Here is a 53162-nt window from a genome sequence, read left to right as displayed (position 1 = left end):
GCACCCAGATGTTCTTGGGGGCGAAGTAGAAGAGCGTGGGCGCCACCGCGGCCTGGCTCATCCCGGTCTGGCGGGCCGAGCCCATGTCCGACCAGTTGCCGAAGGGGCTGAACATCATCGAGCCGTACCCGGACCCGCTCACGTCCGACGCGTAGACCAGGCGCTTCCCGTTGACCACCACGCTGGTGAAGTCCTTCACCGAGGCCCAGCCGTTCGCGGGCTGCGCCAGCGGGCCCGTCGACGACCAGTGGTAGGTCGACGGGAGGGTGCAGGTGCCGCCGGCCGGCGGAGGCGTCGTCGAGGTGCTCCCGGACAGGCCCGTCCACTTCTGGTTGGTGCCGCCGGACCAGCAGGTGTACAGCTGGATCCCGGTCCCGTTGGCGGTGCCCGCGCCGACGGCGTCGAGGCAGAGCCCGGACTGGACGCCGGAGATCGAGCCGTCGGCGTTGAGGTTCCACTGCTGGTCGGCGCCGCCGGTGCAGCTGTCGATGACCACTGCCGTGCTGTTGGCGGTGCCCTTGCCCCTGGCGGCCAGGCACTTCTGGCCGTAGACCATCAGCTGCCTGGCGTCGGTGTACTTCCAGCGCTGGTTGGCCCCTCCATTGCAGTCCCACAGCTGCGCCTGGGTGTCGTTGGCGGTGCTGAAGCCGCTGATGTCGACGCACCGGCCGGAGGCGACGCCCTTGATCGCCCCGGTATCGCTCCCTGCGCCCGTTCCGGTGCCGGAAGCGCTCTTGAGGGCGTTGATGACGGCGGCGTACGCGGGCTTGGGGTTGCCGTTGCGGTCGAACAGCAGCGGGTTCTCGCCGGCGCGCCAGGAGTCGCTGTCACGGACGCCCCAGACCGTGATGCCGGTGCAGCGGGCGACGGCCAGGCAGGCGTTGACCGCGTTGGCGTAGTTGGTGGGCGAGGCCTGGGCGATGTCCAGCTCGGTGATCTGGACGTCGACGCCCAGGGCGGCGAAGGCGGACAGCGTGGTCCGGAAGCTCGGCGGCGGGCCGCCGTCGCCGAAGTGGCTCTGGAAGCCGACGCAGTCGATGGGCACGCCGCGGGACTTGAAGTCCTTGACCATGGCGTAGACGCCCTGCGTCTTGGCGTCGGACCAGTTCTCGATGTTGTAGTCGTTGTAGCAGAGCTTGGCGGCGGGGTCGGCGTTCCGGGCGGTGCGGAACGCCTCCTCGATGAAGCCGTCGCCCAGCACGTTCTGGAACACCGAGCTGCGGTGCTGGCCGCTGCCCCCGTCGGCGAAGGCCTCGTTGACCACGTCCCAGGCGTAGATCCGGCCCTTGAAGTGGCTCATCTCGGTGGTGATGTGGTTGTCCATCACCGTGCGCAGGGTGTTCGCGTCGCCGATGGAGCTGACCCAGGACGGGAGCTGCGAGTGCCAGACCAGGGTGTGGCCGCGCATCCGCTGGCCGTGCGCCGCGGCGTGGTCGACGATCTGGTCGGCGCCCCCGAAGGCGAAGTTGCCGCGGGACGGCTCGGTGGCGTCCCACTTCATCTCGTTCTCCGGGGTGATCATGTTGAACTCCCGGTCCGCGATCGCGGTGTACGCCGGGTCGCCGAGCCGGCCGGCGGCCAGCGCGGTGCCGAAGTACCTGCCGGAGGGGGTCGCCTGGGTGCCCAGGGTGGAGGCCCCGGCGAAGTTCGGGAGGACCGCCACGACCCCGGCCACCAGCGCGGCGGCCGAGGTTCCTACGGCCAGGATCCGGCGGCGCCGGCTGAGCCGGTGCAGGCCTTTCGTGCCCTTCCCCCGCGCGCTGTGGGTCGCCCTGCGCGCCTCGGCCGGGGGTTCGTTGGTGTGTCGCTTCATTGGAGCGGCTTTCGTTCCGGGGATGCCTCATAGGAGAAGTCGGGGCACACCCGCGCCGGCCCGTCCTGCTGCACGGCGGGAAGGAGCACCCCATACCTGGGAGGCCTCCGGGCTCCCGGCCCCGTAACGAAAAACCGGCGCCGCCACGACGATTGCCCGGGTGATGCATCTCGCGGGCGGAAAGCGTTACGCCAGGGCCCGCCGCCTGGTCGTCCCGTCAGGCCCAGGCGCTGCGGATGGTGAAGGAGGCCTGGTCGGCGAAGGCCCGGGTGCCGTTGGAGCCGTCGAGCCAGACGCCGCCGTCGCGCCGGCGGAGGGCCGATCCGGGGTAGTTGTGCGCGTGCAGGGTCACCGACCCGGCCACCGAACCGGGTTGCGGACAGAAGGTGGCGTCCTCGCGGAACAGCCCGCTGCCGTCGTCGGTGCTCAGCCGCAGCCGGAGCTCGAAGTGGCGCAGGTAACGGCCGTCGGCGGCGCGGAAGGTGACGCACCGCGGGTCGGCCAGGCCCCCGATGACCGTGAAGGTGGCCCGCTGCCGGGTCTGCGCGCTGCTGGACGCGTCCACCCGGCCGAGCGTCGCGAAGTCACCGGTGTACGCCAGGTACAGGGCGGGGTCGTCCACGGACTCCAGCGACTGCGCGCCGAGCGGAACCACAGCGACGGCGGACGGACTCACCTGGGGCGATCCGGCCGGCGCGGGGTTGCTGGGCGCGGGCGCGAGGGCGGGGGCCGCGGTGACGCCGTCCGCCCGGGGCGCCGGTTCGGGCCAGGCCGCGTAGGTGGTGGCGGCCCCGGCGACGAGCACCGTGGCGGTGGCGAGGGAGACCAGCGGGTGGGCCGTCGCCGCGGAGAGCTTGGCCGCCAGGAAACCGTGCAGGCCCCCTCCCCCCGTCGCCGCGGCGGCGACGGGTGCCGCGGCCGAACCCGGCAGCAGGCCCTTGGCGGCCAGCGCGGCGACCAGCCCGGCCGGGACCGCCAGCGGCGCGACCCGCAGCAACAGCAGCTCGGCCGGGATCCGTTCGGCGGCCGTCGGCTCGCAGACCGGGCAGTCCCTGAGGTGCCGCGCGATCCGCTTGCGCCACACCGACGCGGGGTGACCGTCCCAGCCGGCGACGGTCTCGTCCAGGCCCGGGCAGCGCGGGTCGGCGGTCAGCGCGCCGACGATCGTCCGGCTCAGGTCCAGCTGCTCGCGCATGCGCTGCAGGCGCACTCCGACGTGAGCGGCCGTCAGCCCCGTTGCGGCGGCGAGGTCCTCGCGGCTCAGCGAGCCGGCCCCTTCCTGCCACCACAGCGACAGCAGCACCCGATGGTCCGGGTCGAGCCACCGGCCGGCTTCGACGACCCGGCGGCGCTCGTCCGACACCTGCAGCCGCAGGATCGTCGTGTCCTCGGGTGCGGCGCCGGCATCCGGTATCCGGTGCGCCTCGTCGATGACCGCGGTCCGGTCGGCGAGGAGCCGCTGCCGGTGCTGGTGGGTGCTGATCTGACGGAGCGTGATCGACACCAGCCAGGACCGGAAGCTCTCCGGGGCACGCAGGGCGGGCAGGTCGCGCACCACGCGCAGCAGGGTCTCCTGGACGACGTCGTCGACGTCGGCATGGCCGCTCAGCGCCCGCCCGACGATGTTGTAGAGCAGCGGCAGGTAGGCGGCGATCAGCTCCTCGCGCGCCCGAGCGTCACCGGCCTGCGCCGCGACCACCAGCCCGAGGTGGTCCGCGTCCATCAACCCCATCCCCCAGCCTCCCTCCGGAAGCGATCCGCCGAGTACGGCGCCACACCTTACGGCAGGGTGCGCGACCCGTTCGGGGCCGGTGCGCCGCGGCCGGAGAAATTCTTTTCGGCCCGCGGCAACCCTTTCGGGAGCGGCGGCAACCAGGTGGTGTCCGGACGGGTGGTCCGGTCACCGGAAGCGGCTGAAAGAGAGCACCGGCATGTCCCCTCGTCACTCCACGCCGTCGGAGGCGTCCTCCCCGGAACCGCGGCAGAGGCACCGCCGCCGCCGGCTGCACCAGCGCCGGAGCTTCTGGGCGGCCGTCGGCCTGGCGGTCGTGGGCGGCTCGGTGGCCGTGGTCAGCACGGCCTCGGCGAACACCGTGTCCGTGGACACCAACCCCTACTACCTGCTGGTCAACCGCAGCACCGGCCAGGTACTGGACGACTACGGCTATGCCGCGTCCAACGGCGCCCCGGTGGTGCAGTGGAACCGCACCGGCGAGGCGAACCAGCAGTGGCAGTTCATCGACTCGGGTGACGGGAACTACCGGCTGAAGAACCGGTTCTCCGGCAAGGTGCTGGACGACCTCAACTGGTCGAGGACCGAAGGCACCGAGCTGGCGCAGTGGCAGGACCTGAACGGCGCCAACCAGCAGTTCCACCTGGAGAGGTCGTCGGACGGCTACGTACGTCTGATCAACCGCACCAGCGGCAAGGCCGTCGAGATCCCGGGCGGCGCCAAGACCACCGGGGCCCACATCGCCCAGTACCACGACTGGAACGGCCCCCAGCAGCAGTGGCAGCTCGTCCCGGTGGGCGACAGCGGCGGCGGCAGCGGCAGCGGGAACACGGGCGGCTCCGGCAGCAGCGCCGCGCCCACCACGCCCGCCGCGCCGGGCGGCGGCGTCCCGACGAGCCAGGCTCCGAGCGCCCACCCGACCTCGGCCACTCCGGCCCCCGCGGGCGGCGGCAACACCTCGGCGAAGACCATCATGGGCAGCAGCACGATCCTCATCGGCGGCTCGATGTCCGACGCCTCGGCCAGCGCCGCACCGTTCGACGTGCAGTACGCCTACGTGCACAGCAAGCCCGCGCCCTCCTCGGACTACTACACCGCGGCCCGCTGCCAGGACGCGTGGTCGGGCTGGTGGGGCTGCTGGACCGGCAGCACCACGGCGCCCGGCACGTACGTGACCTACAAGGACGCCAACGCGGCCCATGCGACCTACCAGGGCAAGTCGCGCCCGCAGAAGCAGCTCTGGACCTGGTACTCGCTGCGCGACCTCGGCGACGCGGCCGGCCAGGGCGACGGTCCGGGCGAGGTCCAGGCCATCAACCGGGCCGACCTGCTCACCCGCTACCTGAACGACTACCGCTTCTTCCTCCAGAAGATCGGCACCTCGTCCGACATGATCGACCTCGAGCCCGACTTCTGGGGCTACGTCCGCTCGCTCGGCAACCCGCACCAGGTCGCCGCGCAGGTCACCGCCTCGAACCCGACGGACTGCGGAAACCAGGAGAACAGCGCCGCCGGCCTGGCCCAGTGCCTGATCTCGATGGGGCACAAGTACGCGCCGAACGCCGGCGTGGGCCTGCACCTGTCCTGCTTCGACTGGGAGCAGAACACCCCGCAGTGCGCCAAGGACTACGCGGACCTCGGCGCGAAGAACGCCGACTTCCTGGTCACCGACGTGACGGACCGCGACGCGGGCTGGTACGCGCTGCCCGCCCACGGCAGCCGTGACACCTACTGGAACGACCAGAAGGGCTTCGCCGCGCTCGGCTTCTACAAGACGATGGCCGAGTCCGTGGGCAAGCCGGTCGTCCTGTGGCAGGTCCCCGTGGGCAACATGGCGCAGAACAACACGCCCAACCACTACAAGGACGACAAGGTCGACTGGTTCTTCTCGCACCTGGACCAGGTGGCGAACGCACACGTCGGCGGCATCCTGTTCGGCGCCGGCTGGACGGAACAGACCACGCCCGAGACCGACGGCAACAACCTGATCAACAAGACCATCGCCTACCACAACGCGGGCGGCACGCCGCTCAAGTAGCCGCACGCGGCCGGTAGTCGGGCAGCCGCCGCGCCGAGGCTCCTCGGCGCGGCGGCTGCCGGTTGTCTCAGGCCGGGCCCGGCGGGCGGGGCGCTCCGCCGCCGGGACGCTCAGCCGCTGCTCCGCTGGTCCCCGCGCCCGGACATCAGCTGGGACTCCCAGGCCCAGGCGGTGACTTCGCTGCGGTTGCGGGCGCCGAGCTTCTGCTGGATCGCGGCGAGGTGGCCCTTCACGGTGCTGAGGGAGATGAAGAGGTCGGCGGCGATCTCCTGGTTGGTGCGGCCCCGGGCGACGGAGCGGGCGACCTCCGTCTCCCGCTCGGTGAGCGGGGGGTCGGGCCGGCGGGCGCGGGAGGCCGGCGCGGCGGCGAGGTCGCGGAGCAGGCGCCGGGTGATCGACGGTGAGATCAGCGCGTCCCCCACGCTGGCGGCCCGGACGGCGGCGGCGAAGAGCACGGGGTCGGCGTCCTTGAGGACGAAGCCGAGGGCACCGGCCTGCAGGGCGCCGTGGACGTAGTCGTCGAGGCCGAAGGTGGTGACGATGACGACGCGCAGCGGGTCGGCGACGCCCGGGCCGGCCAGGGCGCGGGTGACGTCGATGCCGTCCAGCCGGGGCATCCGGATGTCGATCAGGCAGACGTCGGGCCGCAGTCGGCGGGCCAGGGCGACGGCCTCGGCGCCGTCGCAGGCCTCGGCGACGACGGTGATGTCGGGCTCGTCCTCCAGGATGAGGCGCAGGCTGGTGCGGATCATGGCCTGGTCGTCGGCGACCAGCACGCTGATGCTCACGGGCGGTCTCCGGCTCGCAGCGGCAGGGTGGCGCGGACCGACCAGCCGGTGCCGGGCCGCGGGCCGGCACTGAGCGTGCCGCCCAGTGCCTCGACCCGCTCGCGCATGCCGACCAGGCCGTAGCCGCCGCGCGGGGAGGCGTGGGCCGGGGGGTGCGGCGGGGCGTCGTCGCCGATCTCGACGGTGAGGTCCGTGCTGTCCTGGGAGATGGCGACGGTGGCCGCGCGGGCCCCGCGGGCGTGGCGGGTGATGTTGGTCAGGGACTCCTGGACGACCCGGTAGACGGTGCTGGCGACCACGGGTGGCCAGCCCGACTCCCCGGCGGGCAGCCGGAGTTCGACGGCCGGACCGTGGGCCTCGAAGCGGCGGACCAGGTCGGTGAGCTGTTCGGGGCCGGCCGTGAGCACGGCGCCGTCCTCCGCGTCGCGGAGCAGGGCGACCACGGACCGCATGGCGTCCATCGCCTCGGTGCCCGAGCGCTTGATGTCCGCCAGGGCGGGGCCGAGTTGGTCCGGCTGCTTGCGGGCCAGGATCTGGGCGGCATGGGTGTGCATCACGATGCCGACCACGTGGTGGGCCACGAGATCGTGCAACTCACGGGCCAGGGCCAGCCGTTCGGCGCGCCGGACGGCTTCGGCGGCGGCCCGGCGGCGGTGCTCCAGCAGGCGCAGCAGCAGGCCCGCGGCGAGGCCGGCCAGCCAGCCCTGGAGGCCGATGTGGGGGTGACCGCCGCCCTGCGGGGCGATGAGCCCGGCGGCCGCCGTGACCGCGAGCCCGGCGGCGGTGACCCAGGCGGCCTGCCGGGCCGGCAGCGCGCGGACGGCCGAGCCGGCCAGCACGGCCAGCGCCAGCGAGGCGACGCTGCCGGGCTGGCCGGCCGGGTACCCGGTGATGGTGGCGGAGGCCAGGACGGCGGCCGCCGCGGCGGACAGGCCGACGACCGCGGCGGCCAGCCGGCCGCGCTCGCGGAGCAGCACCGCGGCGCAGACCACCGCGCCGGCGACCGCGTCGAGCGGCCAGCCGTGGACGCCGGCGCGGGCGTGCCAGTAGGCCGTCGCTGCCAGGAGCGCCGCGAGGGCGCACCCGAGCAGGGCGTTGGCTCGTCTGGCGGCCAGTGCGGCCAGCCGTTCGATCGTGCTCACGGTGCCCAGGCTACGGATCCGCCCGCGGCCGCAGTACCAGCCGAAAGGACTGCTTCCTCCGGCCCGGTTCCGTACTTCCGGTCGGTACGAACGGCGGCCCGACCGAGCAGGCTTGCCGCCATGGAACGAGACCTCGATCTGAGCCGGTCCGGCGGGCACCGCCTCCGCCCGGGCTGGGACCGCCTCCGCCTGGAGCTGCGGGTCATCGGCACCGCCCCGCCGGTGACGGTGCTGGCGGCCACGCTGGGCGGCGCGGTCCTGGTGATCGTCATGCATGCCACCGGGGCCCGCGCCGAGCACCTCGACCTCGCCGCCGGCGCGGTCCTGGCGGGCTTCGCCCCGCTCGGCACCGCCGTCGCGGCCTCCTCGGTCGTGGGACGCGACCCCGGCGCCGAACTGGTCATGACCAGCACGGTCTACCGCCGGGTGCTGCTCCTGCGGGTCGGCCTGGTGGCGGCCCCGGCGGCCCTGGGCACGCTCCTGGACGCCGTCGTGTTCCGCGCCCTGGGCGCCTGGCCCGCGGGCCAGGGCACGGGCGGCTACCTCCTGGTGTGGGCCCCGCCGATGCTCTGGCTGGTCGCGCTGGCGGTGCTCGTCGCGATCGGCCTGCGCAGCCCGGCCGCCGCGAGCGCCCTGGTGGGGGGCGTGTGGCTGGCCCAGTACCTGATGGCGCACGAGATCCGGGACAGCACGGTGCTGCGCGCGCAGTACCTGTTCATGGGCGTCGCCGACAGGGCCCCGGCGCACGAATGGACCGTCAACCGAACCGCCCTGTCCGCCGTCGGCGCCGCCGCCGTGCTCGCGGCCGGCCTGCTGCTGGAGCGTCCCGAACGCTTCGTGGGGAGCGATGCCGCATGACCACCGTCCTTCAGCGAACCGCCCCGCCGGCGGCAGCGCACGGCTGGCTGGCGAAGACCGTCGCGGCCGCCCGCTACGAGTACCTGATGCAGGTGCGCCGCCCGGCGGTCTGGGTGGTCGTGCTCGGCCTGATCGCGCTGCGCTGCGCATCGCCCTTCCCGCCGGGCTTCACCAGCTCCACGGATCAGTCCTTCCTGGTCGCGGACTGGGCGGGCAACTTCATCATGCTGTGCCCGATCGGCGTCGGCGCCGTCCTCGCCGACCGCGTCCGGCGGGAGTCCCGGCTGGAGCTGACCGACCTGCTGACCTCGACGCCCACCGGCATCGGCCCGCGCCTGTGGGGCAAGGCGATCGGCGCCGGCGCGGCGACCGTCACACCGGTCGCCGTCGCCTGGGCGGGCCTGCTCGGCTACCTGACCGCCCAGCGCGGGGCCGGGGTGATCCCGGTCGGCCTCGGGGCGTTCGCCGCCATCCTGCTGCCCGGGCTGGTCTTCATCGCGGCCTGCTCGGTGACCATCCCGTACCTGACCGGGCCGGTGCTGTACCGGGTGGGGCTGTTCGGCTACTGGGTCTGGGGGAACATGGTCGGCCCGCGCTTCGGGATCCCCACCCCCGCCGGCACGCCCTTCGAGGCCATCGGCGAGTACCCGGCCGGTGCCTGGTTCCACGGCACCCTGTTCGACGCCAGGCAGCGGGGGATCACCCCGACCGGCGGCGAGGCCGTCCTCAGCATCGCCTTCCTGCTGCTCATGGCGCTCGCCGCCCTCGTGACAACCCAGTTCGTGCTCACCAGGAGGAGCCCGTCATGACCGCGCCCAACGTCGCCATCACCGATCTGACCGTCACCTTCCGGCGCGGCCGGGTCCGCGCCCTCGACGGAATCAGCCTGCGCCTGCCCGTCGGCATGGTCGGTCTGCTCGGCCCCAACGGAGCCGGCAAGACCACCTTCATGCGCGTCCTGACCGGGGTGCTGCTGCCGGCCTCGGGCACCGTCGCGGTGGACGGCACCGAGCTCAGGTCGCGCGGCCAGCGCCGGGAGCTCAAGGCCAGCATCGGCTACCTCCCCCAGGAGATGGGCCTGTACCCGGATCTGACTGCCAGTCAGTTCCTCGACTACATGGCGCTGCTCAAGGGCATCACCGACCGGCGCGCCCGCCGCGCCCGCGTCCGGGAGGTCCTCGACCTGGTCTCGCTCGGCGATGTCGCCCACCGGAAGGTGAGGGGCTACTCGGGCGGCATGAAGCGCCGCGTCGGCATCGCCCAGGCCATCCTGAACGACCCCCGGCTGCTGATCGTCGACGAGCCCACCGTGGGGCTGGACCCCGAGGAGCGGCTACGGTTCCGCAGCCTGCTCGCCAGGCTGGCCGGCGACCGGACGGTGCTGCTCTCCACCCACCTCGTCGACGACGTCGTGCAGACCTGCCCGAACGTGGTGGTGATCGACCACGGCCGCCTCGCCTTCCAGGGCACCACCGACGACCTCGCCGGCCGGGCCCGGGACACGGTCTGGCACCTCACCCGGCCATCCACCGCCCCGCCGCCCGACCTGCCCACCGTCACCATCACCCCCAGCCCGGCCGGCACCACCTATCGCGTCATCAGCCCCACTGCTCCCGCCCCGGATGCGGAGCCCGTCACCGCCACCGTCGAGGACGGCTACCTCGCCCTGATGCACGCCACCGGCCCGGAACGCCCCCAGGGCCTCCACCGGCCCCGTCAGCACCAAGGGAGCAACTGATGCCCCACCAGCCGCCCTCCGCCGCCGCCCTGGCCGCCGCCGGCACCACCACCGGCTTCCACCCGGGCCCCCTCTTCTTCGTGTTCTGGATCCTCGTCTTGGCGGCCCTGGTCGCCGGCCCGGTCTACCTCGCCCGTCTGCTGCTCAACCGCCGCAAACGCCGCTGAGCACCGGCCGGACAGCTGAGGGCCCGTCATTCCCCCACTGAGCCGAACGGATACCGCCGCACGCAATCCCCCGCCCGGGGGTGTCGCTCAACCGGACGGGCCCGTTCAGGCGGCTATCTTCGTGCCCGTGACCGGCAACGACGCGGTCCTGGCGCTGGTGGTCGCCACCGCGCTGGGCTTCGATTTCACCAACGGATTCCACGACACCGGCAACGCGATGGCGACCTCCATCGTCACCGGGGCCCTGCCACCACGGGTGGCGGTGGCCGTCTCGGCGGTGCTCAACCTGGTCGGCGCCTTCATGTCCACGGCCGTCGCGGCGACCATCGCCAGCGGCCTGGTGAAGAGCCACGACGTCACCCTGACGGTGGTGATGGCGGGCCTGGCCGGCAGCATCCTGTGGAACCTGGCGACCTGGTTCCTCGGCATCCCGTCCAGCTCCTCGCACGCCCTGATCGGCGGCGTGGTCGGGGCCACCATGGCCGCGGCCGGCTCCTCCGCCGTCAAGTGGCAGGGCCTGGTGGCGAAGGTGATCGTGCCCGCCGCGCTGTCGCCCGTGATCGCGGGCGCGGTGTCGGCGCTGGGCACCTACCTGGTCTACCGGCTCACCCGCGACGTGGCCGAACGCCCGCGCGGGCACGGCTTCCGGCTCGGCCAGATCGGCTCCGCCTCCATGGTGTCGCTGGCCCACGGGACCAACGACGCGCAGAAGACCATGGGCGTCATCACCCTGGCGCTGATCGCCAACGGCACCCTGCACGCCGGGGCGAAGTCCCCGAACTGGGTGATCGCCTCCTGCGCGGTGGCGATCGCGCTCGGCACCTACATCGGCGGCTGGCGGGTGATCCGGGCGCTCGGCAAGGGCCTGGTGGAGATCGAGCCGCCGCAGGGCATGGCGAGCGAGTCGGCCTCCGCGGCGGTGATCCTCTCCTCCACCGACTTCGGCTACACGCTCTCCACCACCCACGTCGCCACCGGCTCGATCCTGGGCTCGGGCCTGGGCAAGAAGGGCGCCGAGGTCCGCTGGCACATCGCCCGCCGGATGGTGACGGCCTGGCTGCTCACCCTCCCCGCGGCCGGCGTGGTCGGCGCGCTCGCCTACTGGCTCGCCCACGGCATCGGCGGCACGGCCGGCGTGGTGGTGATCTTCGTGATCCTGGTGCTGGCCTCGATCGCCTTCTTCATCGCCTCCCGCCACCCGGCCGTCACGCCGGAGAACGTCAACGCCGCCTGGACCGGGTCGGTCGCCCCGGCGTCCGTCACGGAGGAGCCGGTCAAGTGAACACCTGGATCAACCTCAACGCCCTCTGGAAGATCGTGGTCGTCGGCACCCTCACCGGCGCCGGCCTCCCCGCCCTCTTCGCCCTCGGCCTGCGCGCCCTCAGCCCGCCGCCCCGCACCCCCGGCGGCGAGACCACCGCCGGCGCGCTGGGCTACACCGTCGCCGTCGTCTGCTTCGCGATCGTCCTGGCGGCGGTGGGCTGGGGGATCTCGGTGATCGTGGGGCACAGCTGACGGTCGCTCAGACCGCCTCCAGCTCCCCGATCGCCCCCCGCAGCCAGGCGAGTTCGGCCTCCGTGGTGGCCCGGGCGATGCGCAGGATGCCGCCGCGGAACGGGTCGGTGACCTCCTCGGCGCGCAGCGGGCGGCCGTCCTCGTAGAAGAAGCTGGCGGGCTCGTCCAGGAAGGCGAGGCGCCGGCGGAGCACGGCGGCCTGGGCGGCGGGGTCGGCGAGGTGGCGCAGGAAGGCGAGCACGGTGAACCAGCGGTTCTCGTCGCTGATGTCCAGCGGGTCGGGGGTGCGCAGCCAGTCCAGCACCTCGGCCCGGCCCGCCTCGGTCAGGTGCAGGGTCTGCCGGGGCGCGGCGGCGGTGCCGGGTTCGGTGCGGCGGACGATCAGGCCGTCGGCCTCCAGCCGCTTGATCGCGGGATAGAGCGTGCCGTCGCTGATCGGGCGGACGTGGCCGGTGAGGCCGGCCAGGTGGCGGCGCAGCTCGTAGCCGTGCAGCGGCCGGTCGAGGAGGAACCCGAGGATCGCGGACTTCAGCATGCCGCCATGGTGTCACATCATCTCGAGGTATATCGCTGTCGAGATACCTCGGTATCGATGTATCGTCTCTCCCCACAAGGCACCCCGAACCGAGGAGCGAGCCCGCGATGCGCCATGCCCCCGTGACCCCGAACGGCGACCTGATCCGCTGGGTGGAGCTCCCCGGCACCACACCCACCCGCCTCTACCTGCACGGACTCGGCTCCAGCTCCCCCGTCTACTGGTCGGCCGCCGCCGCGCACCCGCTGCTCACCGGCCACCGCGCCCTCCTCCTCGACCTGCTCGGCTTCGGCATCAGCGACCGCCCCACCGACTTCGGCTACTCCCTGGAGGAGCACGCCGACACGGTGGCCCTCGCCCTGGAAGCCGCCGAGGTGACGGGCGCCGAGGTGATCGCCCACAGCCTGGGCGGCGCGGTGGCGATCCTGCTGGCCGCCCGGCACCCGCACCTGGTCACCAAGCTGCTCCTGGTGGACTCGGTCCTCGACCCCGCTCCGCCGGGCGACAGCGGCAGCGGCATCCACTGCTACACCGAGCAGGCGTTCCTCTCCCACGGCTGGCAGGAGACCGAAGCCCGGGTCGGCCCCTTCTGGTGGGCCACCATGCGCCTGGCCGGCCGCGAGGCCCTGCACCGCACCACCGTCCACCGCGCCCGCGGCACCATCCCGCCCCTGCGCGAGCAGCTGGCCGCCCTGCCGATCCCCCGCACCCACCTCCACCCCGCCGCCGACGGCGACCCGGCGGACGCGGCGGGCCTGCGCGCGGCGGGCGTGGTGCTGACGGCGGTACCGGACTGCGGGCACAACATCATGCTCGACAACCCGGAGGTCTTCGCACGGGTGGCGGCGCAGGCCCTGGGCGGGTGAGGAGGCGCCGGACCTACCCCCGCTCCGCCACCAGCGCCCACACCTCCACGTCCTGCCGCACCCCGCCGGCCGTGAACGCCGAGCGCAGCACACCCTCGCGCCGCATGCCCAGGCGGTGGGCGACCGCGAGGCTGCGGGTGTTGGCGGTGGTCGCGCGCCACTGGACGCGGGTGAGGCCGCGGGTGTGGAGGGCCCAGTCGATCAGGTGGCGGGCGGCTCGGGTGATCAGGCCGCGGCCCTCCGCCTCCGGGGCGAGCCAGGCGCCGAGTTCGCAGGTGCCCAGGGCCGGGTCGAAGGACGCGAACTCGATGCCGCCCACCAACTCGCCGTCGAGCCAGATGCCGAAGATCCGCTTGCCGTCGCGGGCCTGGGCCTCGGCGCAGCGGGTGAGCCAGTGGCGGACCTTGGCGGGGTCGTCCATCGCGGTCGCCCACGGCAGCCAGGGGGCGAGGTGCGGGCGGGCGCGTTCGATGAAGGCGTGGAACTCCTCGGCCCGCCACGGCTCGAGGGCCCGCAGCTCGGCGCCGTCGGCGAGGGGGTGACTGAGCATGGTCGGGTGTCCGTTCGCGGGGGGTGGGGCCGGCGGACGGACAGGGTATCCCGGGGGTCAGAAGTCGAAGCGGGGTGCGGACGCGGTGAGCTGCACGGGCTTCGAGGCGAGGGTCCAGTGGGCCGAGAGCTCGCCGGCCAGGGTCTGGAGCAGCCGCTCGACGTCGGCGGCGGCGGTGTCGTGCAGCGCCTCGGTGACGATCAGGGCGGAGCGGGTGGTGGGCCGGATGGCGGAGAGACCGCTCTGGCGGTTGGTCCAGCGGCGGGCGTGAGCACGCTCCGCGGCGTCCGCGAAGACGACCTCGCCCTCCGGGGCGGTCTCGGTCTCGCCGCCGAAGGTCAGGTAGGACTCGGTGCCCCGGGCGTACCGCACCTCCAACTGCTCGGCCACGTTGGCGAGGTCGAAGACCGCGATCGGCACGGCGTAGGCCAGCGAGACCGCGTTGCAGAGGTCGATCAGCGGGTGGATCTCCGGCAGCGAGCGCTCCTTGCGGTAGCGGCGCAGCAGCGACTCGGAGGCGCACCGGTACTGGGTGGGCTTGAGCCCCATGGTGGAGAAGGCCCGCCGCCAGGCCTGGATCTCCGGCAGCTCACCCTCGCTCGCGACGGCCGCCAGCCGGGCGTCCGCCGTCTCGTACAGGGCGGCGACCTGGTCGCGGACGACGGCCTCCGGCGAGATGCCGTCGACGAGGAGCAGGCCGGGCGCGAGGGCCGGGAAGTCGCGCCAGATGTCAGCCGAGTGCTGGAAGTACACGGAACCGCCTAGCCGGTAGTGATCGGAATGCTGAAGGGCGAGCACTGCTGACGATAGGTCAGGACGGTGGCGGGCGGGACGGCGGCCGGGCGCCGGTCGTGACGTCGCCACGGCGGTGTCGTCGCCTCGTCACAAACGCGTCCCAGCGCGCCCGGCCTTGAACGGCCTCGCACGCGGCCGGCGTCTTCCCCTCCGTAAGGCCCGTCCACGGCGGCGGGAGGACCGGCTCGAAGGAGACACCATGCACGTTCGGATGATGAAGATGCGGAAGCTGGCGGCAGTCACCCTGGTCGCCCTCGCCGCCGGGCTGTCGCTGACGGCCTGCGACAGCGGCGCCGCGCCCAAGGCCGCATCGCCCGCGAGCAGCCCGGCCGTCATCGTCACGCCCGCCGTCGCCACCACGCCGGCCGCCCCGACCGCCCCGCCCGCCTCGGCCGCCGCCCCGACCCACCCCAAGCCGTCGGCCACCCCGAAGGCCCCGCAGGCCGCCGCGGCTCCCACCGCGAAGTGCACCGACCAGATCGACTACGCCGGTGACCCCCGCGCCAACGCCGAGATCAACTCCATCGGCGCCACCACCGGCCACTGCCCCGCCCCGGAGAAGAGCAGCGCGCCCGCCGGCACCCCCGCCAAGCCCGGCGTGAAGTGCACCGACCAGATCGACTACGTGGGCGACCCCCGCGCCAACGCCGAGATCAACTCCATCGGCGCCAGCACCGGTTACTGCCCGCCGATCCAGCACTGACCTTCCCCGGCCGGGGCCGCGCCGGGGACCGGCGGTCAGCGCAGGTACCAGCCCCTGGTCCAGTTGCCGGGACCGTCGGCCTGCGCGTCCCGGTAGCCGCGGCCGGCCTCCAGGGCGTTCGGGGCCGCATAGTGGAACGTCACCTCGACCCGGGGGAAGTCGGTCCGGAAAACCTCCAGCGCCCGGCGGCCGTCCTGGTCCGGGCCCTGGTCGGCGTGCAGGGTCAGCGAGCCGCCGCTCACCATCAGGCTCATGTGCTCGCGGAAGCCGGGCACGTCGCGCTTGTCCGGCTTGCCGCCGATGGTCTTGCGCAGCTCCTTGGCGATGTCGTCCAGCACCTCGGCCACCTCGTTGCTGCCGGCCGTTCCGGGCGAGCGGTAGATGAACGGAGCGTACGTGGAACCGGCCACCGCCCACGCCGTGCCCGTGGAGGTCACGCCCTGGCCGCCCGTCGACAGCGGCTTGAACCGGATCTCGTACTCCGCGGTGATCCTGGTCCGCGGCGTGCCCGGGAAGGCGATGAACCAGCTTCCGCGCGGCGGGTCCAGCTGGACGGCGTCGGCGTAGCCGTACACGCCGTACAGGCCCTCGCCGGCCTGCAGCTCCCTCGCCGAGCCTCCCCGGCGGCCGCTGTTGCCATAGGTCACCTCCAGGGTCACCGCCGGGAAGTCGTCCAGGAACGCTCTGAGCATGCGCCGGCAGGAGTGGCACGGCCCCATGGTGGAGTTGAGCTGGAGCCGGCCGCGGCGCACGGTGGCGATCTTCCGCCGGTAGTCGGCGTTGTCCGTGCAGCCCAGGTGCCGGTAGAGGCGGTTGGCGAAGATGTTGATCGCCAGCTTCTCGCCGTCCTGGTCGTGCTGGTACCCCTGCAGGCCGGGGTGGTCGGTCGGCTCCGGGTAGCTCTCGTAGTAGCTGTAGATCTGGCCGCCGTGCGAGTGGGTGTCGATCCGGTCCGCGAAGTCCGGCCCGTCGACGAAGGAGATGTCGTAGACGAGGGTCGCGTTGTTGACGAACATCGGTGCGGTGCTCATGGGTTCCGGCCTCCGTCGGCCTCGGGTCGGGCGCGGCCCGGACCGCTCCCGGGGCGCGCGGGCGGCCGCTGGCAGGACGGTACGCGCACACCAGGCCCCTCGGCAGGGGCCGGAGGGGACCGTTCTCCTCCGGTTGATGCGGGCACCGGCGCACGCCGCGCGGGCGGCGCCGTGGGCGCGGGGGCGTGCGCCCCCGGACCGGGCGGACGGCACCCGCGCACCGTTCCGCTGACTACGGGCGGGCCGTCAGGGCCGTTTCGATGGTGGCCAGGTCGGTCCGGAGCAGGCCGGGGCCGCTGGAGCCGTTGGGGGCGAAGGTCTTGATGCGGACGTCGACGGTGACGCCGTTGTCGTCCTCGTCGATGTCCTCGATGCCGGCCCGGAAGTAGACGCAGCGCTCGCCCGCCGGCTGCTGGACCATCTCGATGTCGTCGTTCGGCCAGTCCGCCGCGTCGGCCACCTCCAGGTCGACCAGGTGCGACAGGCAGCTGCGGGCCAGGTGCGGGGCCAGCTCGGTGGCGAGCTTGGTGAGTGCGGCGAAGTCGGGGATCTTCTCCCACAGCGTGGTGATCGAGCGGTTCCGGCCGCGGAAGTCGAAGAAGGTGAAGGTGTGGCGCTCGCCGACGTGGTGGACGACCTCGCCGGTGATGGTGACCGTGAGGGTGACCGGCTTCCCCTTGTAGGCGGTGGTGGCCTTCCCGGCGGCCAGCACGGTGCGGGACTCCTTGTGCGCCGCGATCGAGGGAGCGTTCAACCTCTCCTCCCGGAAGCGCTGTTCGCCCACCGCGGCATCCAGGAACTCGGTGGTGCCCTTGCGCAGGTGGGACTTGCCGTCGATGAGCCACTGCTCGGTCATCGGCCGGTAGAGCAGCCGGCCGTCCTCGCGGCGGGCCGTCCGGTCGGCCTCCTGGCGCGCCTCGCGGAGCAGACGGGTCAGCTCGTGCCACAGTGCCGGCTCGCTGAACTCGCCCTGGCCGGAGGCACGCTCGCTCGCCAGGTCCCACTCCTTCTCCAGTTGCCGGAGTTTGTCGCTGGCGCCGTCCAGCAGGCGTCTGCCCGGGGTCTCCGGGTCGGGCACGGTGTCGGGGTCGAAGGCCTGGCCGGGGTCGTTGGCGGGGTTCTTCGGGCCGAGGGAGAGGTTGACCGGCAGGTTCCAGAGCAGCCGGTGGGCGCTGACCTTCGGCTCCGCTTGCTGAACCGCCTCCGTGACCAGCCCGCCGGCCAACTCCCAACAGAGCGCCCAGAAGCCGCGCACGGCATCCTGCAGCTCTCCCGGCGGGCTGTAGTAGAGGAGGGTGAGCTGCTCGGCGATGGAGGACAGCTTCTCCTTGGAGATCTTGTGGTGCAGTGCGCCCTCCCGCCAATCGGCCGGGAGGGTGTACTTCGCCTTGCCGTTGGTGATCGGCCCGACCGCCCAGTCGCTCCTGCGGGGCACGAGGACGCTGCGGTTGGGGGCGAGGGCCTTGGACTTCGCCGGCTGGGCGGCAGTGGTCATCTGTTCGTCCTCCAGTGCTGACGCGCGGGCGCACAGCATGGCGCGAGCCGATGCACATCCGCTAAACGGGCAGGTCGGTCCTAGGAGTTGGCGAGGTGGTAGCTGACGGCGGTGTGGAGGGCTTTCATGCGGGCGAGGGTGGTCTCGATCTCCTGGTGGTGGGCGGAGGTCATGGCGTTGAGCTTGCGGCCGAGGGCGTAGAGCTCGGCGAGGGCGGCCTGGCGGTCGAAGGGGACGGTGGTGAGGGGGTCGGGGGTGGTCATGTGAGGAGGTTCCTTTCGGCGGCACGGGCGGCGAGGAGGGCGGCGCGGTGGAGCATGCGGTTGGCGCGTTCGAAGCCGGCCAGGCACCAGGGGATGGTGATGCGCAGGCCGCCGGCGGTGGTGATGACGGGCCCGGGGGCGACGAGAGTGGGGCGCTGGCAGCAGTGGCAGCGGCCGAGGACGAAGGCAGCCGGGGACGGGGTGGCGATCGGGGTCGTCACGAGGCGGGGGTGGCGGGTTCGATGGCGTCGGCGGAGGCTTCCCACTCGTAACCGCCGCGCGGGGGGCGGAGGTAGACGGTGGGGGTCTTGCCGAAGCCGGGGGCCATGTAGATGCCGGTGAGGCCGGTGGCGAGGTCCCGGACGAGCTCGCCGGGGGTGGGGCGCCCGAACATCACCTTGCAGGTGGCCCCCCTCTCCCTTGCCGAGCAACTGCCATTCACGCTGCCCGTCATCCTGCTCGACCTACCGGATGGCTCCGTTGTCGGCTACGCCGAGTCGCAGACGCGAGGCCATCTTGAGCGCGCAAGCGCCAAACGGTCACGGCCTGGGAGAGAGAGTACGATCAGCTCCTGATGGAGGCTATGCCGAAGGCACCCTCAAGGCACTGATTGCAAAGCTCGAAAGGAACTTGCTCCGTGATCCCTGAGTTGTCCGGCGCTTCCTGGTTCAAGTCGTCTTACAGCAACAACGGCGGCGAGTGCGTCGAGGTCTCCGCAAGCTTCCCCGGTGCAGGGCCCGTCCGCGACTCCAAGAACCCCGCGGGCCCGGCTCTGGTCTTCACAGCCGAGGGCTTCAACACCTTTATCCAGGGTGTGAAGAACGGCGCGTTCTTCGGAGCCTTCCTCAGCAGCCTTCGGACCGACACCCTCAGCTAGCCGCGATCCTCCGCCTCACCAGCGAGTCATCCGCCGGCCGGAACCCCAACGGCACCTCCGCCGGCCGGAATCCCGCCAGCACCACCTCCACATACCGCTTCCACGCCCCCGCATCCAGCGCCGCCGTCTCGTCGATCACCCCGCGCATCGACAGCACGCACAGATACACATCCGTCAGCGTGAGATCCCCCCGCACCACCCCCGCCGCCCGCGCCCGCCCGAGCAACCGATCCACCAATCCCCACAGCTCCGCCCGCTGCACATCCACATCCGGCGGCACCGCCTGCCACAGCCTGGACAGCCCCCCGTGGTGCGAGGACATCACCGCACCGATGTGCCACAGCACCCCCTCCAGCCCCCGCCCTCCGCACGGCTCCGCCGCCGCAGCCCGGGTGTGGGTGAGGATGTTCTCCAACACCTCGTCATACAGCGCCGCGATCAGCGCGTCCTTCGTCGGGAACCGCCGGTACAGCGTCCCCATCCCCACGCCCGCGCGCCGCGCGATCTCCTCGACCCCGGCGTCCGGCCCCTGCTCCGCGAAGACCTCCCACGCCGCCGCCACCAGCCGTGCCCGGTTCTCCGCCGCATCTCTGCGGAGCGCCCTGGTCTCGGCGGGCCGGTGGTCGTGGGAGGCGGCGGAGGTCATGCGGGAGCGGACTCCTTGTCAGCGTCGTCAGCGTCGTCAGCGTCGTCAGCAGCCCCGTGCTCCGGCTGCGGCGGCACGGAGGCGGCCTGCCCGGCGCCGGCACTGCGAACGGTCGGGATGAGCACGGCAGCGGCGGCCGCGAGCACCGCCGCCCCGGTGAGGAACCAGAAGGTGTCGCCGTACCCGGAGTCCTGCGGGAACGGGTGCGTGGCCGTCACGCCGTTGGCCAGGATACTCGCCGCGATCCCGCTGCCGATCGCTCCGCCGATGGTCCGGATGTTGGCGTTCATCCCGCTCGCCACACCCGTCTGCGCGGCCGGCACGGCCTCCACCACGATCGAGGACATCGACGAGAACGCCAGCCCCATCCCCACGCCCATCAGGCTCGACGCCGTGTAGATCTGCCAGCTCCTGTCGTGCCCGAGCGCCAGCACCAGGAACGGCACCACCGTCAGCACGCCGCCCGCGATCAGCACCGCCTTGGACCCGAAGCGCGCCGCCAGCGGGCCCGTCAGCACGCCGAGCACGAACATGCCCAGCGTCATCGGCAGCATGTAGACGCCGGACTGCGTGATGCTCGCCGTGAACCCGTAGCCCGCCAGCCGATGCGGCGTCTGCACCAGCTGCGGCAGGAAGGTCATCGCGGTGTACATCACCACGCCGAAGAGCAGCGCCACCAGGTTGGCCGTCCAGACGGCCGGAATCCGCATCATCCGCATGTCGATCAGCGGCGCCGGGGAGCGCAGCTCGACCAGCACCCAGAGCACCGCCACCACCACGGCGGCGGCGAACAGGCCCAGGATCCGCACCGAGCCCCAGCCCCAGGTCGGCCCCTCGCTGACCGCCAGCAGCAGCGCGACCAGCCAGACCGAGAGCAGCACCGCCGCGCCCCAGCTGATCTTGCCGGGCGTGCGGACCGGCGACTCCGGCACGAAGAGGAAGGTGGCGACGGTGGCGACCGCCGTCATGATCATCGGCAGCCAGAAGAGCCAGTGGTAGTCCAGGTGGTCGACGATCGGGCCGGCCAGGATCAGGCCGAGCCCGCCGCCGACGGCCGTCAGCGCGGCGGTGATGCCGACCGCGCCGCGCACCTTGGCCGCCGGGAACTCGTCCCGGATGATCCCGAAGGCGAGCGGCAGCACGCCGCCGCCCAGGCCCTGGATCACCCGGGCGACGATCATCGAGCCGACGCTGTTGGAGACCCCGGCCAGCGCCGAGCCGGCGGTCAGCGCGACCAGCGTGACCAGCAGCATCCGCTCCTTGCCCGCCCGGTCGCCGATCCGGCCGAGGATCGGCGTGGCGACCGAGGCGGAGAGCAGGTAGGCGGTCATCAGCCAGGTGACGGTCTCCTGCGAGGTGTGCAGGTGCTCCATCAGCGTGGCGAGCACCGGGACCACCATCGACTGCAGCAGCGAGTAGGCGCCGACGCCGAGCAGCAGCACGGCGAAGGTGAGGTTGTAGTGCGGACGTGCGGCGGTCCTGGATATCCGAGGCATAGGTACGCGTCCCAGTGGAGGCAGGTGTAAGCGGAGCTTGTACTCCGCATCGCGCAGGCTAACAGAAGCGGAGAACCAACTCCGCATGAGTGCCCCGATGCGCCCGGGTCGTGCGCTACGGAGCGTCAACTTCCGGCCAGCGGAGCACCAGAGGAGCACTCGGGGCCCTCCGGGCCGCTCGGGCACCCGACCGGAACGGGCACCGATGGTCGGGTGCGGCAGGCTTGGCCTTCCCTAGCGTTGGTGCCCGGAAGCAAGGAAGGAGGCCGGGGATGCTGGATCGACTGAACCAGGCCATGGAGCACATCGAGGCCCGTCTCGACCAGACCGTCGAGGCGTCCGAACTGGCCAGGATCACGGCCACCTCGGAATACCACTTCCGGCGGCTGTTCTCCTCGCTCGCGGGGATGCCGCTGTCGGAGTACGTCCGGCGGCGCCGGCTCACCGTCGCCGGCGCCGAGGTGCTGGCCGGGGAGCCGACCCTGCTGGAGATCGCCGTGCGCTACGGCTACACCTCCGGCGAGGCGTTCGCCCGGGCGTTCCGCGCCTGGCACGGCATCGGCCCCGGCGAGGCGCGGCGCACCGGCGCCGCGCTGACCTCGCAGCCCCGGCTCTCCTTCCGCCTCACCGTCGAAGGGAACAGCACCATGCGCTACCGCATCATCGAGAAGGACGCGTTCCGGGTGGTCGGCAAGAAGGCCCGAGTCCCGCTGATCTACCAGGGCGTCAACCCGCACATCGCCGAGCACATCGCGAGCGTCCCGCCGGAGACCATGCTGCGGATCGCCGGCTTCTCGGACGGCGATCCGGAGGGCATCATCTCGGCGACCGTGCGGCTGTCGGACGGCTTCGAGGAGGGCAGCGAGCTCGACTACTACCACGCGGTGGTCAGCACCTCCGCCGCAGTCGAGGTCCCTGGGGACCTCGACGTGCTGGACTGCCCGGCGGGCACCTGGGCGGTGTTCGAGAACACCGGGCCGTTCCCGCAAGCGCTGCAGCAGATGTGGGGCGACGTCGCGGCCCAGTGGATGCCGTCCAACCCGTACGAGTACCGCCCGGGTCCGGAGATCCTGCGCACCCGCCCGGCGAAGGACGACCCGGCGCTGAACGACGCACAGCTGTGGATCCCGGTGGCCCGCACCACGGGCTGAGCCGACGCGGGCGGAGTGCGCATCGGCACCCCGCCCGCGTCGTTCCCGGGCCGCTCCCCTGGCGCTCCGTAGGCTCACCGGGATGTGGCATGACATGTTCTCCGCCGGAATCCCGTACGCCGAGAAGGCGATCCGCACCATCGCGGTCTACCTCGCCCTGCTGGTCCTGCTGCGCTTCGTCGGCAAGCGCGGACTCGCCCAGCTGAACACCTTCGACCTGGTGGTGATGCTGCTGCTCTCGAACGTGGTGCAGAACGCGGTGATCGGCAACGACAACTCGCTGGTCGGCGGCGTCTTCGGCGCGGTGGTGCTGCTGGTGACGGATGCGGTACTGGTCCGGCAGGCGGCGCGCTGGCACTGGTTCTCGCGGCTGATGGAGGGCTCGCCGACGGTGCTGGCCCGCGACGGCGAGTACGACCGCCGGGCGATCCGCCGCCAGGGGCTGCGGATCGGCGACATCGACCTCGCCGTGCACCACCAGGGCGGCGACAGCGTCGCGGAGACGAACCTGATCGTGCTGGAGCCGGGCGGGCTGCTGCTGGTGAAGCTCAACCAGGGCGACCAGCCGGCCGACAAGGACGACATGGCGGCGCTGCGGGCGCTGCTGCGGCGGATCGAATCACGGCTCCCGGCGGAGTCCTGATCCTGGGCTTGGCGGGATCTTGACGATCAGGGGCGTTCCCGCCACTCGTTGCGCGGGGCCGGGGGCCGCAGGATGGAGCCATCGCCGAACGGGGGACCCCGGCACCGGCACTGACCAGCGAGAACGAGAGGCCCGACCGCCATGTCCACGACCGCCGTGACCACCAGCGCCGTGACCACCAGCGCCGTCCTGAGCGTGCCCGCCGCCGCCCCGGCCGAGGCCGCCGCCCACTACGCCGCCCGGCTCGCCTTCGAGACGGACGTCTCCGACGTCCGCGCCGACCTGCTCTCCGGCGCGCCCGGCGTGGTGGTGGTCGACAGCCGCAACGACACGGCCTGGACCCAGGGCCACCTCCCCGGCGCGGTCCACATCCCGACGGCGCGGATCGCCGAGCTGGCACCGCGGCTGATCGCCCCGGGCCAGACGGTGGTCACCTACTGCTGGGGCCCGGGCTGCAACGGCGCCACCCGGGCGGCACTGGCCTTCGCCCGGCTCGGCTACCCGGTCAAGGAGATGCTCGGCGGCTTCGAGTACTGGGTGCGCGAGGGCTTCCCGTACGAGTCCGCCGCCGGCACCGAGCAGCGGCCCGTCGACGACCTGACCGCCCCGCGCTCGGGCATCTCCTGCGCATGCTGACGGGCGGCGCGATCCGCCCGGCGACGCCGGCCGACCTGCCGGCGCTGGCCCGGCTCTGCGCGGCCCACGCGGAGTTCGAGCGCGCGGACCCGGTGCCCGCCGACCTCGCCGACCGGCTGGGGACGGCGCTCTTCGCGGCGGCGCCGCGGGCGTGGTGCCTGGTGGTGGAGCGGGCGGGCGAGCTGATCGGGTACGCCAGCTTCTCCCGGGAGTTCTCCACCTGGCAGGCGGCCGACCACCTCCACCTGGACTGCCTCTTCGTCACCGAGCCGCACCGGGGCGGCGGTTGGGGAGGCGCCCTGCTCGCCGCCGTACGGGGGTCGGCGGCGGACCTGGGCGCGGCGGAGGTGCAGTGGCAGACGCCGGAGTGGAATGCGGACGCGATCCGGTTCTACCGGCGCGCGGGGGCGGTGGGGAGGCCCAAGGTGCGGTTCGCGCTCCCGGTCGCGGCGGACGGCTCCTAGGCGTCGGCCCTGATCAGGGCCAGCGCCTCGCGGTAGTCCCGCCAGGCCGCCGACGGGCCGTCACCGGGCTCGGTGCTGTAGTAGTCCTCCCAGAAGCCGTCCCGGTGCCAGGCCTCCGGCCCCATGACGAGCAGATCGCCGTCGCGCCGGGGGACCCAGCAGCCGGGCATCCGGTCGCTGACCGTCTCGAACAGCTCGGCGTTCCACAGGGAGTGCCCGCCGAACGGCTCGTGCGGCTCCCGCTCCTCGTCCAGCACGCGCAGGACGGTGCGCGGCCCGTCGCCCTGGAGCCGGACCATCACCTCCAGGACCAGGTACTCCCGTCCGACCCGCAGGGCCGGGTGGTACTCGACGGGCTCGCCGGTCCGCGGGCTGAGGAGCTTCACACATCGCACGATCACGCCCGCAGGCTAGCTCCCGCACCTGCCGGTCACGGCCTGCGGGCCACCAGGTATCCGCGCCGGGTCTCCGCCTCGCCCTCGCCCGGCTCGCGCTCCAGCCGGACCTCCACGGCGAGGCCGGCCGCCTCCAGCGCCTCGGCGACCGCCGCGAGCGGGCGGAAGTGGAAGTCCACCTCGACCTGGTGGCCCCACCACTCGGTCAGCCTCCGCACCTCCGAGCCGAGGTGGAAGGCGACCAGGGCCCGCCCGCCGGGCCGCAGTACCCGGTGCAGTTCCGCGCAGGCGGCGGCCAGTTCCTCACCACTGAGGTGGATCACCGAGTACAGCGCCACGGCAGCCCCGAACTCACCTTCCTCGGCGGGCAGTTCGCAGAGGTCGCCGACCCGGAACTCCGCCTCCGGGTGGGCCTCGCGGGCCAGCTCGACCATCGCGGGCGAGAGGTCCACCCCGACCACCCGGGCGGCGCCCAGGCCGGCCAGGAACCCCGCCACGTGGCCCGGCCCGCAGCCGAGGTCGGCCACCGCCGCCCCCGGCCCCGCCTGCTCGACCAGGGCCGCCAGCAGGGCCCGGTCCAGCGGTTTGCCGGCCAGCTCACCGCCGATCCGCCGCTGGTACTCCCCGGCCACCGTGTCGTAGCCGGTCCGCATCCGCTCGCGCTGCCGCTGCTCCCCCGTCATGCCGACCAGCCTGCCACAGCGCGCCGGCCCGGGTGCGGGGCCGGCCGGCGCGCGGTGCCGCCGGTGCCCCTCCCGGGCGCAGCGGGCGGGGCGATGGCGGGCGGCGGGCTGCTGCCCGCCGCCCTGACCTTCGATCAGTGGCCGCTCACGCAGACCTGACGAACCGTCACGGGTAGGAGGTCACGGTGGACGGCGTCGTCCCGGTCCCCGAGGTGGCGGCGCCGGTGCTGTTCACCACGTGGTTGAACTGGCCGTCGCCGCCGAGCGACACCACCAGGGCGTCGTGCAGCTTGACGTTCGGGGTGTTGGGCACCTCGAAGCCGTGGTCCATCCGAATGGTCGGGTCGACGTTGAAGTAGCAGTAGCTGCCCACGCCCCAGGCCTCGTGGGTGGTGACGTTGTCGTCCACCTTGTAGGCCGCGTAGCCGAGGGTGCTGCCGTTCTGGATCGCGGCCTGGTTGGGCGCGTCGTAGGCGATCTCGTTCTGGAAGAAGATCGTCTTGCCGCGCTCGCCGCTCCACTCCACGTCGTACTTCTCGAAGTGCTCGACGAACAGGCCGGTGGCCAGCACGTCGTTGCCGCGCACCTGGAGGCCGTAGTCGGCGGGGTTGACGGTCCAGCCGACGCCGGTGCCGTGGTCGGCGCGCCAGATCCAGGTGTGGTCGATGATCGAGTTGTTGGCGTCCACCTCGACCGCCGTGCCGGCCAGGCCGGGGCCGGCGCCGCCGACCCGGATGAAGACGTCCTGCATGCTGGTCGGGTCGGCGCTGTGGTCGGCGGCGGAGCCGGGCTGGCCGATCCGCAGCAGCACCGGGGACTTGACCGGTCCGGCGTCGATCAGCAGGCCGGCCAGCCGGATGCCGTTGACGTCGGCGGTCTGCAGCGCGGTCACGCCGTTGTCCGGCACCAGGGTGGCCAGGCCCAGGCCGAGCACCACGGTGTCGGGGCGGGTCACGTTGATCGCCTGGTCGACGTGGTAGACGCCGGGCGTGAAGAGCAGGTTGAGGCCCTGGGCCAGCGCCTGGTTGATGGTCGCGGCGGTGGCGCCGGGCTTGACCACGTAGAACTGGCTGAGTGGCAGCGAGCTGCCCGGGGTCCGGCCGTTGACCCAGGTCGGGCCGCTGGTGTTGGACTGCAGCGAGGGCACGAAGACCTGGTAGTTGCCGCTGGAGTCCAGGTAGAGGTAGGGCTTCTCACGCGCCTCGGGCGTGGTCGCCAGGGTGGTGTAGGGCGGGTTGGGGAAGGACTGCGCGGGGGCTCCCTGGACGCCGGAGAAGACCTGGTTCCAGACGCCGTTGGAGAAGCCGCCGATCGAGCTGTCCCGGGTGTACCACTGCTGCTGCGAGTAGTTGCCCACCGAGCCGTCGATCTTGCTGTCGGCGATGTAGCCGCCGGAGGCCCAGCCGTAGCCGTTGGGGGCCAGGTTGAGGCCGCCCTCGACGTGCATCCGGCGGAACGGCGCGGCCTGCGCGACGGCCCAGCGGTCGGTGCCGCTGACCGGGCTCAGCGACAGGTTCTCGGCGGAGCGCCAGAAGTTCTGGGTGGCGTTGCCGTTGTTCCAGCCGGCGTCGACGGTGACGTCGCCGTTGATGTGGGTGTCGTCGGGGTTGAGGCCCAGGCCCGCGATCGAGGTGTAGAAGCCGATCTGAGCGTTCAGGCCGCTGTAGTTGCCGGGCTTGAAGAGGAAGGCGTAGCGGCCGGTGCCGAACTGGGCGGCCTGCTGCTGGTTGAAGACGTTGTCCAGGCTGGCCTGGATGCTGGTGCTGCTCATCGACGGGTCGAAGACGATCACGTTGGGGCCGAGGTCGCCGCCGCCCTGCACCGGCGGGACGCTCGGGCCGCCGGTGTGCACCGCGAACTCCCAGAGCGAGTACCCGTACTGGGTGGCCCGCTGGGTGCCGTACAGCCGGATGTAGCGGCCGCTGCCGGTGACGTTGAGCGTCTCGTTGCCGCCGGGACCGTTGGTGGTGGAGTAGACGGTGGTCCAGGTGCTGCCGTCGTCGGAGACCTGGATCTGGTAGGCCTTGGCGTAGGCGGCCTCCCAGTTGAGCTGGACCTGGCAGATCTGCTGGCTGCTGCCGAGGTCGACCTGGAGCCACTGCGGGTCGCTGAAGGCGCTGGACCAGCGGGTGCCCAGGTTGCCGTCCACGGCCGCGGAGGCCGGGAAGGCACCGGGGTTCTCGGACGAGGAGGCGGTGGCGGGCCGGCCCTGGGCCGCGTCGGTGGTGCCGCAGCTGCTGCCGGCGGCCGGGGCGGCCGCCGCCGCGGTGGCCGGGGTCGCCGCACCGATGGGGAGTGCGAGCGCGGCCGCACAGAGGGCGGCCAGACCGGTCATCAGGGCCGAGCCACGCCGTCCGGCGGCTCTGCCGGCCTCGTGGCGTGCTGAAGTGAGCCTCACGGGCTTCTCCTGCGATGGGGGGTGGGGGCGAGGGTGGCGAAGTGGGGGCCGAGGGTGTGGTGGTGGCACCGCCCCGTAACTTCATGGCGTGATTTAACGAGTGAGAAAAGCAGCCGTCAACCCCCCGCGCACAACTTCGCACACCCTCAACTTGCCTGGCGAGCCGCCTTGCTGTGCTCCGGCAGGGCGCCGCCCGAGCCCAGGAACTGGCTCAACGGCAAGGTCGCGGCCCCGGTGGTGACGGCATCCGGGCCGAGCGTGCTCAGGGTGATCTCGGTCTGCTCGCGGGGGTAGCTGAGCGCGTAGCTGGTCGCCGCGCGGCGCACCGCGGGCAGCAGGTACGGGCCGAGCAGCAGGCCCGCCCAGCCGCCGATCACGATCCGCTCCGGGTTGAACAGGTTGATCAGGTCGGCGATCGCGGCACCCAGGTACTCGGCGGTCTCGTTCAGCAGGTCGATGGCCGGCAGGTCGCCCTGCCGGGCCCCGGCCAGCAGCGCGGCCAGGCCCGCCTGTTCGCCGTCCGGCGCCCGCCGGCCCCAGCGCTCGACCAGCGCCTCGGCCCCGATGTACGCCTCCAGGCAGCCGCGCGAGCCGCACCGGCAGAGCCGCCCGCCGACGTGCACCTTGGTGTGCCCCCACTCCCCCGCGCTGCTGGTGGCGCCGCGGAACCGGGCCCCGTCGGCGATCACGCAGGCGCCCACGCCGGAGCCGAAGAGCGCCACCACCGCGTGCCGGGCGCCGCGGCCGGCGCCGAACCACATCTCGGCCTGCCCGAGCGTCTTGGCGCCGTTGTCCACGTGCAGCGGCAGCGCGGTGCCGGCCCGCAGCAGCCGGCCGAGCGGCACCGCCGACCAGCCCACGGTGGGCCCGTGCACCACCACGCCCGAGCCGTCCGCCGCCCCGCCCTGCTCGACCACGCCGGGCACCCCGACGCCGACGCCGAGCACGGCGGACTCCGGAACCCCGGCGGCCTCCAGCACCTCGGCCAGCCCGGCCAGGATCAGCTCCGCCACGTGGTCCGCGTCGTGCCCGCGGTCGGCCAGCGGGTGGTCGAAGCCGGCCAGTTCGGTCAGCGCCAGGTCGAAGAGCGCGACCCGGACCTTGGTCTCCCCGACGTCCACTCCGACCAGGTGGCCCGCCTCCGGCGCGACCCGCAGCAGGATCCGCGGCCGGCCCCCGTCCGACTCCACCGAGCCGCACTCCTCGACCAGCCCGTCCGCGAGCAGCTCACCGACCACGTTGCTGATCGATCCGCCGCTCAGCCCGCTGCGCTGCCCCAACTCCTGGCGGCTCAGCGGGCCGTCGAAGTAGAGGTGGCGCAGCAGGGTGGCCCGGCTGGCCCGGCGAAGGTCGCGGACGGTCTGCCGGTTCTGCTCTGCCATGTTTTCTCCCTCCTGGCCGTCCATCCTGCCGTGCACAGGGTCTTGACGCCAGGTTTTCTCACACGTTAAATCACGCCATGAAGTTAGCGGGGGTCCCCTCCGGCCGACCGCCGGAAGGGACCAGCAGCTCCCCCGGACCACCCTCACCCCTCGCGCCATCCCCCGAGACCCACCACGCCGTGCCCGAGAGGGGCAGTCACATGCGCACCCAGCGGATCCCCGCCGCCATCGCCGTCATCGCCGCCATCACCCTGACCGCCACCGCCTGCGGCGGCGGTTCCAGCACCACCGGAGCCTCCAACTCCAGCCCCAAGACGCTCACCTACTGGGCCTCCAACCAGGGCACCAGCCTGGACAACGACAAGCAGGTCCTGGAGCCGGAGCTGAGAAAGTTCGAGCAGCAGACCGGCATCAAGGTCAACCTCGAAGTGATCCCGTGGTCCGACCTGCTCAACCGGATCCTGGCCGCCACCGCCTCCGGCCAGGGCCCCGACGTGCTCAACATCGGCAACACCTGGTCCGCCTCGCTGCAGGCCACCGGCGCGCTGCTGCCCTTCGACTCGGCCACCTTCGACAAGATCGGCGGCAAGGACCGCTTCCTGGCCTCCGCCGTCGCCTCGGCCGGCGCGGCGGGCAAGGACCCGGCCGCCGTGCCGCTCTACTCGATGGCCTACGGCCTCTACTACAACAAGAAGCTCTTCCAGGCCGCCGGCATCGCCACCCCGCCCGCCACCTGGGACGACCTGGTGGCCGACGGCAAGAAGCTCACCACCGGCTCCCAGTACGGCCTGGCGATCGAGGGCGGCAACGTCTCGGAGAACGTCCACAACGTCTTCACGCTCGGCCTCCAGCACGGCACCGGCTTCTACGACGCCTCCGGCAAGCCGCAGTTCGACAGCCCGCAGGCGGTCGCCGCCGTCAAGCAGTACGTCGACTTCATCGCCGCCGACAAGATCGCCGCCCCCGGCAACGCCGAGTACGCGGCCAACCAGTCGGTCACCGACTTCGCCACCGGCAAGGCCGCCATGCTGATGTGGCAGACCGCCGCCCCGGCCCTGAAGTCGCACGGCATGAACCCCGACGACTACGGCGTGGTCCCGCTCCCCGCCCCGGCCGGCGCCACCGGCACCCAGGCCACCACCTCGATGGTGGCCGGCATCAACCTGGCGGTCTTCAAGAACACCAAGAACCTCAACGGCGCCCTGGACTTCGTGAAGTTCATGACCGGCGACGACGAGCAGAAGACCCTCAACTCCACCTACGGCAGCCTGCCGCCGGTCAAGTCCGTGGAGTCCGACCCGGCCTTCGCCACCCCCGACCTGAAGGCGCTGGCCTCGGTGCTGCAGAACAGCGCCTCGCCGCTGCCCCAGGTCGCCAGCGAGAGCCAGTTCGAGACCCTGATCGGCACCGCGGTGAAGAACCTGCTCGCCGCCGCCGCGGCCGGCCAGCCGGTCACCGACGACTCCGTCAAGGCCGAACTGACCAAGGCCCAGCAGCAGATGCCGGCCAGCTGACGTGACCAAGCACCGCGCCGCACTCCCCTACCTGCTGCTGCTCCCGGCCCTGGCCGTCGAGCTGCTGGTGCACCTGGTGCCGATGGTCGTCGGCATCGTGATGAGCTTCAAACAGCTCACCCAGTTCTACATCCGGGACTGGACCTCGGCGCCCGCCGCCGGGACCGCCAACTACCGGGTGGCGCTGGACTTCAACGCCCCGATCGGCAAGGCGCTGCTGGAGTCCTTCTGGACCACCTGCGCCTTCACCGTGCTCTCGGTCGGGATCTCCTGGCTGATCGGCACCACTGCGGCGATCATGATGCAGGACTCCTTCCGGGGCCGCGGACTGCTCCGCGCGGCCTTCCTGCTGCCGTACGCGCTGCCGGTCTTCGCCGCGGTGATCACCTGGTCGTTCATGTTCCAGCGGGACACCGGACTGGTGAACCACGTGCTGCACGACCAGCTCCACCTGGTGGGGAACAAACCGTTCTGGCTGATCGGCGACAACAGCTTCACCGCGCTGGTCACCGTCTCGGTCTGGCGTTCCTGGCCGTTCGCCTTCCTCACCCTGACCGCCGGGCTGCAGAACATCCCGCGCGAGCTCTACGAGGCGGCCGCCATGGACGGCGCCGGGGTCTGGCAGCAGATCCGCAAGATCACCCTGCCTTCGCTGCGGCCGGTCAACCAGGTGCTGGTGCTGGTGCTCTTCCTGTGGACCTTCAACGACTTCAACACCCCCTTCGTGCTGTTCGGGAAGGCGGCCCCGAAGGCCGCCGACCTGATCTCCATCCACATCTACCAGTCCTCCTTCGTCACCTGGAACTTCGGCTCCGGCTCGGCCATGTCCGTGCTGCTGCTGCTCTTCCTGCTGCTGGTGACGGCCGTCTACCTGTTCGTCACCAACCGCCGCAGGGGCGCCGAATGATCAACCCGCCCGCCTCCTTCCGCTGGCTGCGCCGGCTGGTCCTGCTGCTGCTCGCCGTCTTCACCCTGGCCCCGGTCGCGGTGATGCTCAGCTCCTCGCTGAAGCCGCTGCAGGACGTCCAGGGACCCTGGCGCTGGATACCCAGCCACTTCACCATCCGCCCCTACATCGACATCTGGACCACCGTCCCGCTGGCCCGCTACTTCACCAACTCGCTGATCGTGGCGGGCAGCGCCACCGCGCTCTCGGTGCTGCTGGCGGTGCTGGCCGGCTACGCGGTGAGCCGCTACCGGTTCCCCGGCCGCCGGCTCTTCACCACCACGGTGCTCTCCACCCAGATGTTCCCCGGCATCCTCTTCCTGCTGCCGCTCTTCCTGATCTTCGTCAACATCGGCAACTCCACCGGCATCGCCCTCTACGGCAGCCGCGGCGGCCTGATCCTCACCTACCTGACCTTCTCGCTGCCGTTCTCGATCTGGATGCTGGTCGGGTACTTCGACTCGATCCCGCGCGACCTGGACGAGGCGGCGGCGGTGGACGGCTGCGGGCCGATCCGCACCCTGGTGCGGATCGTCATCCCGGCCGCCGTGCCCGGCATCATCGCGGTCGCGGTCTACGCCTTCATGACCGCCTGGGGCGAGGTGCTCTTCGCCTCCGTGATGACCAACGACGAGACCCGCACGCTCGCCGTCGGCCTCCAGGGCTACGCCACCCAGACCGACGTGTACTGGAACCAGGTGATGGCCGCCTCACTGGTCGTCAGCGTGCCGGTGGTCGCCGGGTTCCTGCTGCTGCAGCGCTACCTGGTGGCCGGCCTGACCGCCGGAGCCGTCAAGTGACGCACCGTCAACCCACTCCCGACGAAAGGCTCTCCGTGAACGACCTCGACGCGCTGCCGCCCGGCTTCCGCTGGGGCGCGGCCACCTCCGCCTACCAGATCGAAGGCGCCGTGGACGAGGACGGCCGGGCCCCCTCGATCTGGGACACCTTCTCCCGCACCCCCGGCACGGTGGACGGCGGCGACACCGGCGACACCGCGTGCGACCACTACCACCGCTGGCCCGCCGACCTGGACCTGGCCGCCGGACTCGGCCTGGACGCCTACCGGTTCTCGATCGCCTGGCCCCGGGTGGTCCCGCTGGCCGACGGCACCGTCAACCCGGCCGGCCTGGACTTCTACGACCGGCTGGTGGACGGCGCGCTGGAGCGCGGCCTGACCCCGTTCCCCACCCTCTACCACTGGGACCTGCCGCAGGCCCAGCAGGACCGCGGCGGCTGGCCCGAGCGCGCCACCGCCGAGCGGTTCGCCGAGTACGCGGCCGTGGTGGCCGACCGGCTCGGCGACCGGGTCACCCACTGGTGCACGCTCAACGAGCCCCTCTGCTCCTCCTGGATCGGCCACCTGGAGGGCGCCATGGCGCCCGGGCTGCGCGACCTGACGGCCGCCGTCCGCACCTCCTACCACCTGCACCTGGGCCACGGCCTGGCCGTGCAGGCGCTGCGGGCGGCGGTGCCCGGCGCGCGGATCGGCATCGTCAACAACCTCAGCACCATCGAGCCGGCCACCGACTCCCCGGCCGACCTGGCCGCCGCCCGCCGGGCCGACGGCCACATCAACCGCTGGTGGCTGGACCCGGTGCTCGGCCGCGGCTACCCGCAGGACATGGTCGACCTCTACGGCGTCGAACTGCCGGTCCGGGACGGCGACCTGGAGCTGATCGGCGCCCCGCTGGACTGGATCGGGCTGAACTACTACTTCCGCCAGGTGGTCGCCGACGACCCGGGCGCCCCGGCGCCCGGCTTCCGCCAGGTGCCCGGCCCCAACCCGGAGCGCACCGCGATGGGCTGGGAGGTGCACGCCCCCGGCCTGGAGGAGCTGCTGCTGCGGCTCGCCGAGGAGTACGGCGCGCCCGAGCTCTACGTCACCGAGAGCGGCGCGGCCTTCCGCGACACCGTCGCCCCCGACGGCACTGTGGACGACCCGCAGCGCACCGCCTACCTGGAGCAGCACCTGGCCGCCTGCGCCCGCGCGGTCGCCAAGGGCGCCCCGGTGGCCGGCTACTTCGCCTGGTCGCTGCTGGACAACTTCGAGTGGGCCTACGGCTACGACAAGCGGTTCGGCCTGGTGCACGTGGACTACGACACCCAGAAGCGCACGGTGAAGACCAGCGGCCGGCGCTACGCCGAGCTGATCGAGGCACACCGGGCCCGCTGAACCGGTGCAGCGCGACGACCCGGCCGGACTCCCCGGCCGGGTCGCGTGCGTCCGGGGACGGCTACTCCTTGGGGGAGTCGCCCTCCTCTACGAAGTCGATCTTCTTGAAGCGCGAGTTCATCGACCGCAGCAGGAACCAGGTGGCCACACCCAGCACGGCGAAGACGACGAAGCCCAGCAGGCCGGGCGTCACCTTGGTCTCGTCCAGGGCCAGGGTCGCGGCGGCGTGGGTCAGGTTCACGGGGGTGCTCATTCCTCCATGGTGACCCGGCTCCGTTCGGGCCCGGCCACCGGGGTGGGGCGTGTCGGCCCCACCCCGTTCTCCGGGGCTACTTGGGCTCGCCCGCCAGGCTCGGCGCGCGCAGGCCGGCGAACAGGTCGTCCTCCGGCAGGTCGGTGTCGACCAGCGAGCGGGCCAGCTCGTAGTCCTCGGTCGGCCAGACCTCCCGCTGGGTCTCCAGCGGCACCCGGAACCACGGACCGTCCGGGTCGATCTGGGTGGCGTGCGCGATCAGCGCCCGGTCCCGGGTCTCGAACCAGTCGGCGCAGTGCACCCGGGTGGTGATCTCGCGCTCCTTGCGGCCGCTCTTCTCCCAGCCCTCGATCCACTCGCCGTAGGGCGAGTCGAAGCCGTGCTCGGTCAGGTACGCGTGCAGCGCCCGGATCCGGCCCATCGGGAAGCCGTGGTTGTAGTAGAGCTTCAGCGGCTGCCAGGGCTCCCCGGCCTCCGGGTAGGCGTCCGGGTCACCGGCCGCGTCGAAGGCCCGCATGGTGATCTTGTGGGTCATGATGTGGTCGGGATGCGGGTAGCCGCCGTTCTCGTCGTAGGTGGTGATCACCTGCGGCTTGAACTCGCGGATCAGCCGCACCAGCGGCTCGGCCGCCGCGTCCACGTCCTCGAGGGCGAAACAGCCCTCGGGCAGCGGAGGCAGCGGGTCGCCCTCGGGCAGGCCGGAGTCGACGAACCCCAGCCAGGCCTGCTGCACGCCGAGGATCTCGCGTGCCAGGTCCATCTCCTTGCGCCGGACCTCGTGGATGTTGTCCTCGATCTCCGGCTTGCCCTGGAGCTTCGGGTTGAGCACAGAACCGCGCTCCCCACCGGTGCAGGTCGCGACCAGCACCTCAACGCCCTGGGCGACGTACATGGCCATGGTGGCCGCACCCTTGCTGGACTCGTCGTCCGGGTGCGCGTGCACCGCCATCAGCCGCAACTGCTCAGTCAACGCCTGGTTCCTTCCGGGAATGTCCGGGCCGGCAATATGGGGCTCGGCTTCGTGGTCCTCAGCCTCGTCCCCCTATAGTGACGGACTGGAAGGCCCCCACATTCCCGAGGACCGAGCACGTCATGACCGCGACAGGCACCGAGAGCACCGCCCGGCCGCCCGCCGGCCGCTACGGCGGCCGCAGCGACCAGGAGGCCGACCGCCGGCTGAAGGTCGTCGGAGTCGTGCTCGGCGTCGTGGTGCTCGGCCTGATCGCCTGGTTCGGCGGTGCCTACCTGCTGCGCGAGACCAAGCTCAACGGCACCCTGCCCACCTTCCAGGTGGTCTCCGACACCGAGGTGCAGGCGCAGCTGTCCGTCACCAAGGACTCCGGCACCGCCGGAACCTGCACCATCCGCTCGGAGGCCGCCGACCACTCGGTGGTCGGCCAGCTCGACGTCCAGGTCCCGAAGGCCGGAAGCAGCTTCTCCGAGGTGGTCACGATCCGCACCACCGCCCGCGGCACCACCGCCGAACTGCTCGGCTGCACCGCCGCGAAGTGACCGCCCGAGTGGCATGAACGCCCTGTTCAACGGGCAGATTCACCGGAACCGGCCCTTAACGCGCCGCGAACGCCACTCCCCTGCGGGCCGAGGAATTGTTAGGCTCGTGGTTTCGCCCCTTCCGGGTCCGAAGTCTCCGGAAGCGGGCGTTCCTTTGTAGTAACCCCCGAAGCAGTACTGCCCAGCACCGACGAGGAGCACCTGTGACCCAGACCAGCGAGAACGTGACCTGGCTCACTCAATCCGGCTACGACAAGCTCAAGGAAGAGCTGGATCACCTGACCGGTCCCGCACGCTCCGAGATCGCCGCCAAGATCGAGCAGGCCCGCGAAGAGGGCGACCTGAAGGAGAACGCGGGCTACCACGCCGCCCGCGAGGAGCAGGGCAAGATGGAGCTGCGGATCCGCCAGCTCACCCAGCTCCTGGAGCGCGCCAAGGTCGGCGAGGCCCCCGCCGACTCCGGCGTGGTGGCCCCCGGCATGGTCGTCACCGTCGCCTTCGACGGCGACCCGGACGACACCATGTCCTTCCTGCTCGGCTCGCGCGAGGTCGCCGGTGACGACCTCGACGTCTACTCCCCGCAGTCGCCGCTCGGCCAGGCGATCAACGGCAAGAAGGTGGACGAGAGCGCGACCTACGAGCTGCCGAACGGCAAGAAGGCGACCGTGAAGATCATGAGCGCCAAGCCGTACACGGGCTGAGACGTCGATCCACGGACGCGACCCCCGCCGCCCCTCACCGGGCGGCGGGGGTCGCGGCGTCTGCGGCGACGGCTGCCGCGACCGCCGACCGCAGCGGCCGCGGGGCGGTGCCGAGCAGCGCCGGCAGGTCCGACCCGGCCGCCTCGGCGCGGCCCGCGATGACGTTGGCGAACAGCGAGACCGCGTGGCCGACCTGGTACGGCTCCAGGCCGCTGGTCGCCAGCCCGGCCCGGGTCTCGCCCAGCGAGGCCGGCCGGTAGACGACCTCCCGACCGAGCGCGTCGGCGAGCAGCGCCGCGATGTCGGCGCCGCCGACGGCTGTGTCGCCCTCCAACTCGTAGATGCGTCCGGCATGGCGGCTCGGCCGGCCGGCGGCCAGGTCGCGGTCGGACTCGGCGGCCACCCGGACCGCGGCATCGGCCAGGTCCTCCCTGGCCACCACCGAGATCCGCCCTTCGCCGAACGGCGCCGCGAAGACGCCGGTGGCGGCGGCCGTGGCGGCACCGGCGGTGGCCAGGCTGACGGGCACCTCGAAGTAGAGGCCGTTGCGCAGGACGGTGGTGGTGTACGGCCCGGCGGCGAAGCGCTCCTCGCTCCAGCGGTGCGGCAGGGCGATGGTCATGGACTCGCCGGAGGCGGCCAGACTGGTGTAGATCAGGTGCTTGACGCCGGCCCGCACGGCCGCGTCGGCGACCGCGCCGTGCCGGGCGAGCACCACGTCGTCCTCCGCGTAGCCCGCGGACACCACGAGCAGCACGTCGACGCCTTCGAAGGCGGCGGGCAGGGAAGCCGGGTCGTCGAAGTCGACCCGGCGCACCGCGGCGCCGTCGCCGCCCGCCGAGCGCGAGCCGCCCAGCACCTCGACGTCGGCCAGGCCGGAGAGGCCGTCCATGATCAGACTGCCGAGGCCGCCGGAGACACCGGTCACGAGGATCATCGCGAACTCCTGGAAGTAGGTTGGGCTCCGATGCTCCGTCGGCAGGCCGCGGCGGGATAAGAAGGCACTTGCGGAGCACCGGGGCACACCGCGGTAACCCAGCAGGCCCGCGCCGGATGACCATCCGTCAGGTGACCCAGCTCACAGGGGGAATACCACCGCCGGCGCCGACGTCGTCACTCCCATGACGGACACCAGGACCTGGGCCCTACCCCAGACCGAACCGGCCGGCGACCACGGCCCCTGCGAGGACGACTGCGGCATCCGCGACGTACTGGACCGCCTCGGCGACCGCTGGTCCGTCCTGGTGCTGGTCGAACTCACCAAGGGCGTGCGGCGCTTCGGCACCCTGAAGACCGCCCTCCCGGGCATCTCCCAGCGCATGCTGACCGTCACCACCAAGCGCCTGATCCGCGACGGCCTGGTCGAGCGGACCGTCTACCCGACCATCCCGCCCCAGACCGACTACCGCCTCACCCCGATGGGCGAGAGCCTGTCCGGCGCCATCGCCTACCTGGCGGACTGGTCCCGGCGGCACAAGTCCGCGATCGCGGTCGCCCAGCTGGAGTTCGACTTGGAGCACCCGGGCGAGCTGTAGGCGAGGGGGGCAGGCCGCCGAGCGGTACTTGCGCACCGGGAGCCGGGAGAACAGCGCCAGGGTCAGCGGGGCAGGCCCCTGACATGACCGACATCGTCACCGTCGCCCACGCCCACACGATCAAGCTCCCCGTCTGGCATCGTGAGCAGGATCTCGAACTGGCCGAGCAGTACGTCCGCGCGGCCGTCAAGATCAGCGACCATCACAAGGAGCTGCAGTGACCGTCATCTCCGCCGAGTTCGCGGCCGACCTGGCGGCCGACGCCGAAGCCGCCGGAATCACCGGCTTCGTCGCCGCCGCCGTGATCAGCCATCACGGCCGCACCTTGCTCGTGCGCCGCAATCCCGACGACTACATGGGCGGAATGTGGGAGATCCCGTCCGGCACCGTCGAGACCGGGGAGACGATCCTGGACGCCCTCCACCGGGAGACCGCAGAGGAGACCGGCCTGGCCATCGACCAGGTCACCGGCTACATCGGCCACTTCGACTACCGGAACAGCCGCGGCGGAACCACCCGCCAGTTCAACTTCGCCGTCACCGTGGAGAAGACCGAGCCCGTCGTCCTCACCGAGCACGACGCCCACCAGTGGGCCCTCCCCGGCGAACTGCCCGAGGTGAGCGACGCCGTACGCGGCCTGCTGACCAACTGACGCCGAACGCCGAAGGCCCGTCTGCTGCCGTTCGGACCTGTGACCGGCGCCGCTTCGGTTGGGCCCGCAGCGACGACACGATCGACACCCCATACGCGTGCTGCATCGGCCAAGCCTTGTCCACCGGACCGACCTGGCTGCCGAACAGGTTCCGGGGCCAACAAGAGGAACACGTCGCCCAAAGTCGGGCGCCGCAGCCCGATGTCGTCGACCCCGATCTCACGTGTGCCCAGCTCACGGATCACGTCCGCCAGGGCCTCGTTCCACAACGCCGCTCTGGACGTCGCACCCATCAACAGATGTTGACGAGTGCGGCCCCACTCGAAGTGGCGAAGTCGTACCGCACCCGCCCGGCGGCCAGCGCGACCAAGGAGATCGACACCGAGCCCCAGACGCGGCCGCTCGGGGACTCCAGACGGCGTATCAAGGCTGCCGGATCGTCGAACGGCAGGCCGTCCCCGTGCGCGATCGGCAGCCACTGGCCCCAGGCGTCGTCCGGCTGCTCATCTCCCGGCTCGGGGCGGGCAACCGCTTGCAGACGTGCCCGGAAGTGCGCCGCCCGCGCGGCCATCGTCGCGCGGATGTGCGATGGGCAGGGCTGAGCGCCCGGGCGGCCCGCCACACCGTCGTTGAGTACGACGCTCAGGCCGGCGGGCAGCTCGTGGTCGTCCAGGCTGCTGCCGTTCCAGCTGGCCACCTGTACCCCGGAGGATCGAGCGAGGACGAGGTGGAACGGGTCATAGCGCTCCAGCGGGAGGCTGCCGAGCGGCTGGCCGCTGGCGGCGACGAGCGGGAGCCCGCCTCTGGAGAGCCGATGTCCCTTGGGAGCGGTGTGGCCGAAGCCATTGAGCAGGCAGGCCGTCACCGGCTCGGCCCCGCCAGACGCGACGGCGAGCCAGGTGCCACCCGCGACCAGATCCAGCCCGCCAGTGACCTCGGGCTGGTCCGGCCAGTAGCGGCCGGGAGGCAACCACTGGCGGTCGGTGTACTCGTCGCGGACCGCGAGGACGAGCACCGGCACCGCCGATCCCGGTTCCAAGCTGACGAACGCCGTGCACACAGCAGTCCCCCTACCTCTCGTCCGCCTACCAGATGGGCTCGGGTCAGACCGCCCTCAGGTCACAGGAGCGAAGAGCGCGCGCAGGTGGTTCGGGTCAGCCGTGCCAGGGATCGGCGCAACCAATGAACCGAGCCCCAGCAGCCACCGCAGGGCCGCTGCCGGATCGGGCAGCTGACCGGCGTTCAGCGGCCGGTACGGCACGTACGAGATGTCGTTGACCAGGCAGTACGCCAAGGCCGGGTCATCCGGCTCGGCAGCGTTCAGGCAGTTCTGCACGGCGGCGACCGTCGTCACACCAGCGGCCTCCTGGATCTGCTCGGGGGTGCCTTGGACAGGCCGATCCGCTCGGTGCCCAGGCCCAGGCGGGGGACCTTCTTGCCCGCGATGGTGATCTCGTTCACGCGGCAGCCACCCGAGCGGCGGTGATCGTCTCGACCGCAGCTTCGACGACGGCGGCGTGCCCATCACTCGGCACCGGGACGTGCGGCACAGCGTAGGCACCGAGAGCCCGGTGCAACTGCGCGTCCACCGCCTCGCGGAACGCGGAGTCCGTCCAATCGGGGTCCTTGCCCGAATGCTCAGCCAGCGGCAGCGCGGGATCGAGGAGGGTGGCGAGGAACAGCGACGAGCGGCGGCAAGCCAGTTGCGCCAGTCCTGTCAGGCTGCAAAGCGCTTCGGGCGCGGGCTGCTCGCTCCGGTACTGGGCCGCGGCCAGGTAGTACGCGAGGGCGTCGTAGGGAGTGCGGTCCACGATCACCACGTCGGCGGTGAGTTCGGCTTCCAGTGCGGCGTTGGAGGTGGCGTTGATGATCCAGGCGGTGGACTCGGCCGTGTGCCGCGTCATCTTCGGGAAGCCGAGTTCGGCGGCCCGCCTGGCGAAGCCGCCGGTGCGGGCCACGGTGATGCCGTCGGCGCGCAACTCCATCTCGATGCGCCTGGCGAGAGTGGTCTTGCCGGTCGAGTGCGTTCCGGCGATGTAGACGCGAAGTGGTGTCACCACAGTCCTGGTTCCTCGGAGTCGGGGGCGGCTGGCAGTGGAGCGCCGGGCATCCCGGGCGGGACGGCGGCGGCGATCAGCGCGTCCCATGTGTCGTAATGCTCGGCGAGGTCGAGCAGCAGCAGAGCGGTCGCGTGGGCGTCAAAGGCGGCCCGGTGGCGCTGGCCCACGACGGACGCCAGGTCGATGGAGGTCAGCTTGATCAGCGCGTCGAGGCTGTACCCGCCGGCCTCCGGGTAGGTCCGCCGGGCGAGTCGCAGGGTGTCCAGCACCCCGGCCGGCCGCCAGTCGGGCATGTGCCTCAGCAGTACGCCGTAGTCCACGTGGGCGTTGTGCGCGGCGATCCACGCCCCTTCCAGGTCGGCGTGCACCTGGGCTCCTACCTGCTCCCAGGTCGGCGCCGTGGCCACTGCCTGGTTGGTGATGTGGTGCACCCGTGTGGCGAACGGCGTGATGGGGGTCGGTGGGCGGAGCAGCGTGGAGCGGGCAGACGACGGCACCGGGCGCCCGTTCACCACGGGGATCGCGGCGACCTCCACCAGCTCCGGGGGCTGTCCTCCGTTGCCTTCGACATCTACGACGAAGACTCGGGGCCAGGTGCCGTAGTCCATCACGGTCTCCCTACTTGGGGTCGGTCCAGCCGATCTCGGCTCGGCCGTGCCGACGGGGGCGGTGCGGCTTCTCACGGTCGTGGACCTGGTAGCCGAAGCCGTGCTGCAAGAAGTAGCGCGGCGGCTCGTTCAAGCCCGAGACGATGATGGCGCGTTCATTCACGTCAACGTCCCCGGTCGCCCCGAGAGCACGGGCGGCTTCGATGGCCTCCGCCGTGTTCGGGGCCTTCCAGGCACCGCGGCACCGGCCCAGCTGCGCCAACGGGCAGATGTCGCACAGTTCCCGGATGCCGAAGTGTCCGTTGTAGTCGGGCGCCCCGTGGGCGTAGGCGACCCCGCAGCTGGTCTTGCGGAACAGCGGCCCGTACGGCTCGCCTTGGTCATCGGGTCGGCGGAAGGCGGCGAGGATGCGCTGCTCGGACCGCTCCGGCATGATCTTGCGGCGGGCGGTGTCCTCGTACGGCATCGGCAGCCCGTGGTCGGCGTAGTACGCCGCGATCTCCTTGCGGAAGAACAACCCGGTGAACACCGTCGCGTCGGCGTGCCTCGACAGCTCCAAGGCCCGTTGGATGTGCTCGTCGGAGTCGTTGAGGCCCGGCACGATCGGCCGCCAGTAGAGCACCGTGCGGTAGCGCTCGGCGCTCTGGTGAAGGGTCCGGAGACTGGCGGCGGCGATGGCCGAGTCGACGGGCTCGATCCCCGGGTGCTCGATGCCGGAGTGGGTGACCAGCACCGTCAGCCGAATGTTGCGGAAGCTGTTCAGCACCGCGCAGTCCTCGGGATCGACGCGCCAGCGCGTGATCACCAGGACGTGGTTGGTCAGGCCCTGCTCGTCCAACAGCCGCAGTGTCTCGAAGGTGTGCGGCTTGACGACCGGTAGCATCGGGTCCGTGGCCCGGTTGAAGATCTGGACCGGCGTGCGGTGGGCTCGGAAGAACGGGTGCCCGATCAGCAGCGCCACAGCAGCTTCTTCACTCATCAGGGCACGGGGCGTCTTGAGGTCGAAGTTGCTGAACAGGTGCCGCACGCAGTACCCGCAGTCCAGCGGACAGCCGATGACGTGGTTGAGCGACAACCCGGACTTGCGGTACTCGATGACCTCGGTGAGTTCCGGCTTCAGCCCCGCGATCTGCTCGGGGGACAGCAGGGGCAACTGGCGTCGGCCCCTCGGGGTAGCGGTCGTCATCGGTGATCCTCCTTGATCTCCAGTAACTGGTGCTGGTCATCGCCGAACCACGTCCCGAAGTCGCGCCGCACCGCGCGCCGGTCGTCAGAGGTGTGGATCAGGTTCTCCACCAGGCGGCGCTGTGCCCGAGCGGCGGCGAGGCTGTCGATGCCCAGGTCAGCACGGATGGTGCCCGGCTCGGCCTGGCTGGGGTCGAAGTGCCCGAGCAGGTCGCGCAACCTCTCGGGGGTCCCCGGCTCTCCGTGGGCGAGCGCCACCTCGACCCGCTGTCCCACGTACGTGGCCCGCAGGCAGCCGGGAACGTCCACCTCGAAGCGGTCCCGCATGACCAGCAGGTCCCAGTAGTGGACGTGGATCTGCCAGTCCGCCACGACGACCTGCCGCCGGTGGAGGACCCGCGCGATCGGCTCAAGTCGGGCCAGCACCTGGTCACCCAGGCCGCGGCGAAGGCAGTCCGGCTTGAGGAGCACCACGCTCCAACGGGACCAGTCCACTCCCTGCAAAGGGTTCTGCTGCTGCATCACGCAACCTCCCGTGGCGCAACCCGGGTCGGCCAGCGGCGCTCGAACTGCCAGCGGGCACCCGGCTCCAGCGCTTCGAGCAGGCGCTGATCGACCTGGTCAGCAGGGCGGTTGACCAGCTGCCGGTGCGCCTCGAAGAGCAACAGGACCCGCTGCCAGTACAGCGGCAGGTCCAAGGCGGCGACGTCCCCGGGCGTGTACTGGACCCGGTTGGTGCGCAACAGCTCCTCGTGCTCCAAGACAGTCCGGATGTGCTTCCAGCTGGTGCCGGCGGGCATCGCCGGGGCAGCGAAGCGGAGCGTCGTGTCGGGACCCGCCGCCGTCTCGTCCAGCACCTTGCCCGCGCGGTCCAGGTCCCGGAGGCCGACGTGCATCGACCCCACGTGGTGGGTGTAGGAGCCCAGCCGCAGTCCTAGCAGTGCAGCGGCGAACTCCTGGATCAGGGTGAAGGAATAGACGTCGCAGACCAGACCGCGGTTGGCGTCGTTCGCCCGCATGTAGGCGACCATGTGCAGGCGCCCATCACGGGCCAGCAGTTGGAGGCCGACCAGGCACGGAAGGTCGGGGTGGCCGATCTCGTCCAGGTCCCGGGCCTCGAAGACGGGCAGGTAGGCCCGCTTGCTGTCCTTCTCGGCCTTCAGCAGCTCCAGCGCTTGGTCGAAGGCGGAGGGAGCGCCGTCGGGCCTGGGGGCGAAGATCCGCGCGCCGTAGGACGAGCCGTCTATGGTGACACCATCACGCGAATCGGCGCGGCGTCGGCTCGCGTAGTGCCCGATCAGGTCGAGGTTCCGCAGGCCGCCGAGGTACCAGAGCGCTTCCGCGTGGTGGTACACCGGATTGACCGGCCTGCTCATCAGGTACAGGGCCCGCTGGCGGGGGTCGGTGAGCCGGAAACTCGCTCCGATCACCTCGTGGCTGTCGTTGTCCCGAGCCGAGTTGGCGAACTCGTAGTCCTCGGTGACATGCCTCAGGACGGCCGCATAGGCGTGCTGGAACGAGGGGAACACAGCAGGTGCTACCACCTTGACTCCACTTCTCGGTGCGGTAAGGGAGGGAACGGGACCGCGTGCGGCAGGCAGCAGCGCACCTGCTTGCCCGTAGGCGTCCTGACCACGCTCCAACCAGGGGCGAGGGCGTCCAACAGGAACAACCCCCGGCCCGATTCGGCCTCCGGGTCGTCGGGGGCCGTGCCCGGGCGGCACGGGCGGTGGTGCGGGTCGGGGTCGTGGCAGGTGATCTCGATCCCGCACGGAGTCAGCTCCGCTTCCACCACCAGGGGCGCGAAGTCCCCACAGGCACGAACCGCGTTGGCGACCAGCTCGGTGAGCACCAGTAGGGCGTCCTCCACCGTGCACTCGCCCACGCCCGCGTCTTCGAGCATCCGTCGCGCCAGCGCTCGCAGGCGGCGCAGATTCCGCTGATCGGCGCTCACGTGCGCGCTGAACCCCGACCGTCTCGCCTGGAGATAGAACCCCGACTCGATCATCGCCGGGTCCGATGCCACTGCGAGCATGGCCGCCCTCCTGACTGCGGACTCTCGCGTCCGCGCAGCGTGGATCAGGTGACGAAGAGTCAGTGAGTTCTGACCCTTAGTCAGTTTCTTCTCCTCGAGGATGGACCCACCTTGCGGTTGGGCGCAAGATTTCGACCCAACCGAGTGCGGCGAAAGTCGGAATCGAAAACAGCGCCCCATCGGGGATGTCACACTGCGGTCATGTCGAACTCGCCTCTGTCACCCACCGTCCGGCGCCGCCAGCTCGGCAAGGCTTTGCGCCGCCTGCGCAACAAGGCCAAGCTGACCCTCGACGAGGCCGCCGCGACGATGGGCTGGAAGGCCCCGAAGATGTCCAAGATCGAGAACGCCACGCAGTCGATCCGCCCGACCGAGGTCAACGAACTCCTCCAGGCCTACGGCGTCACCGACCAGGACACCTTCACCGCACTGGAGAGCCTGGCTCGCGACGCCGGCAAGCGCGGTTGGTGGCAGACCTATAACGGCGTGCTCGCCCCGGCATACGCGGATTACATCTCGCTCGAATCCGACGCCGAGAGCATCAGGACCTACGCCCCCGGTCTCGTCCCCGGGTTGCTACAGAGCGCGTCGTACGCGCGCGAGACCATCGCCGTCACCGCCGCGACCCGCACTCCCGACGAAGTCGCCGCTCTCGCCGAGGTCCGGATGTCCCGCCAGGCGGTCCTGACTCGGCCCAACAGGTCGTTGAAGCTCTGGGCGGTCATCAACGAGTCCGTCCTGCATCAGCGGTTCGCCGTGCGGCCGGCAACCATGCGCGAGCAGTTGCGACGGCTGCTCGACACCGCGGAACTGCCCAACGTGACGATCCAGATCATGCCTCTGAATGCCACCCTCCACCCCGGTACGGCCGGTGCGTTCAGCCTGCTCGCGTACCCCGGCCCGATCCCCGATGTCGTGCTGCTGGAGAACCTGATCGGGGTGTCCTACATTGAGGACGCCGACGGCATCAAGATCTTTGCCGACGCCTTCGAGCGGATCGTTGCCACCGCACTGTCGACTGACGACTCGCTCGCACTGATCGCACGAATGGAAGAGGAAGCGCGCACGTGAACGCACCGAAGGCCGACCTCTACGCCTATGACCTGTCCGACGCTGTGTGGCGCAAGTCGTCTGCGAGTGCGGGGGAAGGCGAATGCTTCGAGGTCACCGAGCTGCCCGGCGGCGGCCGTGCAGTCCGCGACTCGAAGAACCCCCACCTCCCGGCCCTGCGGTTCAACGCGGCGGAATGGGCAGCAGCCCAACAGGGCTTCCTCAACGGCGAACTCTGAGCCAAGTCATGAAATCGGTTGTGGGCCCTGGCGCTAAGCGCCAGGGCCCACAGCCGTCTCTCATCCTCAACTGGCCAAGCGGTACTTGCGGACCGAGAGCCAGGAGAACAACGCCAGGATCAGCAGCGACGACACGATCGACACCCCGTACGCGTGCTGCATCGGCCAGGCCTTGTCCACCGGGCCGACCTGGTTGCCGAACAGGTTCCGGCAGGCCTGCACCGTCGCGCTGAACGGGTTCCAGTAGGCGACCGGCTGCAGCCAGCCCGGCATACTGCTGATCGGAACGAAGGCGTTCGAAATAAAGGTCAGTGGGAAGAGCCAGATCAGGCCGGCCGAGGTCGCCGCCTCCGGACTCCGCACCGACAACCCGATCAGCGCGCCGATCCACGAGAACGCGTACCCGAGCAACAGCAGCAGCGCGAAGCCGCCCAGCATCCTCGGGACGCCGTTGTGGATCCGCCAGCCCACCGCCAGGGCGACCAGGGCCAGCACCAGCAGGGTGAACGCCGTCTGGACCAAGTCCGCCAGCGTCCGGCCCACCAGCACCGCCGAGCGGGTCATCGGCAGCGAGCGGAAGCGGTCCACCAGCCCCTTCGTCATGTCCTCCGCAATACCGGCCGACGCACCCGCCACCGCGAAGGTCACCGTCTGGGCGAAGATCCCCGCCATCAGGAACTGGGTGTAGATCTTCGAGCTGGCCCCGGCCATCGGGATCTGGATCGCGCCGCCCATCACGAACGAGAAGAGCAGCACGAACATCACCGGCTGGAGCAGGCCGAAGACCACGATCTCGGGGATCCGCAGCATCCGGCGCAGGTTGCGCCAGGCCACCACCCGGGAGTCGTGGGCCATCGCGGCCAGGCCGCGGCGCTGGTGCGGTACGGCGCCGCCGATCGCGTGCTCGGTGGCAGTCATCGCACGGCCTCCTTCTCGGCTTCGTCCCCAAGGCCGTTCGCCGTCGCATGCCCCGTGAGCGACAGGAACACGTCGTCCAGGGTCGGGCGGCGCAGCCCGATGTCGTCGATCTCGATGTCCCGCGCGTCCAGCTCACGGATCACGTCCGCCAGCACCTTCGCGCCGCCCGTGACCGGGATGGTGATCTTGCGGGTGTTCCGCTCCACGCTCGTCTCGCCGACCGAGTAGCCGGAGAGGGCCTCGACCGCCGTGCCGATCAGCTCGCGGTCGTGCACCACGACCTCGACCCGCTCGCCGCCGATCTGCGCCTTCAGCTGGTCGGCGGTGCCGCGGGCGATCACCTTGCCGTGGTCCACCACCGCGATGTCGTGGGCCAGCCGGTCGGCCTCCTCCAGGTACTGGGTGGTGAGCAGCAGCGTGGTGCCCTGGCCGACCAGGGTCTCGATCACCTCCCAGAGCGCCAGCCGGTTGCGCGGGTCCAACCCCGTCGTCGGCTCGTCCAGGAACATCACCGGCGGCCGGACCACCAGCGCCGCCGCCAGGTCGAGCCGGCGGCGCATGCCGCCCGAGTAGGTCTTGGCGGTCCGGTCGGCCGCCTCGCTCAGGTTGAACCACTCCAGCAGCTCGGCCGCCCGGGCCTTCGCGTCCCGACTGCTCATCTGGTACAGCTCGCCGACCATCCGCAGGTTCTCACGGCCCGTCAGGTACTCGTCCACGGCCGCGTACTGGCCGGACAGGCCGATCAGGCTGCGCACCTTGTTGGGGTGCCTGAGCACGTCCACCCCAGCCACCACCGCGCTGCCCGAGTCGGGGCGCAGCAGGGTGGTCAGCACCCGCACGGTGGTCGTCTTCCCGGCGCCGTTCGGGCCGAGCAGCCCGAGCACCGTCCCCTCCGGGACGTCGAGGCTGACCCCGTCCAGGGCTCGCACCTCGCCGAAGGTCTTCACCAGATTCTCGGCCTGAATGGCGGGCGGCATGTCTGCCTCATCTCCTCGGATCGGACCGGCGGACCCTTCGAACGAACCTAACGCGACACCACGTACCCCGCATCACCCAACTCACCGACCACAGCCACGCAGTGCTCCGGGCCCTTGGTCTCCAGGTGCAGGTCGACCTCGACCTCGGACAGGCCGAGGGTCGGGTCGGTGCGCACGTGCGCCACATCGAGCACGTTAGCGTCCACCGCCGACAACACCCCGAGCAGCGTGGCCAGCGCGCCGGGGCGGTCGGTCAGCCGGACCCGCAGCGAGAGGTAGCGGCCGGCCGCCGCCAGGCCGTGCCGGAGCACACGCTGCATCAGCTGCGGGTCGATGTTCCCGCCCGAGAGCACCGTCACCACCGGGCCGCGGAAGGCGTCCGGCTGCTCCAGCAGGGCGGCGATCGGGCTGACCCCGGCCGGCTCGACCACCAGCTTGAACCGCTCCAGGGCCAGCAGCAGCGCCCGGGAGAGCGAGTCCTCGCTGACCGTGCGCACCCAGTCGGCCAGCGTGTTCACCAGCTCGAACGGGATGTCGCCGGGACGGCCGACCATGATGCCGTCGGCCATGGTGTGGAAGGAGGGCAGGGTGACCGGGCGGCCGACGGCCAGCGAGGGCGGGTAGGCGGCGGCCCCGGCGGCCTGCACGCCGACCACCCGGACGTCCGGGCGCAGCGGCTTGATCGCGGCCGCGATGCCGGCCAGCAGCCCGCCGCCGCCCACCCCGACCAGCACGGTGCCCACCTCGGGACACTGCTCCAGGATCTCCAGGCCCACCGTGCCCTGGCCGGTCACCACGTCGGGGTGGTCGAAGGGGTGGATGAAGACCGCGCCGGAGCTCTCCGCGTACCGCTGGGCGGCCTCCAGCGCCTCGTCCACGGTGGCGCCGTGCAGCCGCACCTCGGCGCCGTACTCCCGGGTCGCCGCCACCTTGGGCAGCGGGGCGCCGCGCGGCATGAAGACGGTGGCGCGCACCCCGAGCATGGTGGCGGCCAGCGCCACGCCCTGCGCGTGGTTGCCGGCGCTGGCGGCCACCACGCCGCCGGCCCGCTGCACCGGGGAGAGGCCGGCGATCCGCACGTAGGCGCCGCGCAGCTTGAAGGAGCCGGTGCGCTGCAGGTTCTCGCACTTCAGGTGGACCGGTGCGCCGACCAGCGCGGCGAGGTGCCGGCTGCTCTCCATCGGGGTGACCCGGGCGACCCCGGCGAGCATCTTCTGCGCACCGCGGATGTCGTCCACGGTGATCGGCCAGCTGTGCATGGGCACAGCCTAGGCCCGCCGGACGGCGGACCCAGGCCGGCTTGACGTGCGATCAGCCCAGCGCCCGGGCCAGGTCGGCGACCAGGTCGTCGGCGGACTCGATGCCGACCGAGAGCCGGACCAGGTCGGCCGGCACCTCCAGCAGCGAGCCGGCCACCGAGGCGTGGGTCATCCGGCCGGGGTGCTCGATCAGCGACTCGACGCCGCCCAGCGACTCGCCCAGGGTGAAGAGCCTGGCCCGGTTGCAGACCTCGACGGCCGCCTGCTCGCCGCCCTCGACCTGGAACGAGACCATGCCGCCGAAGGCCTTCATCTGCTTGGCGGCCACCTCGTGGTTGGGGTGCCCGGCCAGGCCCGGGTAGTGGATCTTGGAGACCCGGGGGTGGCGGGCCAGCAGCGCCACGATCTGCTCGGCGTTGGCGCTGTGCCGGTCCATCCGCACACCCAGCGTCTTGATCCCGCGCAGCACCAGCCAGGAGTCGAACGGGCCGGCCACCGCGCCCATCGCGTTCTGGTGGTAGGCCAGCTCCTCGCCGAGCGCGCTGTCCGCGGCGACCAGGGCGCCGCCGACCACGTCGGAGTGGCCGCCCATGTACTTGGTGGTGGAGTGCACCACCACGTCGGCGCCGAGTGCCAGCGGCTGCTGCAGGTAGGGGCTGGCGAAGGTGTTGTCCACCACCAGCAGCGCGTCGGCCGCGTGCGCGACCTGGGCGACGGCGGCGATGTCGGTGATGCCGAGCAGCGGGTTGGACGGGGTCTCCACCCAGACCGCCCGGGTGTTCGGCTTGAGCGCGGCGCGGACCTGCTCGGGGTGCTGGGTGTCGGCCACGTCGAAGCTGATGCCCCAGCGGGTCAGCACCTTGTTGAACAGCCGGAAGGTGCCGCCGTAGGCGTCGTTGGGGATCACGATGTGGTCGCCCGGCTTGAGGATCGTGCGCAGCAGAGTGTCCTCGGCGGCCAGGCCGGAGGCGAAGGCCAGTCCGCGCTGCCCGCCCTCCAGCGCGGCCAGGCACTCCTCCAGCGCGGTCCGGGTCGGGTTGCCCGACCGGCTGTACTCGTAGCCGCCGCGCAGGCCGCCGACGCCGTCCTGCTTGTAGGTGGAGACCTGGTAGATCGGAGGGACGACCGCCCCGGTCGAGGGGTCCGCTTCCTGACCCGCGTGGATGGCGATGGTCTCGAAGCCCTGAGGGTGCTGGTGATCGGTCATGTCCCGAGCGTAGTGGAACCCGCCGGTCCCTTATCGGCCAACACGGACGGCTCGGACCGGGCGGCGGACCTCGTGGAAGAAGCAGCCGAACTCGACCGCGCGGACGTGCACCAGGGCCACCTCGGGGTCGCTGAACAGCGCGCAGAGCACCTCGCGGTGCAGCTCGGCGTCGGGCTGCACCGGCACGCCGCGCAGGATCCGCCCGTCCCGGTCGTAGGCGCGCAGCACCCGGTCGCCGCGGTGCATCGCGACGGGGTAGCCGGGCTCGGCGCCGGGGCAGTCCTCGGCGCGGGCGTGCACGAAGACCGGGCCCAGCTCCTCGTACGGGCCGGGGTCGGCGCCGGTCTCGGCGGCCCAGCGGCGCAGCGGGGCGTAGGAGAGCAGCAGCAGGTCGGCGCCCGGCTCGGCACGGCGCAGGCAGCAGCGCAGCGGGGCGCCGCCCTCGGCGTGGTGCTGCGCCTCGGGGGCCCGGCCCGCGTCGTCGGCGAGGCGCAGCTCGGCGAGCACGGCGGGGTCGATCGGGCGGGCGTCGAAGTCCGTGACGGTCTCGGTGGTCGTGGTGGTCATACGTCCAGCCTGCCGGGGGGCGCAGCGGCGGGCTGGCGGGAATCGGACCATGCGGTCTAGAGCGCGCCGCCGGCCTTCCAGTCGGCCCAGTCGATGTTCCAGTCGGCCAGCCCGTTGGCCGGATCGACGGTGCGGTCGCCGGAGTTGACCACCTCGACGACGTCGCCGGTGATCGAGGAGGCGAAGAACCTCGCGGCGTCGGTGGTCGGGTCGCCGGCGCCCTGGACGTCGCGCAGGGCCACGCAGCCGTGGCTGGTGTTGGCCTTGCCGAAGGCCGAGGAGGGCGACCAGTAGTTGCCGTGGATGAAGGTGCCGGAGGTGGTCAGCCGCTGGGCGTGCGGCACGTCGGGGATGTCGTACTCGGAGCCCAGGTCGACGGTGGCGGAGTTCATCCGGGTCTCGGTGAACCGCTCGGAGATCACCATGGTGCCGCCCCAGGTGCGGTGGTCGGGCGCGCCGCCGATCACCGGGTAGACGGCGCTGACCCTGCCGTCGGTGGTGACGGTGAGGGTGCCGGCGGCCAGGTCGGCGACCGAGGTCTGGGCCCGGCCGACGGTGAAGGAGACGTCCTTGGACTGGGTCCCGAAGACCCCGGGGGCGCCCTGCACGTCCTTGAGCCGCAGCTTGAGGGTGACCTTGGTGCCGGCGGCCCAGTACTGCTCGGGGCGGAAGTCCAGCCGGGTGCTGGAGTACCAGTGGCCGGCCACCTCGACGCCCGGGTCGGCGACCACGCTGATCGCCTGCTGCACGGCCCTGCGGTCGGTGACCGGCTTGCTGAAGGTGATCGAGACCGGCATCCCGACGCCGACGGTGGAGCCGTCCTCGGGGGTGAACCAGCCCGTGAAGGTGGCGGCCGGACTGGCGGTGGTGAAGCCGGTGTCGGCGTCGGCGACCAGCTTGTCCTTGTCGGCGGCCCTGGCGGCGACGGCGTAGCGGGTGCCGCTGCTGAGCGGGTCGGTGCTGGTCCAGCTGGTGCCGTCGGGGGCGAGCCGGCCGGCCACCGTGCGGCCGGACTGGTCGGTGACGGTGACGGTGCCCAGGGTGCCGGCGGCGACCGTGACGGTGACCGGGTCGGTGAACGGGGCGCCGGTGGTGCCGTCGGCGGGCGAGACGGTGATCACGGCGGCCGAGGTGCGCGGGGTGGGGCTCGCCGCGGGGCCGTTCGCGGTGCCCCGCTTCGCGCCGTCGTCGCAGGCCGCGAGGAGCAGGACGGGGGCCCCGAGCAGTCCGGCCAGCATCCCCCGCCGGGTCCAGGCGCCCTCGGATATCTGCTGTGCAGTCATGTCCGTCTCCCTGCTGCCGACTCCGAACCGGTCATATCGGATGAGTTGACGCATGTACTGATATGAGTGGTTCTCCGAAGAGGATCAGATCGTACGAGACAGGCGGAGACTGCGCCAAAAATGGACATACCGCCCGCACGGCGAACCGTGGGGCGGTACGGGAGGGCGGGACCGCCTACTCGGTCTCGAACTCGTAGGAGTCGTCCTCCGGGTCGAAGGCGGTCTGGGCGGACTCCCAGGTGGCCTGGGTGAGCTCGACGCCGGGCACGTCGCCGAGCAGGGCCACCGGGTCGATGAAGTGCGCGAGCGAACCCGACGGGTCCACCTCGATCGCCTCCACGGACTGGGCCCGCTCCTCGTCGTCCAGGTACTCGTCGGCCTCGACCTGGGCCAGGGCGGCGGCCTTGAGCGCGCCCTCGTCGGTGATCTCGGCGATCAGCTCGATGCTGAGCCGGACGTAGCGCGGGGCGTCCGGGTCGTTCAGGGGGGTTTCGGTGCTGGTCATGGGGGCGAGCCTAGGCGAGCGGGGCACCCCCGGGCGAACAGCGGCCAGGGCCGGCCCCGGGAACCCCGGGACCGGCCCTGCCGATGCCCCGCCCTGCTCCCCCACCCGGGAGCCGCGGAGCCGCGCCGAGCCGGCGCGATGTGTCGTGGGAGCCGCCGCACCCTGAACCGGACGAACCGGCCAGGGGCGGGACGACGACGACCCCCACGAGGGGCCCCTCCGATCAGCGGTGACCGGGAGGGAGACACTGGGGACCGGGTCAGGGCCGGTCCACGTGTCCCGGCGGCCGCAGCGCCGGGGAGCCGCTCCCGTTGCCACTGCCGTCGTTTCGGCGTCTTGCCGTGACCACTACGATGCCCCAGCGTTGTTAACCGGTTGCTGCGCACGCGTGTCGTGCAGGTACCGATCGGTGGGGAAGCGAACGACTGCCTGAAACATAGTCAGGCCGGAGGCTCAGTGCCCGGCGCGGCCGGCCATGTAGGCGAGCAGATCCTGGCGGGTGACGATGCCCTGCGGCTTGCCGTCCACCAGCACCACCGCGGCGTCCTCCTGCTCCAGCACGGTCATCAGCCCGGTCACCGACTCGCCCGAGCCGACCACCGGCAGCGGCTTGGACATGTGCTTCTCCAGCGGGTCGGCGAGCTGGGCACCGCCGCTGAAGAGCGCGGCCAGCAGGTCGCGCTCGGCCACCGAGCCGATCACCTCGCCGGCCATGATGTCCGGGTGGCCGGCGCCGGGCGAGACCACCGGCATCTGCGAGACGCCGAAGTCGCGCAGCACCTGCACCGCCTCGCCGACCGTCTCGTTCGGGTGCATGTGGACGAACTGCGGGATGCCCTCGTGCTCCAGGTGGTCCTTGCGGGCCAGCACCTCGCCGATGGTGGCCTCGTCCTCGGCGGTGGGCAGGAAGCCGTAGTCGGCCATCCAGTCGTCGTTGAAGATCTTCGACAGGTAGCCGCGGCCGCCGTCCGGCAGCAGCACCACGACCACGTCCTCCGGGCCGAGCCGGCGGGCCACCTCGAGCGCCGCCACCACGGCCATCCCGCAGGAGCCGCCGACCAGCAGGCCCTCCTCCTTGGCGAGCCGGCGGGTCATCCGGAACGAGTCCTTGTCCGAGACGGCCACGATCTCGTCGGCCACCTCGCGGTCGTAGGCGGTCGGCCAGAAGTCCTCGCCGACG

The 53162-nt window shown here is 71.8% G+C and carries 62 protein-coding genes (2 of these 62 cut by a window edge); 25 read left to right on the top strand and 37 right to left on the bottom strand.

Features of this window, described 5'->3' with window-relative positions; translation table 11 throughout:
- Both ACFYNO_RS20240 and ACFYNO_RS20235 read right to left on the bottom strand, forming a co-directional pair.
- On the bottom strand, positions 1-1813 hold the 5' portion of the coding sequence (locus tag ACFYNO_RS20240; protein WP_388013803.1) for a non-reducing end alpha-L-arabinofuranosidase family hydrolase. 632 nt of this gene lie to the left of the window's left edge; the window shows 1813 of its 2445 coding nt (coding positions 1-1813); its start codon is at positions 1811-1813; its stop codon lies beyond the left edge, outside the window.
- Between the two features lie 217 nt (positions 1814-2030).
- Positions 2031-3536 carry a sigma-70 family RNA polymerase sigma factor gene (locus ACFYNO_RS20235; protein WP_388013800.1) on the bottom strand — a complete coding sequence of 502 codons (1506 nt, stop codon included), beginning with the start codon at positions 3534-3536 and terminating at the stop codon, positions 2031-2033.
- Between the two features lie 208 nt (positions 3537-3744).
- On the opposite strand from ACFYNO_RS20235, the gene ACFYNO_RS20230 reads away from it, so the two are divergent.
- Positions 3745-5583, top strand: a complete 1839-nt coding sequence (locus ACFYNO_RS20230; protein WP_388013797.1) for an RICIN domain-containing protein — start codon at positions 3745-3747, stop codon at positions 5581-5583.
- Positions 5584-5693: 110 nt separating this feature from the next.
- Here ACFYNO_RS20230 and ACFYNO_RS20225 read toward each other — a convergent pair whose 3' ends face one another.
- On the bottom strand, positions 5694-6371 hold the full coding sequence (locus ACFYNO_RS20225) for a response regulator (RefSeq protein ID WP_388013794.1): 678 nt from the start codon (positions 6369-6371) through the stop codon (positions 5694-5696).
- A complete protein-coding gene (locus ACFYNO_RS20220; RefSeq protein ID WP_388013791.1) occupies positions 6368-7513 on the bottom strand; it encodes a sensor histidine kinase in 1146 nt (381 codons plus the stop codon). The genes ACFYNO_RS20225 and ACFYNO_RS20220 overlap by 4 nt, the downstream gene beginning before the upstream one ends.
- 120 nt (positions 7514-7633) lie before the next feature.
- Here ACFYNO_RS20220 and ACFYNO_RS20215 point away from each other — a divergent pair, with 120 nt between their 5' ends.
- The 6 genes from ACFYNO_RS20215 to ACFYNO_RS20190 all read left to right on the top strand — a co-directional run bounded on the left by ACFYNO_RS20215 (position 7634) and on the right by ACFYNO_RS20190 (position 11791).
- Positions 7634-8371, top strand: a complete 738-nt coding sequence (locus ACFYNO_RS20215) for a hypothetical protein (protein ID WP_388013788.1) — start codon at positions 7634-7636, stop codon at positions 8369-8371.
- Complete coding sequence (locus tag ACFYNO_RS20210) at positions 8368-9180, top strand: hypothetical protein (protein ID WP_388013785.1); 813 nt, start codon at positions 8368-8370, stop codon at positions 9178-9180. Before ACFYNO_RS20215 ends, ACFYNO_RS20210 begins: the two co-directional genes overlap by 4 nt.
- Positions 9177-10109 (top strand): ABC transporter ATP-binding protein, encoded by a 933-nt coding sequence (locus ACFYNO_RS20205; protein WP_388013782.1) that lies wholly within the window; start codon positions 9177-9179, stop codon positions 10107-10109. The genes ACFYNO_RS20210 and ACFYNO_RS20205 overlap by 4 nt, the downstream gene beginning before the upstream one ends.
- Positions 10109-10276 (top strand): hypothetical protein, encoded by a 168-nt coding sequence (locus ACFYNO_RS20200; protein WP_388013779.1) that lies wholly within the window; start codon positions 10109-10111, stop codon positions 10274-10276. Before ACFYNO_RS20205 ends, ACFYNO_RS20200 begins: the two co-directional genes overlap by 1 nt.
- Positions 10277-10403: 127 nt before the next feature.
- Positions 10404-11558, top strand: a complete 1155-nt coding sequence (locus ACFYNO_RS20195; RefSeq protein ID WP_388013776.1) for an anion permease — start codon at positions 10404-10406, stop codon at positions 11556-11558.
- Positions 11555-11791: a hypothetical protein gene (locus tag ACFYNO_RS20190; RefSeq protein WP_388013773.1), complete on the top strand. Its 237-nt coding sequence runs from the start codon at positions 11555-11557 to the stop codon at positions 11789-11791. The genes ACFYNO_RS20195 and ACFYNO_RS20190 overlap by 4 nt, the downstream gene beginning before the upstream one ends.
- Positions 11792-11798: 7 nt before the next feature.
- Here ACFYNO_RS20190 and ACFYNO_RS20185 read toward each other — a convergent pair whose 3' ends face one another.
- Complete coding sequence (locus ACFYNO_RS20185; RefSeq protein ID WP_388013770.1) at positions 11799-12326, bottom strand: PadR family transcriptional regulator; 528 nt, start codon at positions 12324-12326, stop codon at positions 11799-11801.
- A gap of 107 nt (positions 12327-12433) precedes the next feature.
- Between ACFYNO_RS20185 and ACFYNO_RS20180 the strand changes: the two genes are divergently transcribed.
- Entirely contained in the window at positions 12434-13192 is a 759-nt protein-coding gene (locus tag ACFYNO_RS20180; RefSeq protein WP_388013767.1) for an alpha/beta fold hydrolase, read from the top strand.
- Positions 13193-13205: 13 nt separating this feature from the next.
- Here the strand turns inward: ACFYNO_RS20180 and ACFYNO_RS20175 are convergent, their stop codons facing one another.
- Both ACFYNO_RS20175 and ACFYNO_RS20170 read right to left on the bottom strand, forming a co-directional pair.
- Positions 13206-13742 (bottom strand): GNAT family N-acetyltransferase, encoded by a 537-nt coding sequence (locus ACFYNO_RS20175; protein ID WP_388013764.1) that lies wholly within the window; start codon positions 13740-13742, stop codon positions 13206-13208.
- Between the two features lie 57 nt (positions 13743-13799).
- Positions 13800-14495 carry a B3/4 domain-containing protein gene (locus tag ACFYNO_RS20170; RefSeq protein ID WP_388013761.1) on the bottom strand — a complete coding sequence of 232 codons (696 nt, stop codon included), beginning with the start codon at positions 14493-14495 and terminating at the stop codon, positions 13800-13802.
- Positions 14496-14736: 241 nt separating this feature from the next.
- Between ACFYNO_RS20170 and ACFYNO_RS20165 the strand changes: the two genes are divergently transcribed.
- On the top strand, positions 14737-15240 hold the full coding sequence (locus tag ACFYNO_RS20165) for a hypothetical protein (protein WP_388013758.1): 504 nt from the start codon (positions 14737-14739) through the stop codon (positions 15238-15240).
- Between the two features lie 35 nt (positions 15241-15275).
- Here ACFYNO_RS20165 and ACFYNO_RS20160 read toward each other — a convergent pair whose 3' ends face one another.
- The 5 genes from ACFYNO_RS20160 to ACFYNO_RS20140 form a co-directional block, all read right to left on the bottom strand.
- Complete coding sequence (locus ACFYNO_RS20160; protein WP_388013755.1) at positions 15276-16271, bottom strand: hypothetical protein; 996 nt, start codon at positions 16269-16271, stop codon at positions 15276-15278.
- A 232-nt stretch (positions 16272-16503) separates the two neighbouring features.
- Complete coding sequence (locus ACFYNO_RS20155; RefSeq protein ID WP_388013752.1) at positions 16504-17766, bottom strand: hypothetical protein; 1263 nt, start codon at positions 17764-17766, stop codon at positions 16504-16506.
- 80 nt (positions 17767-17846) lie between these two features.
- Positions 17847-18029 (bottom strand): hypothetical protein, encoded by a 183-nt coding sequence (locus tag ACFYNO_RS20150; RefSeq protein ID WP_388013749.1) that lies wholly within the window; start codon positions 18027-18029, stop codon positions 17847-17849.
- Positions 18026-18250 carry a hypothetical protein gene (locus tag ACFYNO_RS20145; RefSeq protein ID WP_388013746.1) on the bottom strand — a complete coding sequence of 75 codons (225 nt, stop codon included), beginning with the start codon at positions 18248-18250 and terminating at the stop codon, positions 18026-18028. The genes ACFYNO_RS20150 and ACFYNO_RS20145 overlap by 4 nt, the downstream gene beginning before the upstream one ends.
- Positions 18247-18423: a hypothetical protein gene (locus ACFYNO_RS20140; RefSeq protein WP_388013743.1), complete on the bottom strand. Its 177-nt coding sequence runs from the start codon at positions 18421-18423 to the stop codon at positions 18247-18249. The genes ACFYNO_RS20145 and ACFYNO_RS20140 overlap by 4 nt, the downstream gene beginning before the upstream one ends.
- A 243-nt stretch (positions 18424-18666) precedes the next feature.
- Between ACFYNO_RS20140 and ACFYNO_RS20135 the strand changes: the two genes are divergently transcribed.
- The gene (locus ACFYNO_RS20135; protein ID WP_388013740.1) at positions 18667-18906 is read left to right on the top strand and encodes a DUF397 domain-containing protein; all 240 of its coding nucleotides are present in this window, start codon (positions 18667-18669) and stop codon (positions 18904-18906) included.
- Here ACFYNO_RS20135 and ACFYNO_RS20130 read toward each other — a convergent pair.
- Both ACFYNO_RS20130 and ACFYNO_RS20125 read right to left on the bottom strand, forming a co-directional pair.
- Positions 18899-19552, bottom strand: a complete 654-nt coding sequence (locus ACFYNO_RS20130) for a TetR/AcrR family transcriptional regulator (RefSeq protein WP_388013737.1) — start codon at positions 19550-19552, stop codon at positions 18899-18901. The two genes, ACFYNO_RS20135 and ACFYNO_RS20130, sit on opposite strands and share 8 nt — an antisense overlap.
- Positions 19549-21048: an MFS transporter gene (locus ACFYNO_RS20125; RefSeq protein ID WP_388013734.1), complete on the bottom strand. Its 1500-nt coding sequence runs from the start codon at positions 21046-21048 to the stop codon at positions 19549-19551. The genes ACFYNO_RS20130 and ACFYNO_RS20125 overlap by 4 nt, the downstream gene beginning before the upstream one ends.
- A gap of 272 nt (positions 21049-21320) precedes the next feature.
- On the opposite strand from ACFYNO_RS20125, the gene ACFYNO_RS20120 reads away from it, so the two are divergent.
- The 4 genes from ACFYNO_RS20120 (at position 21321) to ACFYNO_RS20105 (ending at position 23942) form a co-directional block, all read left to right on the top strand.
- The gene (locus ACFYNO_RS20120) at positions 21321-22199 is read left to right on the top strand and encodes a GyrI-like domain-containing protein (RefSeq protein WP_388013731.1); all 879 of its coding nucleotides are present in this window, start codon (positions 21321-21323) and stop codon (positions 22197-22199) included.
- Between the two features lie 82 nt (positions 22200-22281).
- Entirely contained in the window at positions 22282-22842 is a 561-nt protein-coding gene (locus tag ACFYNO_RS20115) for a DUF421 domain-containing protein (protein ID WP_388013728.1), read from the top strand.
- A 141-nt stretch (positions 22843-22983) separates the two neighbouring features.
- On the top strand, positions 22984-23478 hold the full coding sequence (locus tag ACFYNO_RS20110) for a rhodanese-like domain-containing protein (RefSeq protein WP_388013725.1): 495 nt from the start codon (positions 22984-22986) through the stop codon (positions 23476-23478).
- Positions 23472-23942 (top strand): GNAT family N-acetyltransferase, encoded by a 471-nt coding sequence (locus tag ACFYNO_RS20105; protein ID WP_388013722.1) that lies wholly within the window; start codon positions 23472-23474, stop codon positions 23940-23942. Before ACFYNO_RS20110 ends, ACFYNO_RS20105 begins: the two co-directional genes overlap by 7 nt.
- On the opposite strand, the gene ACFYNO_RS20100 is transcribed toward ACFYNO_RS20105, so the two are convergent.
- The 4 genes from ACFYNO_RS20100 to ACFYNO_RS20085 form a co-directional block, all read right to left on the bottom strand.
- Positions 23939-24328, bottom strand: coding sequence for a hypothetical protein (locus ACFYNO_RS20100; RefSeq protein WP_388013719.1), 390 nt, complete (start codon positions 24326-24328; stop codon positions 23939-23941). The genes ACFYNO_RS20105 and ACFYNO_RS20100 overlap by 4 nt on opposite strands.
- A gap of 44 nt (positions 24329-24372) precedes the next feature.
- Positions 24373-25020, bottom strand: a complete 648-nt coding sequence (locus ACFYNO_RS20095) for a class I SAM-dependent methyltransferase (RefSeq protein ID WP_388013716.1) — start codon at positions 25018-25020, stop codon at positions 24373-24375.
- Positions 25021-25186: 166 nt separating this feature from the next.
- Positions 25187-27355 (bottom strand): discoidin domain-containing protein, encoded by a 2169-nt coding sequence (locus ACFYNO_RS20090; protein ID WP_388014042.1) that lies wholly within the window; start codon positions 27353-27355, stop codon positions 25187-25189.
- 209 nt (positions 27356-27564) lie between these two features.
- Positions 27565-28800 (bottom strand): ROK family transcriptional regulator, encoded by a 1236-nt coding sequence (locus ACFYNO_RS20085; protein ID WP_388013713.1) that lies wholly within the window; start codon positions 28798-28800, stop codon positions 27565-27567.
- A 200-nt stretch (positions 28801-29000) separates the two neighbouring features.
- Between ACFYNO_RS20085 and ACFYNO_RS20080 the strand changes: the two genes are divergently transcribed.
- Genes ACFYNO_RS20080 through ACFYNO_RS20065 form a run of 4 tightly spaced genes read left to right on the top strand, consistent with a single transcriptional unit; the run spans position 29001 to position 33436 of the window.
- The gene (locus ACFYNO_RS20080) at positions 29001-30314 is read left to right on the top strand and encodes an ABC transporter substrate-binding protein (RefSeq protein ID WP_388013710.1); all 1314 of its coding nucleotides are present in this window, start codon (positions 29001-29003) and stop codon (positions 30312-30314) included.
- A gap of 1 nt (position 30315) precedes the next feature.
- Positions 30316-31221 carry a carbohydrate ABC transporter permease gene (locus ACFYNO_RS20075; RefSeq protein WP_388013708.1) on the top strand — a complete coding sequence of 302 codons (906 nt, stop codon included), beginning with the start codon at positions 30316-30318 and terminating at the stop codon, positions 31219-31221.
- Positions 31218-32060 carry a carbohydrate ABC transporter permease gene (locus tag ACFYNO_RS20070; protein ID WP_388013705.1) on the top strand — a complete coding sequence of 281 codons (843 nt, stop codon included), beginning with the start codon at positions 31218-31220 and terminating at the stop codon, positions 32058-32060. Before ACFYNO_RS20075 ends, ACFYNO_RS20070 begins: the two co-directional genes overlap by 4 nt.
- 35 nt (positions 32061-32095) lie before the next feature.
- The gene (locus ACFYNO_RS20065) at positions 32096-33436 is read left to right on the top strand and encodes a GH1 family beta-glucosidase (protein ID WP_388013702.1); all 1341 of its coding nucleotides are present in this window, start codon (positions 32096-32098) and stop codon (positions 33434-33436) included.
- Positions 33437-33497: 61 nt separating this feature from the next.
- Here the strand turns inward: ACFYNO_RS20065 and ACFYNO_RS20060 are convergent, their stop codons facing one another.
- Both ACFYNO_RS20060 and mca read right to left on the bottom strand, forming a co-directional pair.
- A complete protein-coding gene (locus ACFYNO_RS20060) occupies positions 33498-33689 on the bottom strand; it encodes a hypothetical protein (RefSeq protein ID WP_388013699.1) in 192 nt (63 codons plus the stop codon).
- Positions 33690-33765: 76 nt separating this feature from the next.
- On the bottom strand, positions 33766-34659 hold the full coding sequence (gene mca / locus ACFYNO_RS20055) for a mycothiol conjugate amidase Mca (protein ID WP_388013696.1): 894 nt from the start codon (positions 34657-34659) through the stop codon (positions 33766-33768).
- A gap of 122 nt (positions 34660-34781) precedes the next feature.
- Between mca and ACFYNO_RS20050 the strand changes: the two genes are divergently transcribed.
- Together ACFYNO_RS20050 and greA are read left to right on the top strand one after the other, a co-directional pair.
- Complete coding sequence (locus ACFYNO_RS20050) at positions 34782-35201, top strand: DUF4307 domain-containing protein (protein WP_388013693.1); 420 nt, start codon at positions 34782-34784, stop codon at positions 35199-35201.
- A 203-nt stretch (positions 35202-35404) separates the two neighbouring features.
- Entirely contained in the window at positions 35405-35902 is a 498-nt protein-coding gene (gene greA / locus ACFYNO_RS20045; protein WP_388013690.1) for a transcription elongation factor GreA, read from the top strand.
- Between the two features lie 34 nt (positions 35903-35936).
- Here the strand turns inward: greA and ACFYNO_RS20040 are convergent, their stop codons facing one another.
- Positions 35937-36839: an NmrA family NAD(P)-binding protein gene (locus ACFYNO_RS20040; RefSeq protein ID WP_388013687.1), complete on the bottom strand. Its 903-nt coding sequence runs from the start codon at positions 36837-36839 to the stop codon at positions 35937-35939.
- Between the two features lie 184 nt (positions 36840-37023).
- Here ACFYNO_RS20040 and ACFYNO_RS20035 point away from each other — a divergent pair, with 184 nt between their 5' ends.
- The 3 genes from ACFYNO_RS20035 (at position 37024) to ACFYNO_RS20025 (ending at position 38089) form a co-directional block, all read left to right on the top strand.
- Positions 37024-37437, top strand: a complete 414-nt coding sequence (locus tag ACFYNO_RS20035; RefSeq protein ID WP_388013684.1) for a winged helix-turn-helix transcriptional regulator — start codon at positions 37024-37026, stop codon at positions 37435-37437.
- A gap of 83 nt (positions 37438-37520) precedes the next feature.
- Positions 37521-37658, top strand: coding sequence for a hypothetical protein (locus tag ACFYNO_RS20030; protein WP_388013681.1), 138 nt, complete (start codon positions 37521-37523; stop codon positions 37656-37658).
- Positions 37655-38089, top strand: a complete 435-nt coding sequence (locus ACFYNO_RS20025) for an NUDIX domain-containing protein (RefSeq protein WP_388013678.1) — start codon at positions 37655-37657, stop codon at positions 38087-38089. Before ACFYNO_RS20030 ends, ACFYNO_RS20025 begins: the two co-directional genes overlap by 4 nt.
- Before the next feature lie 292 nt (positions 38090-38381).
- Here ACFYNO_RS20025 and ACFYNO_RS20020 read toward each other — a convergent pair whose 3' ends face one another.
- From ACFYNO_RS20020 to ACFYNO_RS19985, 8 genes are all read right to left on the bottom strand, one after another.
- Complete coding sequence (locus ACFYNO_RS20020; protein ID WP_388013675.1) at positions 38382-39149, bottom strand: NRDE family protein; 768 nt, start codon at positions 39147-39149, stop codon at positions 38382-38384.
- A gap of 54 nt (positions 39150-39203) precedes the next feature.
- Positions 39204-39443, bottom strand: a complete 240-nt coding sequence (locus ACFYNO_RS20015; RefSeq protein ID WP_388013672.1) for a hypothetical protein — start codon at positions 39441-39443, stop codon at positions 39204-39206.
- A 103-nt stretch (positions 39444-39546) separates the two neighbouring features.
- Positions 39547-40149 carry an AAA family ATPase gene (locus tag ACFYNO_RS20010; protein ID WP_388013669.1) on the bottom strand — a complete coding sequence of 201 codons (603 nt, stop codon included), beginning with the start codon at positions 40147-40149 and terminating at the stop codon, positions 39547-39549.
- Complete coding sequence (locus ACFYNO_RS20005; protein WP_388013666.1) at positions 40143-40757, bottom strand: exonuclease domain-containing protein; 615 nt, start codon at positions 40755-40757, stop codon at positions 40143-40145. The genes ACFYNO_RS20010 and ACFYNO_RS20005 overlap by 7 nt, the downstream gene beginning before the upstream one ends.
- A 10-nt stretch (positions 40758-40767) precedes the next feature.
- Positions 40768-41943 carry a radical SAM protein gene (locus tag ACFYNO_RS20000; RefSeq protein ID WP_388013663.1) on the bottom strand — a complete coding sequence of 392 codons (1176 nt, stop codon included), beginning with the start codon at positions 41941-41943 and terminating at the stop codon, positions 40768-40770.
- On the bottom strand, positions 41940-42464 hold the full coding sequence (locus ACFYNO_RS19995; protein ID WP_388013660.1) for a nucleoside-diphosphate kinase: 525 nt from the start codon (positions 42462-42464) through the stop codon (positions 41940-41942). Before ACFYNO_RS19995 ends, ACFYNO_RS20000 begins: the two co-directional genes overlap by 4 nt.
- Complete coding sequence (locus tag ACFYNO_RS19990) at positions 42464-43486, bottom strand: thymidylate synthase (RefSeq protein ID WP_388013658.1); 1023 nt, start codon at positions 43484-43486, stop codon at positions 42464-42466. Before ACFYNO_RS19990 ends, ACFYNO_RS19995 begins: the two co-directional genes overlap by 1 nt.
- On the bottom strand, positions 43480-43977 hold the full coding sequence (locus ACFYNO_RS19985; protein ID WP_388013655.1) for an ATP-binding protein: 498 nt from the start codon (positions 43975-43977) through the stop codon (positions 43480-43482). The genes ACFYNO_RS19990 and ACFYNO_RS19985 overlap by 7 nt, the downstream gene beginning before the upstream one ends.
- Before the next feature lie 201 nt (positions 43978-44178).
- Between ACFYNO_RS19985 and ACFYNO_RS19980 the strand changes: the two genes are divergently transcribed.
- Positions 44179-45048 (top strand): helix-turn-helix domain-containing protein, encoded by an 870-nt coding sequence (locus tag ACFYNO_RS19980; protein WP_388013652.1) that lies wholly within the window; start codon positions 44179-44181, stop codon positions 45046-45048.
- Positions 45045-45266, top strand: coding sequence for a DUF397 domain-containing protein (locus tag ACFYNO_RS19975; protein ID WP_388013649.1), 222 nt, complete (start codon positions 45045-45047; stop codon positions 45264-45266). Before ACFYNO_RS19980 ends, ACFYNO_RS19975 begins: the two co-directional genes overlap by 4 nt.
- Positions 45267-45332: 66 nt before the next feature.
- Here the strand turns inward: ACFYNO_RS19975 and ACFYNO_RS19970 are convergent, their stop codons facing one another.
- The 8 genes from ACFYNO_RS19970 to ACFYNO_RS19935 all read right to left on the bottom strand — a co-directional run.
- Complete coding sequence (locus ACFYNO_RS19970) at positions 45333-46184, bottom strand: ABC transporter permease (RefSeq protein WP_388013646.1); 852 nt, start codon at positions 46182-46184, stop codon at positions 45333-45335.
- Entirely contained in the window at positions 46181-47161 is a 981-nt protein-coding gene (locus tag ACFYNO_RS19965) for an ATP-binding cassette domain-containing protein (RefSeq protein WP_388013643.1), read from the bottom strand. The genes ACFYNO_RS19970 and ACFYNO_RS19965 overlap by 4 nt, the downstream gene beginning before the upstream one ends.
- A 47-nt stretch (positions 47162-47208) precedes the next feature.
- Positions 47209-48420, bottom strand: a complete 1212-nt coding sequence (gene ilvA, locus ACFYNO_RS19960; RefSeq protein WP_388013640.1) for a threonine ammonia-lyase — start codon at positions 48418-48420, stop codon at positions 47209-47211.
- Positions 48421-48472: 52 nt separating this feature from the next.
- Entirely contained in the window at positions 48473-49627 is a 1155-nt protein-coding gene (locus tag ACFYNO_RS19955) for a cystathionine gamma-synthase (protein ID WP_388013637.1), read from the bottom strand.
- Between the two features lie 30 nt (positions 49628-49657).
- Positions 49658-50194 (bottom strand): DUF1203 domain-containing protein, encoded by a 537-nt coding sequence (locus ACFYNO_RS19950; RefSeq protein WP_388013634.1) that lies wholly within the window; start codon positions 50192-50194, stop codon positions 49658-49660.
- 56 nt (positions 50195-50250) lie between these two features.
- On the bottom strand, positions 50251-51477 hold the full coding sequence (locus ACFYNO_RS19945) for an Ig-like domain-containing protein (RefSeq protein WP_388013631.1): 1227 nt from the start codon (positions 51475-51477) through the stop codon (positions 50251-50253).
- 175 nt (positions 51478-51652) lie between these two features.
- Positions 51653-51982 carry a hypothetical protein gene (locus tag ACFYNO_RS19940; protein WP_388013628.1) on the bottom strand — a complete coding sequence of 110 codons (330 nt, stop codon included), beginning with the start codon at positions 51980-51982 and terminating at the stop codon, positions 51653-51655.
- Between the two features lie 453 nt (positions 51983-52435).
- On the bottom strand, positions 52436-53162 hold the 3' portion of the coding sequence (locus tag ACFYNO_RS19935; protein WP_388013625.1) for a cystathionine beta-synthase. Its footprint extends 704 nt past the window's final position; only the last 727 of its 1431 coding nucleotides appear in the window; its start codon lies off the right edge, out of view — the gene reads right to left on this strand; its stop codon occupies positions 52436-52438.

It is taken from the genome of Kitasatospora sp. NPDC006697, assembly GCF_042869935.1.
Taxonomy (GTDB): Bacteria; Actinomycetota; Actinomycetes; order Streptomycetales; family Streptomycetaceae; genus Kitasatospora.
The sequence above is the reverse complement of the archived record's forward strand: the minus strand, read 5'-3'. Positions and strand labels throughout refer to the sequence as shown.

What these genes read in the sequence shown, in the direction of transcription:
- ACFYNO_RS20235 (WP_388013800.1), bottom strand. Translation starts at nt 3,536, where the DNA reads ATGGACGCGGACCACCTCGGGCTGGTGGTCGCGGCGCAGGCCGGTGAC.
- ACFYNO_RS20230 (WP_388013797.1), top strand. Translation starts at nt 3,745, where the DNA reads ATGTCCCCTCGTCACTCCACGCCGTCGGAGGCGTCCTCCCCGGAACCG.
- ACFYNO_RS20215 (WP_388013788.1), top strand. Translation starts at nt 7,634, where the DNA reads ATGGAACGAGACCTCGATCTGAGCCGGTCCGGCGGGCACCGCCTCCGC.
- ACFYNO_RS20210 (WP_388013785.1), top strand. Translation starts at nt 8,368, where the DNA reads ATGACCACCGTCCTTCAGCGAACCGCCCCGCCGGCGGCAGCGCACGGC.
- ACFYNO_RS20205 (WP_388013782.1), top strand. Translation starts at nt 9,177, where the DNA reads ATGACCGCGCCCAACGTCGCCATCACCGATCTGACCGTCACCTTCCGG.
- ACFYNO_RS20200 (WP_388013779.1), top strand. Translation starts at nt 10,109, where the DNA reads ATGCCCCACCAGCCGCCCTCCGCCGCCGCCCTGGCCGCCGCCGGCACC.
- ACFYNO_RS20185 (WP_388013770.1), bottom strand. Translation starts at nt 12,326, where the DNA reads ATGCTGAAGTCCGCGATCCTCGGGTTCCTCCTCGACCGGCCGCTGCAC.
- ACFYNO_RS20180 (WP_388013767.1), top strand. Translation starts at nt 12,434, where the DNA reads ATGCGCCATGCCCCCGTGACCCCGAACGGCGACCTGATCCGCTGGGTG.
- ACFYNO_RS20175 (WP_388013764.1), bottom strand. Translation starts at nt 13,742, where the DNA reads ATGCTCAGTCACCCCCTCGCCGACGGCGCCGAGCTGCGGGCCCTCGAG.
- ACFYNO_RS20165 (WP_388013758.1), top strand. Translation starts at nt 14,737, where the DNA reads ATGCACGTTCGGATGATGAAGATGCGGAAGCTGGCGGCAGTCACCCTG.
- ACFYNO_RS20160 (WP_388013755.1), bottom strand. Translation starts at nt 16,271, where the DNA reads ATGAGCACCGCACCGATGTTCGTCAACAACGCGACCCTCGTCTACGAC.
- ACFYNO_RS20155 (WP_388013752.1), bottom strand. Translation starts at nt 17,766, where the DNA reads ATGACCACTGCCGCCCAGCCGGCGAAGTCCAAGGCCCTCGCCCCCAAC.
- ACFYNO_RS20150 (WP_388013749.1), bottom strand. Translation starts at nt 18,029, where the DNA reads ATGACCACCCCCGACCCCCTCACCACCGTCCCCTTCGACCGCCAGGCC.
- ACFYNO_RS20140 (WP_388013743.1), bottom strand. Translation starts at nt 18,423, where the DNA reads ATGTTCGGGCGCCCCACCCCCGGCGAGCTCGTCCGGGACCTCGCCACC.
- ACFYNO_RS20130 (WP_388013737.1), bottom strand. Translation starts at nt 19,552, where the DNA reads ATGACCTCCGCCGCCTCCCACGACCACCGGCCCGCCGAGACCAGGGCG.
- ACFYNO_RS20125 (WP_388013734.1), bottom strand. Translation starts at nt 21,048, where the DNA reads ATGCCTCGGATATCCAGGACCGCCGCACGTCCGCACTACAACCTCACC.
- ACFYNO_RS20120 (WP_388013731.1), top strand. Translation starts at nt 21,321, where the DNA reads ATGCTGGATCGACTGAACCAGGCCATGGAGCACATCGAGGCCCGTCTC.
- ACFYNO_RS20115 (WP_388013728.1), top strand. Translation starts at nt 22,282, where the DNA reads ATGTGGCATGACATGTTCTCCGCCGGAATCCCGTACGCCGAGAAGGCG.
- ACFYNO_RS20110 (WP_388013725.1), top strand. Translation starts at nt 22,984, where the DNA reads ATGTCCACGACCGCCGTGACCACCAGCGCCGTGACCACCAGCGCCGTC.
- ACFYNO_RS20105 (WP_388013722.1), top strand. Translation starts at nt 23,472, where the DNA reads ATGCTGACGGGCGGCGCGATCCGCCCGGCGACGCCGGCCGACCTGCCG.
- ACFYNO_RS20095 (WP_388013716.1), bottom strand. Translation starts at nt 25,020, where the DNA reads ATGACGGGGGAGCAGCGGCAGCGCGAGCGGATGCGGACCGGCTACGAC.
- ACFYNO_RS20090 (WP_388014042.1), bottom strand. Translation starts at nt 27,355, where the DNA reads ATGACCGGTCTGGCCGCCCTCTGTGCGGCCGCGCTCGCACTCCCCATC.
- ACFYNO_RS20085 (WP_388013713.1), bottom strand. Translation starts at nt 28,800, where the DNA reads ATGGCAGAGCAGAACCGGCAGACCGTCCGCGACCTTCGCCGGGCCAGC.
- ACFYNO_RS20080 (WP_388013710.1), top strand. Translation starts at nt 29,001, where the DNA reads ATGCGCACCCAGCGGATCCCCGCCGCCATCGCCGTCATCGCCGCCATC.
- ACFYNO_RS20070 (WP_388013705.1), top strand. Translation starts at nt 31,218, where the DNA reads ATGATCAACCCGCCCGCCTCCTTCCGCTGGCTGCGCCGGCTGGTCCTG.
- ACFYNO_RS20060 (WP_388013699.1), bottom strand. Translation starts at nt 33,689, where the DNA reads ATGAGCACCCCCGTGAACCTGACCCACGCCGCCGCGACCCTGGCCCTG.
- ACFYNO_RS20050 (WP_388013693.1), top strand. Translation starts at nt 34,782, where the DNA reads ATGACCGCGACAGGCACCGAGAGCACCGCCCGGCCGCCCGCCGGCCGC.
- ACFYNO_RS20040 (WP_388013687.1), bottom strand. Translation starts at nt 36,839, where the DNA reads ATGATCCTCGTGACCGGTGTCTCCGGCGGCCTCGGCAGTCTGATCATG.
- ACFYNO_RS20035 (WP_388013684.1), top strand. Translation starts at nt 37,024, where the DNA reads ATGACGGACACCAGGACCTGGGCCCTACCCCAGACCGAACCGGCCGGC.
- ACFYNO_RS20030 (WP_388013681.1), top strand. Translation starts at nt 37,521, where the DNA reads ATGACCGACATCGTCACCGTCGCCCACGCCCACACGATCAAGCTCCCC.
- ACFYNO_RS20005 (WP_388013666.1), bottom strand. Translation starts at nt 40,757, where the DNA reads ATGGACTACGGCACCTGGCCCCGAGTCTTCGTCGTAGATGTCGAAGGC.
- ACFYNO_RS20000 (WP_388013663.1), bottom strand. Translation starts at nt 41,943, where the DNA reads ATGACGACCGCTACCCCGAGGGGCCGACGCCAGTTGCCCCTGCTGTCC.
- ACFYNO_RS19995 (WP_388013660.1), bottom strand. Translation starts at nt 42,464, where the DNA reads ATGCAGCAGCAGAACCCTTTGCAGGGAGTGGACTGGTCCCGTTGGAGC.
- ACFYNO_RS19985 (WP_388013655.1), bottom strand. Translation starts at nt 43,977, where the DNA reads ATGCTCGCAGTGGCATCGGACCCGGCGATGATCGAGTCGGGGTTCTAT.
- ACFYNO_RS19980 (WP_388013652.1), top strand. Translation starts at nt 44,179, where the DNA reads ATGTCGAACTCGCCTCTGTCACCCACCGTCCGGCGCCGCCAGCTCGGC.
- ACFYNO_RS19970 (WP_388013646.1), bottom strand. Translation starts at nt 46,184, where the DNA reads ATGACTGCCACCGAGCACGCGATCGGCGGCGCCGTACCGCACCAGCGC.
- ACFYNO_RS19965 (WP_388013643.1), bottom strand. Translation starts at nt 47,161, where the DNA reads ATGCCGCCCGCCATTCAGGCCGAGAATCTGGTGAAGACCTTCGGCGAG.
- ilvA (WP_388013640.1), bottom strand. Translation starts at nt 48,420, where the DNA reads ATGCACAGCTGGCCGATCACCGTGGACGACATCCGCGGTGCGCAGAAG.
- ACFYNO_RS19955 (WP_388013637.1), bottom strand. Translation starts at nt 49,627, where the DNA reads ATGACCGATCACCAGCACCCTCAGGGCTTCGAGACCATCGCCATCCAC.
- ACFYNO_RS19950 (WP_388013634.1), bottom strand. Translation starts at nt 50,194, where the DNA reads ATGACCACCACGACCACCGAGACCGTCACGGACTTCGACGCCCGCCCG.
- ACFYNO_RS19945 (WP_388013631.1), bottom strand. Translation starts at nt 51,477, where the DNA reads ATGACTGCACAGCAGATATCCGAGGGCGCCTGGACCCGGCGGGGGATG.
- ACFYNO_RS19940 (WP_388013628.1), bottom strand. Translation starts at nt 51,982, where the DNA reads ATGACCAGCACCGAAACCCCCCTGAACGACCCGGACGCCCCGCGCTAC.